This window comes from Croceifilum oryzae (assembly GCF_030814315.1).
GTDB lineage: Bacteria > Bacillota > Bacilli > Thermoactinomycetales > Thermoactinomycetaceae > Baia > Baia oryzae.
Genome location: NZ_JAUSUV010000001.1, coordinates 57,672 through 115,342, shown reverse-complemented (window position 1 = coordinate 115,342; position 57,671 = coordinate 57,672). Strand labels below are relative to the sequence as shown.

At 42.4% G+C, this 57,671-nt stretch carries 55 protein-coding genes (2 of these 55 cut by a window edge); 12 read left to right on the top strand and 43 right to left on the bottom strand.

The genetic code is table 11. From position 1 onward, the window contains the following. Nucleotides 1–562, bottom strand: the 5' portion of a protein-coding gene (locus J2Z48_RS00570) for a polysaccharide deacetylase family protein (RefSeq protein WP_307249968.1). The gene continues 152 nt to the left of window position 1, outside the view; only the first 562 of its 714 coding nucleotides appear in the window; its start codon is at nucleotides 560–562; its stop codon lies beyond the left edge, outside the window. Nucleotides 563–691: 129 nt separating this feature from the next. Between J2Z48_RS00570 and clpP the strand changes: the two genes are divergently transcribed. After that, the gene (gene clpP / locus J2Z48_RS00565) at nucleotides 692–1,282 is read left to right on the top strand and encodes an ATP-dependent Clp endopeptidase proteolytic subunit ClpP (protein WP_307249966.1); all 591 of its coding nucleotides are present in this window, start codon (nucleotides 692–694) and stop codon (nucleotides 1,280–1,282) included. A gap of 54 nt (nucleotides 1,283–1,336) precedes the next feature. Here clpP and J2Z48_RS00560 read toward each other — a convergent pair whose 3' ends face one another. The 7 genes from J2Z48_RS00560 to J2Z48_RS00530 form a co-directional block, all read right to left on the bottom strand. Continuing rightward, nucleotides 1,337–1,597 carry an HPr family phosphocarrier protein gene (locus tag J2Z48_RS00560; protein ID WP_307249964.1) on the bottom strand — a complete coding sequence of 87 codons (261 nt, stop codon included), beginning with the start codon at nucleotides 1,595–1,597 and terminating at the stop codon, nucleotides 1,337–1,339. A gap of 24 nt (nucleotides 1,598–1,621) precedes the next feature. Continuing rightward, nucleotides 1,622–2,554, bottom strand: a complete 933-nt coding sequence (whiA, locus tag J2Z48_RS00555) for a DNA-binding protein WhiA (protein ID WP_307249963.1) — start codon at nucleotides 2,552–2,554, stop codon at nucleotides 1,622–1,624. Between the two features lie 25 nt (nucleotides 2,555–2,579). Further along, nucleotides 2,580–3,542: a gluconeogenesis morphogenetic factor MgfK gene (gene mgfK / locus J2Z48_RS00550; protein ID WP_503128541.1), complete on the bottom strand. Its 963-nt coding sequence runs from the start codon at nucleotides 3,540–3,542 to the stop codon at nucleotides 2,580–2,582. 1 nt (nucleotide 3,543) lies between these two features. Next, entirely contained in the window at nucleotides 3,544–4,425 is an 882-nt protein-coding gene (gene rapZ / locus J2Z48_RS00545; RefSeq protein ID WP_370872833.1) for an RNase adapter RapZ, read from the bottom strand. Between the two features lie 76 nt (nucleotides 4,426–4,501). After that, on the bottom strand, nucleotides 4,502–4,816 hold the full coding sequence (locus J2Z48_RS00540) for a thioredoxin family protein (protein ID WP_307249960.1): 315 nt from the start codon (nucleotides 4,814–4,816) through the stop codon (nucleotides 4,502–4,504). A gap of 14 nt (nucleotides 4,817–4,830) precedes the next feature. Then, complete coding sequence (locus J2Z48_RS00535; protein WP_307249957.1) at nucleotides 4,831–6,501, bottom strand: tetratricopeptide repeat protein; 1,671 nt, start codon at nucleotides 6,499–6,501, stop codon at nucleotides 4,831–4,833. 81 nt (nucleotides 6,502–6,582) lie between these two features. Next, nucleotides 6,583–7,527 (bottom strand): ribose-phosphate diphosphokinase, encoded by a 945-nt coding sequence (locus tag J2Z48_RS00530; protein ID WP_307249956.1) that lies wholly within the window; start codon nucleotides 7,525–7,527, stop codon nucleotides 6,583–6,585. 97 nt (nucleotides 7,528–7,624) lie between these two features. Here J2Z48_RS00530 and yknW point away from each other — a divergent pair, with 97 nt between their 5' ends. Next, nucleotides 7,625–8,332: a YknW family membrane protein gene (gene yknW, locus J2Z48_RS00525; protein ID WP_307249954.1), complete on the top strand. Its 708-nt coding sequence runs from the start codon at nucleotides 7,625–7,627 to the stop codon at nucleotides 8,330–8,332. A 49-nt stretch (nucleotides 8,333–8,381) separates the two neighbouring features. Here the strand turns inward: yknW and hisH are convergent, their stop codons facing one another. Further along, on the bottom strand, nucleotides 8,382–9,005 hold the full coding sequence (hisH, locus tag J2Z48_RS00520; protein WP_307249952.1) for an imidazole glycerol phosphate synthase subunit HisH: 624 nt from the start codon (nucleotides 9,003–9,005) through the stop codon (nucleotides 8,382–8,384). A gap of 31 nt (nucleotides 9,006–9,036) precedes the next feature. Further along, nucleotides 9,037–9,615: a non-canonical purine NTP pyrophosphatase gene (locus tag J2Z48_RS00515; protein WP_307249950.1), complete on the bottom strand. Its 579-nt coding sequence runs from the start codon at nucleotides 9,613–9,615 to the stop codon at nucleotides 9,037–9,039. Between the two features lie 166 nt (nucleotides 9,616–9,781). Between J2Z48_RS00515 and J2Z48_RS00510 the strand changes: the two genes are divergently transcribed. Then, a complete protein-coding gene (locus J2Z48_RS00510) occupies nucleotides 9,782–10,873 on the top strand; it encodes a quinone-dependent dihydroorotate dehydrogenase (RefSeq protein WP_307249948.1) in 1,092 nt (363 codons plus the stop codon). On the opposite strand, the gene J2Z48_RS00505 is transcribed toward J2Z48_RS00510, so the two are convergent. From J2Z48_RS00505 to J2Z48_RS00485, 5 genes are all read right to left on the bottom strand, one after another. Further along, complete coding sequence (locus J2Z48_RS00505) at nucleotides 10,866–11,357, bottom strand: acyltransferase (protein WP_307249946.1); 492 nt, start codon at nucleotides 11,355–11,357, stop codon at nucleotides 10,866–10,868. The two genes, J2Z48_RS00510 and J2Z48_RS00505, sit on opposite strands and share 8 nt — an antisense overlap. Nucleotides 11,358–11,409: 52 nt before the next feature. Next, complete coding sequence (lgt, locus tag J2Z48_RS00500) at nucleotides 11,410–12,348, bottom strand: prolipoprotein diacylglyceryl transferase (RefSeq protein ID WP_307249944.1); 939 nt, start codon at nucleotides 12,346–12,348, stop codon at nucleotides 11,410–11,412. A gap of 102 nt (nucleotides 12,349–12,450) precedes the next feature. Further along, a complete protein-coding gene (hprK, locus tag J2Z48_RS00495; protein ID WP_307249943.1) occupies nucleotides 12,451–13,398 on the bottom strand; it encodes an HPr(Ser) kinase/phosphatase in 948 nt (315 codons plus the stop codon). 64 nt (nucleotides 13,399–13,462) lie between these two features. Beyond that, nucleotides 13,463–14,569 (bottom strand): ABC transporter ATP-binding protein, encoded by a 1,107-nt coding sequence (locus J2Z48_RS00490; protein WP_307249941.1) that lies wholly within the window; start codon nucleotides 14,567–14,569, stop codon nucleotides 13,463–13,465. 84 nt (nucleotides 14,570–14,653) lie between these two features. Then, a complete protein-coding gene (locus J2Z48_RS00485) occupies nucleotides 14,654–15,451 on the bottom strand; it encodes a PucR family transcriptional regulator (protein ID WP_307249939.1) in 798 nt (265 codons plus the stop codon). A gap of 511 nt (nucleotides 15,452–15,962) precedes the next feature. On the opposite strand from J2Z48_RS00485, the gene J2Z48_RS00480 reads away from it, so the two are divergent. The 5 genes from J2Z48_RS00480 (at nucleotide 15,963) to J2Z48_RS00460 (ending at nucleotide 21,418) form a co-directional block, all read left to right on the top strand. Beyond that, nucleotides 15,963–17,054 (top strand): LPXTG cell wall anchor domain-containing protein, encoded by a 1,092-nt coding sequence (locus J2Z48_RS00480; RefSeq protein ID WP_307249937.1) that lies wholly within the window; start codon nucleotides 15,963–15,965, stop codon nucleotides 17,052–17,054. 170 nt (nucleotides 17,055–17,224) lie between these two features. Further along, the gene (locus J2Z48_RS00475; protein ID WP_307249936.1) at nucleotides 17,225–18,301 is read left to right on the top strand and encodes an LPXTG cell wall anchor domain-containing protein; all 1,077 of its coding nucleotides are present in this window, start codon (nucleotides 17,225–17,227) and stop codon (nucleotides 18,299–18,301) included. 109 nt (nucleotides 18,302–18,410) lie between these two features. Continuing rightward, nucleotides 18,411–19,040 (top strand): class D sortase, LPxTATN-specific, encoded by a 630-nt coding sequence (gene srtD, locus J2Z48_RS00470; RefSeq protein ID WP_307249934.1) that lies wholly within the window; start codon nucleotides 18,411–18,413, stop codon nucleotides 19,038–19,040. A gap of 272 nt (nucleotides 19,041–19,312) precedes the next feature. Beyond that, nucleotides 19,313–20,230, top strand: coding sequence for an LPXTG cell wall anchor domain-containing protein (locus J2Z48_RS00465; RefSeq protein ID WP_307249932.1), 918 nt, complete (start codon nucleotides 19,313–19,315; stop codon nucleotides 20,228–20,230). A gap of 258 nt (nucleotides 20,231–20,488) precedes the next feature. Then, complete coding sequence (locus J2Z48_RS00460; protein WP_307249930.1) at nucleotides 20,489–21,418, top strand: LPXTG cell wall anchor domain-containing protein; 930 nt, start codon at nucleotides 20,489–20,491, stop codon at nucleotides 21,416–21,418. Between the two features lie 54 nt (nucleotides 21,419–21,472). Here the strand turns inward: J2Z48_RS00460 and J2Z48_RS00455 are convergent, their stop codons facing one another. Beyond that, nucleotides 21,473–21,808 (bottom strand): phage holin family protein, encoded by a 336-nt coding sequence (locus J2Z48_RS00455; RefSeq protein WP_307249928.1) that lies wholly within the window; start codon nucleotides 21,806–21,808, stop codon nucleotides 21,473–21,475. Nucleotides 21,809–21,955: 147 nt separating this feature from the next. Between J2Z48_RS00455 and gnd the strand changes: the two genes are divergently transcribed. After that, on the top strand, nucleotides 21,956–22,855 hold the full coding sequence (gene gnd, locus J2Z48_RS00450) for a phosphogluconate dehydrogenase (NAD(+)-dependent, decarboxylating) (RefSeq protein WP_307249926.1): 900 nt from the start codon (nucleotides 21,956–21,958) through the stop codon (nucleotides 22,853–22,855). A gap of 153 nt (nucleotides 22,856–23,008) precedes the next feature. Here the strand turns inward: gnd and uvrA are convergent, their stop codons facing one another. From uvrA to ftsE, 10 genes are all read right to left on the bottom strand, one after another. Then, complete coding sequence (uvrA, locus tag J2Z48_RS00445; protein WP_307249923.1) at nucleotides 23,009–25,897, bottom strand: excinuclease ABC subunit UvrA; 2,889 nt, start codon at nucleotides 25,895–25,897, stop codon at nucleotides 23,009–23,011. Between the two features lie 7 nt (nucleotides 25,898–25,904). Then, the gene (uvrB, locus tag J2Z48_RS00440; RefSeq protein WP_307249921.1) at nucleotides 25,905–27,890 is read right to left on the bottom strand and encodes an excinuclease ABC subunit UvrB; all 1,986 of its coding nucleotides are present in this window, start codon (nucleotides 27,888–27,890) and stop codon (nucleotides 25,905–25,907) included. Nucleotides 27,891–28,064: 174 nt separating this feature from the next. Continuing rightward, nucleotides 28,065–29,270, bottom strand: a complete 1,206-nt coding sequence (locus J2Z48_RS00435) for a PDZ domain-containing protein (RefSeq protein WP_307249919.1) — start codon at nucleotides 29,268–29,270, stop codon at nucleotides 28,065–28,067. A 95-nt stretch (nucleotides 29,271–29,365) separates the two neighbouring features. Further along, nucleotides 29,366–30,826, bottom strand: coding sequence for a S41 family peptidase (locus J2Z48_RS00430; protein ID WP_442342006.1), 1,461 nt, complete (start codon nucleotides 30,824–30,826; stop codon nucleotides 29,366–29,368). A 151-nt stretch (nucleotides 30,827–30,977) separates the two neighbouring features. Beyond that, entirely contained in the window at nucleotides 30,978–32,087 is a 1,110-nt protein-coding gene (locus J2Z48_RS00425) for a peptidoglycan DD-metalloendopeptidase family protein (RefSeq protein ID WP_307249917.1), read from the bottom strand. Between the two features lie 150 nt (nucleotides 32,088–32,237). Then, a complete protein-coding gene (locus J2Z48_RS00420) occupies nucleotides 32,238–33,296 on the bottom strand; it encodes a murein hydrolase activator EnvC family protein (protein WP_307249916.1) in 1,059 nt (352 codons plus the stop codon). Nucleotides 33,297–33,363: 67 nt separating this feature from the next. Next, complete coding sequence (locus J2Z48_RS00415; protein WP_307249914.1) at nucleotides 33,364–34,449, bottom strand: peptidoglycan DD-metalloendopeptidase family protein; 1,086 nt, start codon at nucleotides 34,447–34,449, stop codon at nucleotides 33,364–33,366. Nucleotides 34,450–34,519: 70 nt separating this feature from the next. Next, nucleotides 34,520–35,566 (bottom strand): murein hydrolase activator EnvC family protein, encoded by a 1,047-nt coding sequence (locus tag J2Z48_RS00410; protein ID WP_307249912.1) that lies wholly within the window; start codon nucleotides 35,564–35,566, stop codon nucleotides 34,520–34,522. Between the two features lie 21 nt (nucleotides 35,567–35,587). Beyond that, nucleotides 35,588–36,484, bottom strand: a complete 897-nt coding sequence (gene ftsX / locus J2Z48_RS00405; RefSeq protein WP_307249911.1) for a permease-like cell division protein FtsX — start codon at nucleotides 36,482–36,484, stop codon at nucleotides 35,588–35,590. After that, nucleotides 36,474–37,160, bottom strand: a complete 687-nt coding sequence (gene ftsE / locus J2Z48_RS00400; RefSeq protein ID WP_307249909.1) for a cell division ATP-binding protein FtsE — start codon at nucleotides 37,158–37,160, stop codon at nucleotides 36,474–36,476. The genes ftsX and ftsE overlap by 11 nt, the downstream gene beginning before the upstream one ends. 411 nt (nucleotides 37,161–37,571) lie before the next feature. Between ftsE and corA the strand changes: the two genes are divergently transcribed. Then, entirely contained in the window at nucleotides 37,572–38,528 is a 957-nt protein-coding gene (corA, locus tag J2Z48_RS00395; RefSeq protein WP_307249907.1) for a magnesium/cobalt transporter CorA, read from the top strand. Further along, nucleotides 38,521–39,399, top strand: coding sequence for a polysaccharide deacetylase family protein (locus J2Z48_RS00390; RefSeq protein ID WP_307249905.1), 879 nt, complete (start codon nucleotides 38,521–38,523; stop codon nucleotides 39,397–39,399). The genes corA and J2Z48_RS00390 overlap by 8 nt, the downstream gene beginning before the upstream one ends. Here the strand turns inward: J2Z48_RS00390 and J2Z48_RS00385 are convergent. From J2Z48_RS00385 to J2Z48_RS00315, 15 genes are all read right to left on the bottom strand, one after another. Next, the gene (locus J2Z48_RS00385) at nucleotides 39,372–39,839 is read right to left on the bottom strand and encodes a hypothetical protein (RefSeq protein WP_307249903.1); all 468 of its coding nucleotides are present in this window, start codon (nucleotides 39,837–39,839) and stop codon (nucleotides 39,372–39,374) included. The two genes, J2Z48_RS00390 and J2Z48_RS00385, sit on opposite strands and share 28 nt — an antisense overlap. Before the next feature lie 13 nt (nucleotides 39,840–39,852). Next, nucleotides 39,853–40,287, bottom strand: coding sequence for a DUF350 domain-containing protein (locus J2Z48_RS00380; protein WP_307249901.1), 435 nt, complete (start codon nucleotides 40,285–40,287; stop codon nucleotides 39,853–39,855). A 14-nt stretch (nucleotides 40,288–40,301) separates the two neighbouring features. Further along, a complete protein-coding gene (locus tag J2Z48_RS00375) occupies nucleotides 40,302–41,546 on the bottom strand; it encodes a glutathionylspermidine synthase family protein (protein ID WP_307249899.1) in 1,245 nt (414 codons plus the stop codon). Nucleotides 41,547–41,560: 14 nt separating this feature from the next. After that, nucleotides 41,561–41,797 (bottom strand): hypothetical protein, encoded by a 237-nt coding sequence (locus J2Z48_RS00370; protein WP_307249897.1) that lies wholly within the window; start codon nucleotides 41,795–41,797, stop codon nucleotides 41,561–41,563. A 48-nt stretch (nucleotides 41,798–41,845) separates the two neighbouring features. Continuing rightward, nucleotides 41,846–42,535 (bottom strand): TerC family protein, encoded by a 690-nt coding sequence (locus tag J2Z48_RS00365; protein WP_307249895.1) that lies wholly within the window; start codon nucleotides 42,533–42,535, stop codon nucleotides 41,846–41,848. A gap of 268 nt (nucleotides 42,536–42,803) precedes the next feature. After that, nucleotides 42,804–43,622, bottom strand: coding sequence for a hypothetical protein (locus tag J2Z48_RS00360; RefSeq protein WP_307249893.1), 819 nt, complete (start codon nucleotides 43,620–43,622; stop codon nucleotides 42,804–42,806). Nucleotides 43,623–43,642: 20 nt separating this feature from the next. Continuing rightward, nucleotides 43,643–44,434 (bottom strand): enoyl-CoA hydratase/isomerase family protein, encoded by a 792-nt coding sequence (locus J2Z48_RS00355; RefSeq protein ID WP_307249891.1) that lies wholly within the window; start codon nucleotides 44,432–44,434, stop codon nucleotides 43,643–43,645. A gap of 264 nt (nucleotides 44,435–44,698) precedes the next feature. After that, nucleotides 44,699–45,800, bottom strand: a protein-coding gene (prfB, locus tag J2Z48_RS00350; RefSeq protein WP_307249889.1) for a peptide chain release factor 2 whose coding sequence is annotated in 2 segments (ribosomal slippage) — nucleotides 44,699–45,727 and nucleotides 45,729–45,800 — 1,101 coding nt in all. Because the reading frame shifts where the segments join, the coding sequence is not laid out codon by codon here. Nucleotides 45,801–45,988: 188 nt separating this feature from the next. Next, nucleotides 45,989–48,529, bottom strand: coding sequence for a preprotein translocase subunit SecA (gene secA / locus J2Z48_RS00345; RefSeq protein WP_307249887.1), 2,541 nt, complete (start codon nucleotides 48,527–48,529; stop codon nucleotides 45,989–45,991). 215 nt (nucleotides 48,530–48,744) lie between these two features. Beyond that, entirely contained in the window at nucleotides 48,745–49,971 is a 1,227-nt protein-coding gene (locus tag J2Z48_RS00340; protein WP_307249885.1) for a glycosyltransferase family 4 protein, read from the bottom strand. Nucleotides 49,972–50,015: 44 nt separating this feature from the next. Next, nucleotides 50,016–51,080 (bottom strand): non-hydrolyzing UDP-N-acetylglucosamine 2-epimerase, encoded by a 1,065-nt coding sequence (gene wecB, locus J2Z48_RS00335; protein WP_307249883.1) that lies wholly within the window; start codon nucleotides 51,078–51,080, stop codon nucleotides 50,016–50,018. A gap of 180 nt (nucleotides 51,081–51,260) precedes the next feature. Next, entirely contained in the window at nucleotides 51,261–51,848 is a 588-nt protein-coding gene (hpf, locus tag J2Z48_RS00330) for a ribosome hibernation-promoting factor, HPF/YfiA family (protein ID WP_307249881.1), read from the bottom strand. 131 nt (nucleotides 51,849–51,979) lie between these two features. After that, entirely contained in the window at nucleotides 51,980–52,876 is an 897-nt protein-coding gene (locus J2Z48_RS00325; protein ID WP_307249879.1) for a GNAT family N-acetyltransferase, read from the bottom strand. Between the two features lie 102 nt (nucleotides 52,877–52,978). After that, complete coding sequence (locus J2Z48_RS00320) at nucleotides 52,979–53,176, bottom strand: cold shock domain-containing protein (RefSeq protein WP_072331382.1); 198 nt, start codon at nucleotides 53,174–53,176, stop codon at nucleotides 52,979–52,981. 193 nt (nucleotides 53,177–53,369) lie between these two features. Then, nucleotides 53,370–54,776: an alpha-helical endospore appendage domain-containing protein gene (locus J2Z48_RS00315; protein ID WP_307249874.1), complete on the bottom strand. Its 1,407-nt coding sequence runs from the start codon at nucleotides 54,774–54,776 to the stop codon at nucleotides 53,370–53,372. Nucleotides 54,777–55,211: 435 nt separating this feature from the next. Between J2Z48_RS00315 and J2Z48_RS00310 the strand changes: the two genes are divergently transcribed. After that, entirely contained in the window at nucleotides 55,212–56,789 is a 1,578-nt protein-coding gene (locus J2Z48_RS00310) for an alpha-helical endospore appendage domain-containing protein (RefSeq protein ID WP_307249872.1), read from the top strand. 173 nt (nucleotides 56,790–56,962) lie between these two features. Here J2Z48_RS00310 and hbs read toward each other — a convergent pair whose 3' ends face one another. Together hbs and J2Z48_RS00300 are read right to left on the bottom strand one after the other, a co-directional pair. Further along, nucleotides 56,963–57,238, bottom strand: a complete 276-nt coding sequence (gene hbs, locus J2Z48_RS00305; protein ID WP_072331384.1) for a non-specific DNA-binding protein Hbs — start codon at nucleotides 57,236–57,238, stop codon at nucleotides 56,963–56,965. 56 nt (nucleotides 57,239–57,294) lie between these two features. Next, nucleotides 57,295–57,671, bottom strand: the 3' portion of a protein-coding gene (locus J2Z48_RS00300; protein ID WP_307249868.1) for a ComFC family protein. 361 nt of this gene lie beyond the right edge of the window; the window shows 377 of its 738 coding nt (coding positions 362–738); its start codon lies off the right edge, out of view — the gene reads right to left on this strand; its stop codon occupies nucleotides 57,295–57,297.

Below are 57,671 nucleotides of genomic sequence, written 5' to 3'. Positions count from 1 at the left end.
CTTTTACATGTTGGACGATTTTATCGGAATTTGAACCGATATCTTCATAGGAATCTGGTTCAATATCCCACATAATCGTTTTCCGGTTATGTTGGCTTAGATAATACGGTAGAAATACCAGCTTTTTCCCATTTGGAGGTCTAAATAGGATCTCCTTTTGGTAACCTGTATCTCGAATGAGTTGATCAGTTTTCTCAATTTCATCCTTAATAAAGCTAGGTGATTTTAATACCATTCGAGTGTGTGAGTATGAATGATTTCCTAATTCATGACCTGCTTGAGCGATCTTTTTACCTTCTTCTGGGTGTTGTTTTAACTCTGCTCCTGTCACAAAAAAAGTAGCTTTCACATCTGCCTCTTTCAGAACTTTTAACACTTCGTCGGTCTTCTCGGTTGGTCCGTCATCTAAGGTGAGGGCTACCACTTTTTCATTGGTATCAACTCGATTGGTTAACTCTCCAAATAGTTGATAAGTTCTAGACTTAGATAGTTGAAATAGTGCATACGCAATCATCAATAAAACAGCAAATGTGAGCGTAACTCGAATCGTCCATTTCTTCATAAAGTCCTCCATATACAACCGAAATGAGTATTACATTTTTTTCTTGATTTCATTTGACCTTTTTTGACCTTTAGGTTATGATATAAGTATTGAAATCCAATATTTTCTTTACATAAGGAGTGGCTTCGGATGAATTTAGTACCGATTGTTGTGGAACAGACATCTCGTGGAGAGCGCTCTTACGACATATATTCTCGTTTGCTAAAAGACCGCATTATCCTACTAGGCAGTCAAGTGGATGACCAAGTAGCGAACGCGATCGTAGCACAGTTACTTTTCTTGCAAGCGGATGATCCAGACAAAGATATTCACTTGTATATCAATTCACCTGGTGGTTCCATTACGGCTGGTATGGCGATCTATGATACGATGCAGTTTGTAAAGCCTGATGTATCAACGATCTGTATTGGTATGGCAGCATCCATGGGGGCTTTCTTGCTTTCTGCTGGGGCAAAGGGAAAACGATATGCTCTCCCAAATAGTGAAGTGATGATTCATCAACCACTTGGTGGCGCACAAGGTCAAGCGAGTGATATCGAAATTCGAGCACGCCGAATCCTCAAAATGCGTGACCAACTGAACCATAAACTTGCTGAGTTTACAGGTCAGCCTCTCAAAAAGATCGAAAGAGACACCGATCGCGATAATTTTATGTCTGCACATGAAGCGCTAGACTATGGATTGATCGACAAAGTGATCACTTCGACCAATCAAACCTAAATCCAAAAAGAACCCTTGTACACAATCGTGCTTGGGTTCTTCTTTTTGACTAATCTATTCCGTCTTCATGACGATCGTGGCAAGCGCTTCCACTGCTTTCTCTTCATCGATCCCCTCGGCACTGATCACAATCTCTGTCCCCTTGGCAACAGCTAAGCTCATCACACCCATGATGCTTTTGGCATTTACTTTACGACCTTCTTTTTCGATAAATACTTGAGAAGCATACTTATTTGCTTCTTGAACAAAGTAAGCCGCAGGGCGCGCATGTAAGCCGGTTTCAAGTTGAACCATTACTTTTTTCTCAACAGCCATTTTTTCTTTTCCTCCCTTTATCCTTTAATCATCTTTTAATTGCTGGGCGATTTCATCCAATTTGCGGAGACGGTGATTGACAGCTGATTTACTTACTGGCTTAGGTAAAAGCTGTCCTAGTTCTGTAAGATTTACTTCAGGATATTGAAGACGAGCCTCTGCGATCTCTCGAAGTCGATCAGGCAGTTGGTCAAGTCCCATCTCTCGCTCTATCAGCTCTATATTTTCCTTCTGTCTCATCGCCGCTAATATCGTTTTGTTTAAGTTAGCGGTTTCACAATTCACAAGTCGGTTAACCGAGTTCCGCATGTCCTTCAATATTCGGATATTCTCAAAATGGAGCAGGGATGGGTGGGCCCCGATGACATTTAAAAACTCGCCAATCTTGTCCCCTTCTTTAATATACACAACATAACCCTTTTTCCGCTCAATTAATTTAGCATGAAGTTGAAACTCATTCATTAGTTCACATAAAGCTAAACTATGTTGGTAATACGTTGAGATAACCTCTAGATGATAGGATGCACTATCTGGGCTATTTACAGAACCACATGCTAGAAAGGCTCCTCGAAGATAGGCACGCTTGCAGCATGGATCTACAAAGAGAGCTGGCGAAATCCCTTCGATTCTCTCCCATGTATTCGGTCTCAAAATCTGTAAGTCTGCTAGGATTTCTTGGGCACGCTCTGTTACCCGAACTAAGTAGACATTATTCTTCTTTAAACGAACTTTTCGTTGAACCAACACTTCCGGCTGAAGATGATAAATACTTTTGACCAAAGTAAACATATAGCGTGCAGTAGAAGGGTTTTCTGTGACCATGTCCATTACCAGATGCCTAGGTTTGAGATGAATCGTACCATTCATCCGGACTAACGCTGATAATTCCGCGCGTTTACAACAGATCTCAGACTCAACCTGTGTCAGTTCTTTTTTGGTTTCGGAGGTAAATGACATAGTTATTCCTTCCCATTAGCTCTTATCACCCCATGCGCTCATGAATCAAACGCAGGATGTGGCGGCTAATACGCTCTGCATCGTGACGCAAAACAGAGCGATATAACAATAGATTATCAGCCAGCGGTTGGCATCCTAATTGGTAAACTAGCTCTAAATCTGGCAATACCATGGTTTGATTTTGATTAGCGTATTGTTGCTGAATCACAGTAGGGGGAACCTCATTATTTAAAATGGCAATATCAAAGAACGATTCACCCACATGGTCATAGATGGCACGAATATGATCGCTGGCATGAAAACCATCTGTTTCCCCTAACTGTGTCATGATATTGCAGATATAAATTTTCAGCGCTGAAGACTTTCGAATCGTTGTCGCCATATCTTTTACTAGTAGATTAGGAAGGATACTTGTATAAAGACTGCCTGGTCCTATTACCACACCATCCGCTTCTAAGATTGCTTCAATCGCTTCGTCTAAAGCAAGAGGGGAGGCGGGTTCGAGATAGACTCGCCGAATGGTTTTTTCGATGTTTGGAATCTGTGATTCCCCTTTGACAACCGTTCCATCTGTCATCTCAGCACATAGAGTAACATCTTGAACACTAGCAGGGAGAACCCTACCACGGACAGAAAACACTCTACTTAGTTCCTTTACGGCTGTCGTAAAATCCCCCGTTATCTCCTTCATCGCGGCGAGCATCAAATTGCCCAATGTATGCCCCGCCAGTCCATCTCCTGTTTGAAAACGATACTGAAATACACTTTCTAATAAAGGCTCTGTATCAGCAAGAGAGATTAGTACATTTCGAATATCACCAGGTGGAGGCATTTGAAGATCCGTGCGCAGGCGACCAGAGCTTCCTCCATCATCAGCCACTGTCACGATCGCTGTAATATCAACAGGGAATTTCTTTAGACCACGCAATATGACCGAGAGCCCCGTCCCACCACCCATGCACACGACTTTCGGTCTTTTGGATGACAATTTAGAAGCCGCCTTTCTCTATATCACGATGGAGCACTTGGCAACGCTCATTCTCTTTAAAATCCTCGTAAAGAGCTTCTGCCATTGCTACGGAGCGATGCTGACCACCCGTACATCCAATCCCGACAACGAGCTGTCTCTTTCCTTCTTTTTCGTACTTAGGAAGTAAAAACGTCAGCATCTCTTTTAGTTGGTTTAAGAAGCGATTGGTTTCTTCCCATTTCATCACATAATCGGCAACTTCTTTTTGCTTCCCTGTCAAAAGCCGCATGGACTCCACATAATACGGATTTGGGACAAAACGAACATCGAATACAAGATCCGCATCTAGGGGAATCCCGTGCTTAAAACCAAATGACATAAAGCTAAGATTTAATCCTGAATTATGTTGTTCTGAATACGTATGAACGATTTTTTCCTTTAATTCAGTGGGCTTCAAGTTACTTGTATCAATGATTTGATGAGATCGACCTCGAAGATCGCATAGTAACTCTCGCTCTTGAAGAATCCCATCTAAAACCGTACCCTCAGGGGCCAGTGGATGAGTACGACGCGTTAATTTATATCGACGAACGAGCGTTTCATCATTTGCTTCGAGAAATAAGATTTGATAGTTTACACCTTTTGATTCCTTTAATGCTTCCAATGATTCAACTAAGGCACTAAAAAATTCACGTCCTCGTAAGTCAATCACCAGTGCAACCTTCTGGAGTCCTCCATTGGTCTGCTCTAAGAGTTCAGCAAACTTGGACAACAAGATAGGGGGAAGGTTATCGATACAAAAATAGCCTAGATCTTCAAGACTCTGTACCGCAACCGTCTTCCCAGCACCGGACATACCTGTAATGACAACTAAATGTAGTTCATTGCTTGGCATGGTCATCCCCCTTTGTTGTTAAGTATACAAAAAAGATGCAGAGAAAGCATCTGCATCTATCTTTGGACAAGAGAGGGTCTGATTATTCCAACTCTCGTAAAAAGGTAACTACTTGCTCTTTTGTCTTTGCGTTGCGAGATGGAAGTCGTCCCACTTCTTTCCCATTTTCAAAGACAATAAAGGTAGGGATTCCTTTTACCTGAAACTGCTGTGCCACTGATTGTGACTCATCTACATCAATCATGGCAAAATCAAATGTAGATGAAAACGTACTCTCAATCTCTGGAAGATCGGGCAGAATTCGTTTACAATCAATACACCAATCTGCACTAAATTCAACCACTTTGCGACCCGCTGTAATAAACTCAGGAAATGTGTTTGTTTGAAGTTGTTTCATGATAAAACCCCCGTTTAGATTATCGGATATTTGTCAAACTCCTTCATCGCCTTAGTGATAGATGAAGGGGAGATTCCATATTTTTGAGCCACATTTGTTTTGGAAAGCGGGCGATCTAGTTGGTTCGAGACCCAATACTCTAATGCCGCCGCCCATACTTCTAATTTACGAGCTGATTGGAGAATGATCTGCGATTTTGGCTGAACAGACCACGTCCGCCAAAAATTCTCCATCGCCATGACGATCGGCTCTCCAACTTCCTTCAAATGGGGCAAGCAAATCTTCCATACTTGCCCAGATAGATCTGACTCTTCGTTCTGATGATCGGACCGCACACTTCCTTGGAGGATAACGGACAAGGAATCATCTGGATTCATTTTACGGATTTGCAAGATCGCAATCTCTTTTAACCAATCCGGCTCATCTGGACACATCAAGAATGATCGAAGAGCCCTCTCTGATTCATCATCTTCAATCAGTCCCAATGCGTAAATCACTTGCATCTTTGTATCTTCTTCCCCATGCTCTAAGCCCCATAACAGACTAGAACGAATCAGAGGGCTTTCTTTTACCTGCTGCTGTAGCTGTTTGGTATCCGTAATAGGGGTACGCAATAGCTGTTCTTCAAAAGGAAGCTGCATTTGGTAACTCGCATAATGCAAGCTAGGATCTTCCCCGTCCAAGGCATTTAAAAAGAAGGACGGAACCTCGGAATCAGGAGCCAATTGTTTTGCTTTATGCCAATACGAACGAGCACGGTCTAGCTTTCCAACACGATAGGAAGCAATCGCCGCAGCATGATAGAGTGCGGCATCTGGGCGATCTTCTAAACGAGCAATCCGGATAAACAATTCATACGCTACTTCATGCTCTCCTAGAATCCCCATTGTGGTTGCTAGTTTGTATGCTTGATCCTTTTGCAGAGGGATCAAATTACGTAACATCTCAATCAATTGTCCGTACTCTTTGGTTTTCCCTATATGGCTACATAGAACAGCTAGATTACAAAGAGCGTGGATGTTATCTTCCTCAATCTCTAACACTTCCGAGACTGTACGAAAGGCTGAGTCCATCTGGCCCATATAGTAATAAGCTAATGCTAGGTTATTTCGTGCAGGTAGAAAATCAGCATGTTCCTCTAAGATCTCGTTTAACATCTCGGTTGCTTGAACAAACATGCCTGTCTCTAGGAGTTGCCTCGCTGACTCGTGCTTTTGGATATATGCCTCCGCAAAAAGCGGAACCACTTCTTTAGCTGGACGTCCTAACTCATAGGAAATCAGGAGAAGAAGCTCTTCTGCTTCCTCCGCAAACTCACCCTCTGGATCTCGTCCAAGGTACTCTAATAAGTAGTCCTCAGCTAGCTCGAAATCCTCCATATTGGTAGCATTATTCGCTAGATAAAACCAACATTCAGTGAGATTTGGATCTATTTCACGGACTACACACTCCAATATATCGTTAGACTCTTGAAATTTACCCATCTCCGAAAGAAGCCCCGCTAGATTACAGTGGTTAACTGGATTCGTAGGGTCTTTTTCGGTAGCATAGCGGAAATATTTTAGAGCCTTTTCATACTGCCGTCGATCTAACATTTTTAAAGCGCGCTCAAAAAAGAAGCTGGCATCTAAATTCATGCTTACTACTTTCTTGCTCGTATGATCAAATTCTACTTGTCTTTTCATCATTTTCCTCCAACCAGCATGATTCAACCACAAAAGCTGGTGGTTTGGTAGCTTGGGCAAGTATACCACATTCTCCCTAATTTACACACCAGACTCTGAGCGAAACAGGGTACTGATCGAGCCACCTGAGATAATAATATGAATGGCCTGTGCTAATAAAGGAGCAATCGGGATCGTTTTATACTTGTCACTGTTTGGTGTAAAAGGAATGCTATCTGTCACCACTACTTCGTGAATCCCTGGATGATTAAGGCGCTCCAGAGCATTTGCAGAAAAGAGTGGGTGTGTGGCACAAATGTAAGCAGGATTGGCTCCCTTTTCCATAAGCCCCTCTACTACACTCACAATCGTTCCACCTGTATCGATAATATCTTCAATAATGATCGGAGTGTATCCTTGGACATCTCCGATAATATGAGTAATTTTAGCTGAGTTATGGGAAGGTCGCTTTTTCAACATGATGGCGAACGGTGCGTCTAGATAGGAGGCTAATTTCTCAGCCATTTTCGCTCGCCCTGCATCTGGAGATACGACAACTGGATTTTTGATATCTTTTTCTTTTAGATATTCTGTAATGTAGTCTAACGCGGTCAAATGATCCACTGGGATATCAAAAAATCCTTGGATGGCAGGTGCGTGTAGATCGACTGTTACAACGCGGTCCACTCCTACTGTTTTCAAAATATCAGCAACCATTTTAGCCGTAATCGGCTCACGCGGTGCATCTTTTTTCTCTTGACGGGCATAAGGGTAATAGGGAACAACTGCTGTCACACTTTTCGCAGATGCTCGATGTGCAGCATCCGCCATGATCAAAAGCTCCATTAGGTTTTCATGAACAGGAGCACCCATTGTCTGAATAAGGAAAACATGACAATTACGGACTCCTTCTTCATAATGAACATAAATTTCTCCGCTTTTAAAACGGCTAATTCGAGCCTCTCCCAGCGGTATCCCCAAATATGTACAAATGTTTTGTGCTAGTGTAGGATTAGAGGAACCAGTAAAGATTTTCACATTCTTCATATGGACAAGCAGCCCCTTTGGATGAGATCAGTCATTATGAGTTAATTACTCCTATTATAAACTAGAACGGTTCCAGATTAAAAATAGGTGATGAAAAATGTTAAAACAATTCGAGCGTATGAAGCCATCTCTCTTTGGACTATTTACGAATCCGATTAGAGAGTTTCGTTTGATTCGGGAGCAACCCCGTTTCTTTCTCTCTCTTCTCTTGCTCAGTTTCGTCGTGTCGATGACGTTCTATTATGTGGGAGAAACGATCGGTTCAAGCCCTGAAGCCATTGCCAATATTGAAAGACTCCAAGGACAAGCATTTCCTCCAGAAATAAAAGACCAAGCGAATGTATTCATAGGCTTCTCTTACGGCTTCGCAGGATTCATGATTCCGTGGGTAATGTGTTTGTTAAATTCCCTTGTCCTTTTCCTACTTGTGAAAGCGTACCAAGGAAAGGCAACCTTTAGACAACTCTATGCTTTTTCCGCTCACTTATATCTCTTAACCACATTATCCCTTATCGCCGATTTTTTAGTGAATCGGCTGGCCGGGCATCCTATCAAAGCCCCTGTTACCAGCTTGGGTGTACTGTTTCCAGACCTCCCAGGAGGTTTGCTATCTTCTCTATTAAGCTATCTCTCTCTATTTACCATTTGGTATGCAATCTGGCTCATCTCAGGACTACAAAAGATCACTGGATTATCAAAACAACATTCTCAGATCGTAACGATCCTGTTTCTGACCATTGGATTGTTTGGACTTACCAATGTGACGATTTTTTATCAAGATATCGCAACGATGCTCCTCCGCTAAATAAAGGTAGATCCAATCTCTCGATTGGATCTACCTTTATTTTGACAAGCTACTTCTCTTGTCCATTACCTCGATACAATACCTGTGTCAAAAATTGATCTAAAAGCTTTGTTCCATAAGCACCACTTCTTTCAGGATGAAATTGCATCCCTACCAAATTTCCTCGTGACACCACAGCAGGAATAGACTCAAGATAGTTGGCATAGCCGACTACATCATCTTCATTTTCCGCATCTACTATGTATGAGTGGGAAAAATAAACCTTACTTTCTTCAATGCCTTTGTATAGCCGATGTGGATATTTAAATTTTAGCCAATTCCATCCCTTGTGAATCGCATCGTCCCCTTCTAATTTCTGTACATGGCCAGGTAATAGGTTTAATCCTTGATGGTAACCACCCTCGTCACTACTGGTAAAAAAGAGCTGCATTCCTAAATTAATACCTAAAATAGGCTTTCCTGAAAAAAACTCATCCTTCACTACATGATCTAACCCCGAACTAGCTAAACCAGCCATTCCCTCACCAAAAGTGCCATCCCCAGTCAAAATGATTCCCGTTGCCATACGAACATCTGCCGCTTCTGTCGCAACCACATACGAACGCCCTAAATGATCCAAAACTTGTAATAGTCCATCTACCTTATTTGCACCGTAATCCAAGACAGCGATCATTTCACCAAACTCCTCTCGTAACCAAATCCACTTAATCCCTTACATTCTTTTTCATCCAAAGAGCCATTTTATCAAGCACTTTTCGTCTATACGAAAAGGATAATCGTTTTTCGATATCCATATCGGCCAACACTTGATTTCCACCCTCAGGCACAAAAAGGGGATCATAAGGGAATCCTACATTGGTTAGCGAATCGATAGCAGGGATTCCTTCGATAATGGTTCCTTTGGTCATACCGGAAAATATCTTCTTCTGACCATGCCAATATAACGCAATCGCTCCTTCAAACTGAGCACTACGATCTTCATCCGCTAATAACTTTTCAATGCCGCGGTATCCGATCCGCTGAAAGACCCTCTTCGCTAAAACACCAGGGAATAAGGGATATGCTTGAAAAAAGATCCCCGCATCATCTACCATGACTCGTTGCAATTCAGGATGAACTTGCAAAACTTGCTCTAACTTTTGCATCGCAATTTCTTGTACAGTTCCTTCATCTGGCTCTATGTAATTCACTTCTAGACCCAAAACCTGATATCCTATCGGCTCTAGGACTTGCCTCGCTTCATGTAATTTAGATTCGTTCATTGTGGCAAAATAGATCTTCATATTCTGCGCCTCCTGTGAAATTTCGTGTCGAAAGAAAAAAGCAGGCGTTTTTTCTAGCAAAATCATGTACAATGAGATTAACCAACGCACAAATCAGACTAAAAGCCTCTTGTGACCAATCATGCACGAGAGGCTTTTGTATGATGTAAGGAGAGGATACCCCAATATGTACCCAATCATGAAAAAAGTCTTATTTCGCATGGATCCTGAAGCAGCACATGAATGGACCGTTCGATCCTTACAAATCCTTCAACGAATGCCTTACCTAGCTAAAACCATCCAACAAAATTGGGAAGTAAAGCATTCTTCTCTATCGTCACAAGTAGTTGGATTATCATTTTCGAATCCAGTGGGACTAGCCGCAGGTTTTGATAAACATGCCAATGTGTATCCTGCTTTGGCACACTTGGGCTTCGGCTTTGTAGAAGTAGGGACCCTTACCCCACGCCCTCAATCTGGAAACGATCGTCCTCGTTTGTTCCGTTTACCTGAAGACCAAGCGATTATCAATCGAATGGGCTTCAATAACCACGGGGTAGAAGATGCGGTTCATTCTTTTCAGACCCTTCCTCGTCCTACAATCCCGATCGGAATCAATCTCGGAAAAAACAAAAACACTCCCAATGAACAGGCTAGTCAAGACTATACGATCTGCCTTCAAACATTATATCTATATGGAGACTACTTCGTAATTAATATCAGCTCTCCTAATACACAGGGATTACGTGATCTACAAGAGGCAAAAGCACTTGAGAGATTGCTAACGGATATCTTACAGACAAGAGACCACTGCATCCAATCCCATCAAGTGAAAAAGCCTATTTTCCTAAAGATCGCCCCTGATCTAACAGAGGAACAGCTAATCGAAGTCATAGAAATCGTTTTACATACAAAGATCGACGGAATGATCGCAACCAACACTACCTTATCGCGAGAAGGGCTTCAGAATCAAGTATCCAGTCATGAAACAGGTGGTTTGAGCGGACGCCCACTGACCAGTCGTTCTACCCAATGGATCTCGCAAATATACCGCATCACACAAGGGAAACTACCTATCATTGGCGTCGGCGGAATCTTTACCGCTGAAGATGCATACGCCAAAATCCGCGCGGGTGCCAGTCTAGTTCAAATTTACACAGGCATGATTTACCAAGGACCTGCTGTTGTGAAGCAGATTAATCAAGGGCTGGTACAACTGCTCGAAAGAGATGGATTTGCATCGGTAGAAGATGCAGTCGGTGTGGATGTTTCTATTTAGAGACATCCACTTTCTTTATCTCCCTCATCGGATTCCCCGCCACAAATGTGTAGGGTGGAACATCACCGGTTACCACTGTGCCCGCCCCAACAACTGCTCCGTCGCCAATGGTTACCCCAGGCAAGATGGTTACATTGGCACCGATCATGACGTTATCGCCAATGTGTACCTCGCCTAGACGGTATTCATCAATCAAATATTCATGTGTAAGAATGGTCGTATTGTAGCCAATGATCGAGTTTCTTCCGATATGAATCATCTCTGGATAGAATAAATCCATCATCACAAAAAAAGCTACAGCTGTCTGGTCTCCTACTTTCATTCCAACTAGCCGGTAAAGTCCATTCTTGATGCTCAAAAACGGCATATATCGGGCGATTAAGATCACAACCGTTTGGCGAAATACTTTCCAGAAGGAGATTGTATCGTATTGTTGCCATAATGAATTGCTACCCGTTACTGGATATCTCTTTGTATTCCTCACAATCTAAACCCCTTATAGAAAATCCCTCTCCCGAGTAGAGAGAGGGTTTCAGTTAACCTTCTATCGATTGTTCTGGTTCCAGTTTTGGTTCTGGATCTCGATCTTGGTACGATTCTTTAGCTATACCTTTCGCACGACGCCATATAATCATAAAGATAGCGCCAAGCATCAACAGCAAACTAATGAGCTGTGCCACACGGATGTTGCCAGAGTCCATCGCTCCTGCTTTAAAGACCACTTTCATCGGGGACCAAAGCGCATTTAAAATACTCTCTAACCAGCCCGGACCTGTAAAAGTTAAACTATCTGTACGTAGCCCTTCGATAAAGAAGCGTCCCAACGAATACCAAGCAAAATATGTAAAGAAGATCTCACCGCGTTTTGGATTCCAGCGACGCATGAAGAGAAGAAGAACAAAGCCAGCTAAATTCCAAAGCGATTCGTATAAAAAGGTAGGATGATAATAGGTTCCATTTATCTGCATTTGGTCAATGATGAAACGTGGAAGATGCAAATGCTCTAAGAAAGCTCTACCTACCTCTCCGCCATGGGCTTCCTGATTCAAAAAGTTCCCCCATCGCCCGATAGCTTGTCCTAAAATAATACTAGGGGCAATAATATCGGCTACCTTTAGGAATGCTACATTTTTACGCTTCACATACCAGTACCCTACTACAATCGCTCCGATCAGCCCGCCGTGAATGGCTAAACCACCGTTCCAAATCGCAATAATCTCACTTGGATGATCTTTATAATAGCTCCATTCAAATAAAACATAATACAACCGAGCTCCAATAATCGCCGCAGGAATGACCCAGAATACCAAATCAATGAGATCATCTTCTTTTACACCACGGCGTTTCCCTTCTCGAACAGCAAGCAACAATCCCAATAGCACAGCAGAACCCATAATAATTCCATACCAATGGATTTTCAGAGGCCCCAATTCCAATGCAACTGGATTGATTGCCGCAAAATATGAAGATAGCATGAATCCATATTCCTCCTTACCGAATCACGAACGTTATGTGTCATAAAACCATTTTACCTGAAAATCTTTGGATATTATATTGTTTTCATCAGAAGCTTACGATCAATCATAATCATCCACATCGGGATCCTGATCATCGATGGTTTCACCTAGCTTTTGGACAAACTGCTGAGCAGCATCATACCCCATTTGCCTTAATCTCATATTCATAGCAGCTACTTCAATAATGACTGCTAAGTTCCGTCCGGGACGAACCGGGACCGTTAGAAGCGGTACGTTGGTATCGATAATTTTCATTCGTTCCTCATCTAAGCCCAGACGGTCATACTGCCTATTTGCTTGCCATGTCTCTAGTTGAATAACAAAAGAGAGGCGCTTTTTATTCCGGACCGCACCTGCACCAAAAAGTGTCATAACATTAATGATCCCTAGACCGCGAATTTCAAGAAGATGCCTGATCAACTCCGGCGCACTGCCGATCAGCATATTCTCCTCAGCCTGTTTGATCTCCACTGCATCATCTGCCACAAGCCGATGGCCCCTCTTTACCAGTTCCAGGGCTGTCTCACTCTTCCCAATTCCACTATCCCCCATGATAAGGACTCCCTCACCATATATATCTACTAAAACCCCATGAACCGTCGTAGTAGGCGCTAGTACTTTTTCAAGATAGTTGGTTACTTTACTAGAAAAGCGAGTCGTTGCAAGTCCAGTTCGCAAGAGCGGAACCCGGTGGCGCTTGGCAATATCGATTAACTCCTCCGGTATCTCTATATTTCTCGTTACACAGATACAAGGGAGAAAAGGATGGCAAAACCGTTCAAAACGTTGCTTCCTGACATCAGGTGGTAGACTTTCGATAAAGGTTAACTCCGTCTTCCCTAAAATCTGCAAACGTTCAATTGGGTGATAAGTAAAAAAGCCAGACAACTCCAGCCCAGGACGATACAAGTCACTTACGGTAATATTTCGATCCAATTGTTCCTCACCACAAACAATTTCCAACTGGAAATGTTGCTGCAATTTACGGACGGACACCGTTTTCAACATATGAAATGAGTCCTTTCTGCGTAGCAAGCGACCGATCCATTGATCAGTCGCCTGCTATTTTGATTTATACAACCGCTTCTTCGGTTTCTTTATCGAAAATATAAGCTTGATCCATATTTACTGATAGTGTCAACTGAGAACCTAAACGATATTCAGACCGTGCCTTTACACGAGCTGTCATCCTATCTGAACCCACGCCTTTTAGATAAAGGTACATCTCAGAACCTGTATTTTCCGCCATCTCAATCTCTGCCGTAAACAGGTTCGGTCGGCTTGTCGTTTCCGGTTCATCCCGCAATGCCTCGGGGCGGATTCCACAGATAACGTTCCTTCCGATATATCCTTTTTCCCGTAGAGTACTTGCCTTCTCAACTGGGATTTCCCATTTCGCACCTTCTGTTACGAAGAAAAGTAACCCATCCTCTTCTGAAAGAAGTCCATCTATTACATTCGTTGGTGAGCCAATAAATCTGGCTACAAAGACATTTGCCGGATGGTGATATAGTTCGTTGGGTGTAGCTACTTGTTGAATGACACCTTCCTTCATCACCACAATACGATCCCCCATCGTCATCGCCTCTGTTTGATCGTGCGTCACATAGATCGTCGTAGTCCCCAAACGTTGATGTAGCTTTCTAATCTCCGTTCGCATATGTACTCGCAATGTTGCATCCAGATTCGAAAGAGGCTCGTCCAACAAAAATAGCTCTGGTTCACGTACCATAGCACGACCTAAAGCCACACGCTGCTGTTGCCCTCCTGAGAGTGTCTTAGGTCTCTGATCTAGATAGGATTCCATACCTAACATCTTCGCCGCATTACGCACTCGTTGATCTATCTCTTTTCCATCCATTTTCTTCATTTTTAAACCAAATGCTATATTTTCATACACCGTCATATGTGGATAGAGAGCATGGTTTTGAAACACCATTGCGATATTCCGGTCTTTAGGCTCTACCTGATTCATAACACGATCATCAATCGATATAGTTCCGCCAGAAACTTCTTCTAATCCAGCTATCATACGTAGAGCCGTCGACTTCCCACAGCCCGATGGACCCACTATTACGAGAAATTCCTTATCTTGAATCTCAAGATGAAAATCTTTAATCGTTGGTTCATTAACTGAAGGATATTGTTTATAAATATGTTCAAGAGCTACCTTGGTCATGTGGTCCGCAAACCCCTTTTCCGCTTTGTAGTAGCTTCTATTCTACTCTATCGAGGCCATAAAAAAAACAACGCAGATGAGCACCTAACGGGCAACATCTGCTTTTCGACGTAGTATAAACTGCATCAACTTCACCATCATCGCTTCATCAAAAACACGTAAGTCATAGCCAATCTCTTCGCGAATCTTTTCTAGGCGATAGAGTAACGTATTTCGATGAATATATAGTTTACGAGCCGTTTCACTCACATTTAGGTCTTCTTCCAGAAAGCACTGAATCGTCTTCATCATCTCTCCATCACTCCATAAGGGAGTAGTCGGAATCACAGCACAAACTTGGTCTAGTTGATGTACCTGAAGACTTTGAATCAGTTCATATAAAAAAGTATTCCATGTTGTGACAATCGCTTGATCTGGATCAATCTTATATGACATTCTCTCTGCCCGTTTCATTCGATCCATCTCTTCAAACAACGTTTCGGACGACACTACCTTTTCGCCCACAATGATTCGTGCTTCTCCACCTACCTCAGATCGCACCCTTTCGAGAAGCCCTCGTGCCTTAGAAAGTAGCTCATTCCGTTCGGTTGTACGGTCACTCTGTTCTGATTCATGGTCTGGCTGAATCACAATCCACTGTTCATAGGCAACTTCTACCAGAGATAAATCTGGATCTGCAAAGTAGCTTTTCAGAAGCTTCTCCCAATCCACCTCTATCTGTTCTCCTTGGATAGGTGAATCTACTTGAATATAGAACAAACACCATTTCTCTATTTTCTTAAAGAAATCACGAGAAAGAGAGTTCCGAACCCCTTGTTGCCAGAACAAAGCAACGCTATCTAAGTTAGAACAAGTTTGGGTTAATTCTTGAGATTTAGTCATTTTCTATATAGAGAGCGCTTTATGTTCCGCTAGATACACCCGCTCTCTCTCCCCTTTCTCTCACATTCCACTACCAACAGCTAGCCTCATTTTCATATATATTCACTCATACCAATACCGCAAAACATATGGGAAATCCTGCTATATTATCCTATCATCTTGCAACTAGTTCAAATCACTGAACGAATATGTATCCTTCCATTGAAATCTAATACAATCATAAGACCCAAGAATGTATACACACTAGCCATTACTCGTTGTTTCTTAGAAAGATCACTCCAATATACACACAACATCATATAAGGCAAACAGATCCAAAACAGTACTTTACATAATTTTATAAGATAATACATTTTAAACACCACCGTTACCTTTTGGACAAATTTATCACACAAAAGTGGACAAAATGTGAAATTAACAAAATTGCTCTCATTCAGGACACAAAAATGAAGATTATTACGATATACAATGTAGAACTAATTATTTTTGTTATATAGGAGATGATTGAATCATGGCACGCATGACTAAACCATTCGCAGTACTTGCGACACTAGCACTATCTGTAACCGCTTTCCAAGGAGTTGTAGCGGCTCACGACGAAACAAAACCGGCTACTACCCCGACTGCTCCTGCTACTACTGAGCAAAAACCGGCTGATAAAAAAGTGGATGGTAAAACTGAAACGAAAGTCGAAGACAAAAAAGTAGAAACGAAAGTCGAAGATAAAAAAGCAACTGACGGCAAATCAACTACTACTCCAGCCGCTGATAAAGGCAAAGTAGCTGATAAAAAAGAAGTAAAACAAGTGGAAATCGTAGTAACTCAAACGGAAGCAGTTCTAAAAGCAGAACTCAAGGACGTTAAAGAAGCAAAAGGTACTTGGAAGTTTCTTGCTAACGGTAAAACAGAAATTATCTCTGGACAAGGTGGAACTTCTTTTGAGTTCAACTTCGCAAATCCAGAAGTTACAAAGAAACTCGTTGATGCTGATGCCACTTATGGCGTAATCCAGTTCGAAGGAACTGCTAATGGAACAGCCATCAAAGCACAGATTAAGAATGATTTGAAAAACGAAATTGATACAAAAACCTCTGTAAAAAATGGTACTCTTACTGTAACTTCCAAAATTGATGGTGCTAAAAAAGCAAAAGGTGATTGGGTTGCTGTAGTACGCACAAATCTGGAATTCTTTAAGAGCGGGGAACTTAACGAAAAGAATGTTGTTGATGCTGATGTGATTGAAAACGGTGGTCTCTCAAGTAAGTTTACCTTCAAAGATCTAAAACCTGGTACTTACTATATGGGAGTATTCTTTGAAGGTACTGTTGACGGTAAAGAGAAGCAAATCGGCGAAATCGTAAAAGTTGTTGTCAAAAAAGAAGGCAAAACTGGTTCTGATAAGGACACTGTAGTAGAAGCTACTCCAGTTAAAAAACCTGTCACAAAACAAGAAACGAAAAAAGTGGTTGAAGATGCAAAAGGTGGTAAGCTACCAAAAACCGCTACTAGCTATCCAATCGCTACTGTTGCGGGTGTAGCAGTTCTGATGGTGGGTGCAGGTCTCTTCTTCGTAGCTCGTCGTCGTAAACAAAAACAACAATAATCTTTTCTTGAGTAAAAAGCATACCTAACGTGGGTATGCTTTTTACTTTAAATGTGAATAAAAAATGAATTCCATTTAATTTAATTGTTTTTAGACACTAAAAAATAAAATCATTTCGATATATACTATGTAAGCTTTTTTATTTGATAGCACATAGGAGATGACCATTCATGAAACGTATGACAAAACCATTCGCAGTACTTGCAACGCTAGCACTTTCCGTAACTGCTTTTCAAGGAGTTGTAGCAGCTAACGAAACAAAGCCTGCTAATCCAACTGCTCCGGTCTCCACCGAGCAAAAGCCAGTTGATAAAAAAGTGGATGGGAAAACGGACTCTAAAGCCACAGACAACAAAAAGGATGGTAAAGCTAACACTACTACTCCTCCAGCTAATGAAAAAAATAACAAACCTGCCAAAAACACAGCACAAAAAGAATTAGAGATCGATCTTACAGACACTGAAAAAGGGATCAAAGCACAATTGAAAGGAGTAAAAGAAGCAAGAGGTACTTGGACATTGCTTGTTGGTGGTCAGGTAATCATCTCTGCACAAGGTGGGGCTTCTTATGAATTCAACCTCACCGATCCAAAAGTGGAAGCAAAACTAGCAGCTATCGATGAACTCGCATGTTTGGAAGTTCAATTTGAAGGAACTACCACCGGAACTCCTGTAAAAGGGAACGGAAAAGATGAATCACCAGCTGATATTCCAGTAATCTCTGTCAAAACAGAAGTGAACGACAGCACTCTTACACTAAATGCTAAAATCAAAGATGCAAAAGAGGGCAAAGGCCAATGGATTGCTTTCGTAAGCAAAACGCGTGAGTTTAACGATAAAGACCTTGTTAATGGTACAAGAGTAAAAGGTGACGTTTCCGAGAAGTTTACCTTTAAAGATTTGAAGCCAGGTACTTACTATGTACTCCTCACTTTCAAGGGTATTGTGGATGGGAAAGAGAAAGAAACATGTACAGTTGTCCAAGTTGATGTTCCTAAGGGCGGAACACCTAGTACAGGTACGAATACTGGTACTGGCACCAAAACTCCTACCCCTGTAAAGCCTACACCAATTAGTAAACCAGTTACAAAAGAACAAGCGAAAAAAGCTGTCGAAAAGGCAGAAGGTGGTCAGCTACCAAAAACAGCTACCAGCTATCCAATCGCTACCATTGCAGGTGCGGCTATTCTGATGGTGGGAGCAGGTCTCTTCTTCGTAGCTCGTCGTCGCAAACAAAAACAACAGTAATTCTTAATAAAAAAAGCATGCCTAAGTGGGTATGCTTTTTTCTGTCACTAGACAATCGTTATCAAACTACATACCATAGAAATAACCACATAGAAATGAGGGAGTGGTCATGATTCGAATATTATCTTGGCTATTAATCATAGCAGGGACTGTTGTTCTGGGATGGAACGCATACAATTGGTGGAGTGAAAGTGCTTCTTCTGTGCCTTATGATGATGTTACGATAAGCAAGGTTGATAAAAAGGGAGACGATACATCCCCACAACCAGCTCTTGCGAAAGGGATTCCGTCGGCTCTTACACATAACAGGGGAGACATGATCGGCACCTTAATTGTCCCTCGTCTTAAAAAGAATCTCGAGGTTGTATATGGAGCAGACTCCGACTCTCTAAAAAAAGGAGTCGGGAGTTATATAGAGGATAACGATCCGAAGACTAACGATAAAACGGTAAAACCAGGGGAGACTGGACATGTTGTTTTATCTGGTCATCGTGATACGAAGTTTAAAGGAATGGGCGAACTAAAAGTTGGAGATCGATTAATTATTGACTATAACAACCATTACTTTGTCTATCAGGTACGGAAAATGTGGATAACACCCAAAGAGGATACAAAGGTCATCGTCACAAAAGATAAACCAATCCTCACCTTAGTTACGTGTCATCCATTTAATATGTTAGGTAGTGCACCTAATCGATATATTATCGAATCTGAGTTAATTGAGATTCAAAATAAATAGCGAATAGGTAAGAGGGACAAGTTTTTTTCCTTGTAACCGCCACAAGTGAAAATCATTATAATAATAAACAATTACTTGCATTAGAGAAAATGCAAGTAATTGTTTTTTGTTTATAATAACAAAAACCATTATGTAATAAATTGGTCATTTTATGTGAACAAAATGTGAAATCAACTAAAATCACTCATTTTGAGACACAAAAAATGAAAAGTATTTCGATATAAAATATGTAGAACTCATTATATACATAATTATTAGGAGATGACCTATTCATGGCACGTATGACAAAACCATTTGCAGTACTTGCAACACTAGCACTTTCTGTGACCGCTTTCCAAGGCGTTGTAGCAGCAGAAGAAACAAAACCAGCCCCTATCACCCCGCCTACCGAGCAAAAAACAACAGCTCCTGAAACCAAAGTAGACGTGAAAGTGGAAGATAAAAAAGGTACAGAAGCTGATAAGAAAACGGAAGTGAAAGCCGAAGACAAAAAAGCAACCGAAACGGGTACTAAAGCAGAAGGTAAAAAAGAGGAAAAAGTAGACGATAAAAAGGATGGTAAAACAGGTGAAACGCCTCACACCACCCCTTCAACATCTGAAACCAATAAGCCAACTGATAAGAAAGAAGATGAAGTAGAAGCTAAAGGTCCTTCACTACATGCAAAAGCTTTATTTAAAGATGGTACTCTTACTGTAACCGCCTCTATTGCAAATGCAAAACATATTAAAGGTCTTTGGTATGCAGATGGATATAAGCCAGGTTCAGAAAAAGTAGAATTTACGGATGAAAAACAAAGTCAAAACGGCTTCACTCAAACCTTCACCTTTAAAAATGTAAAACCGGGTCTTTATGAAGTGTATGTAGGTTTTATTGGAGAGGTTGACGAATTCCAAGCAGACGAAAACGACTTCATTAAACTACAAATCGATACAAGAAAAGGCGTAGTTACAAAACCAGTAGAGAAAAAAGCTACTGTTAAAAAAGCATCAGCCAAGAAAGAAGCTACTACAGATAAAAAGACCACTGGTAAAAAAGAAACCAAGAAAACAACCACAAACGGTCAGGGTGGTATCCTACCGAAAACCGCTACTAGCTATCCAATCGCTACTGTTGCGGGTGTAGCTGTCTTGATGGCAGGAGCAGGTCTTTTCTTCGCAGCACGTCGTCGTAAGCAAAACCAATCCTAATCGTAGAGATCTGAAAGCATGCCTAACTAGGTGTGCTTTTTTCTTGTGCTAAACATTGAAGTCAATTGAAATACACGGAATTCCTCAAATCAAACTAAATAATTCCGTTTTTAATAAATTTGACATTCTTTATTGAACGAACTGTGAAAGCAACTAAAGTAGGTCATTTTGAGACACAAAAAAAGAGAGTTCATCCGATATTAAATATGTGGAACAAAAATGAATGAAACGACTAACAACTAACTGGAGATGATATTTATGAAAAAACGTATGACAAAACCATTCGCAGTACTTGCGACACTAGCACTTTCTGTTACCGCTTTTCAAGGCGTTGTAGCAGCGGCAGAACCACAAGTGAAACCAACTAATCCTACTAACTCTACTACTGAACAAAAAACAACTCCTGAGATTAAAATTGATACGAAAGTGACTGACAAAAAAGAGCATGAAACCGACAAAAAAACCGATGAGAAATTGACTAAAACAGATACTAAAGCGGATGGTCAAACAACTGACAAAAAAGATGAGAAAAAAGAAGACAAAGTGGATGGGAAGACAGGTGGAAAACCTAACACCGCCCCCCCAACATCTGTAACAAACAAGCCAACTGATAAGAAAGAAGTCACGAAAGAACCTGACTTCATTACATCAGCTGTAGTAAAAAATGGTACTCTTTCTGTAACTGAAACCATTAAAAATGCAAAACATGCTAAAGGCGATTGGTACGCATCCGTATCGAAAGATACACTACCAGATTGGACTACAGCACCTTATAAGACTTCAAAACTGAATCGAAGTGGACTTGTCCAGACGTTCACATTTAAGAATGTAAAGCCGGGTCGCTACAATGTGTTTGTTGGCTTCGTAGGAACAGTTGATGGTAGATTCGGAGAGGGCTATTTTGAACTGGAAGTTGAAGTGAAAAAGAGCGGGGCTGTAAAACAAGTTAAAAAAGCGAAAAAACAAACTACTGTAAAAACAGCAAAAGCTTCTACTGCGACTACTACAAAAACCAAAAGCACCACTACTAAAAAAGAAACGACAAAACCAGCTGTAAAAGGCCAAGGAGGTAAACTACCGAAAACCGCTACTAGCTATCCAATCGCTACTGTTGCGGGTGCAGCTGTCTTGATGGCAGGGGCAGGTCTCTTCCTCGTAGCTCGTCGTCGTAAACAAAACCAATCTTAGTCACAAATCAAAAACAGGATTCCCACTTTAAGTGAGGAATCCTGTTTTTGATTTTCAATCTAGTACAAGACCAATGACCCAAGAAGTCACACTAATAATCAACGATGCAATGATCGCAGAAATAAAGTTTTGAATCTCAAATCCATTGACTAAAAATGCAGTTACGTATAGCATTCCTACATTAATGAGTAATGTAAACAAACCTAAGGTTACGATTTGAATTGGTAACGATAAAAATGAGATAATGGGACGAATAAAGAGATTAACCAGTCCCAAAACGATTGCAACCACTAATGCCGTTCCGACTCCATTGACACTGATACCGGGCACATAGTGGGCGATGAGGAAAATGACAACGGCATTTAACAACAGCCGGAAAATCCAAGTCATGATACATACCCCATTTCATAGTGCTTGTATAGTTTTTAGGAAAAAGCAGATTCTATATAGAAGTACACTTCTTCTTTTTCCTACTTTTATGTTACTCTCTAATAATAAATGTTTCCATACTTGAAATCGATTATGAGGTGAACGATTATGCAATTAGGAATGATTGGTCTCGGTAAGATGGGTTATAATTTAGTACGAAATATGTTAAGTCATCATCATGAAGTGGTTGCTTACGATGTATCACCAGAGCCTGCAAAGGAGTTAGCAAGCTATGGTGCCATCCCAGCTACTACGATTGAAGAACTCATAAGCAAATTACAAAAACCACGCACCGTGTGGATGATGGTTCCTGCTGGTAAAATTGTGGATCAGGTGATTGATCAAGTGATTCCCCATCTAGAACCAGGTGATATCGTCATCGATGGCGGCAACTCCCACTATAAGGACACTCTCGCACGAGGAGAACGACTTCAAGCAGAAGGGATTCACTACATGGATGCAGGAACCTCTGGGGGTACCTCTGGCGCTCTAGAAGGCGGCTGTTTCATGATTGGAGGCGCTCCAGAAGCATGGGATCATGTGAAAGATATGTTCCACGATTTATCGGTTGAAAAAGGGTACCTATATACCGGAAAAGTAGGGAGTGGTCACTTCCTTAAGATGATACATAATGGGATTGAATATGGTATGATGCAAGCCATCGCTGAAGGCTTTGAAATCCTAGACAAAAGCCAATTTGATTACAACTTTGAAGAAGTATCACGAGTATGGGCCAATGGTTCCGTCATTCGTGGATGGCTGATGGATCTCATGGAAAACGCCTTCTCCAAAGATCCGAAACTAGACCAAATCCGTGGGGTAATGAATGCTTCCGGTGAAGGGCAATGGACCGTCGAAACCGCCCTTGACCTAAAAGCAAACGCCCCAGTCATCGCCCTATCTATGTTCATGCGCTTCCGCTCGCTTGAAGATGATACCTTCCACGGAAAAGTAGTCGCCGCCCTCCGTAACGAATTCGGTGGTCATGCAGTAGTCCGCAAGGAATAGATATGACTAACATACTTAACCCCTATGATCGAGGTTGATCATAGGGGTATTTTTTGTTCGGACCTTCTTTCCCACATCTTCGCAGGTCACTATTTGAGCTGTGGACAGATACATGCCCTGGACTAGCCCCATCTTTACTAATCAAAAGCATTCTTACGACAACGTAACCGCAGTCTCTTCTTCAGTAGCTCGTTCTTCCTTTTGTTTCTCCATCCGCTCTCGATCACGCCGTAGTATTGGCTCTAGGTACTGTCCAGTATAAGAACCCTTCACCATCACTACCTCTTCCGGAGTCCCTTTAGCGATGATCTTTCCGCCGCCGCTTCCCCCTTCTGGACCTAGATCAATAATATAGTCAGCTGTTTTAATCACATCCAGATTATGCTCAATCACAAGCACGGAATCCCCATTTTGACAGAGTCGTTGCAGCACAACCAGCAAGCGAGCAATATCATCGATATGAAGACCTGTTGTAGGCTCATCTAGGATATACAAAGTTCGTCCTGTGCTCCGTTTGTATAGCTCAGAAGCTAGCTTCACTCGCTGGGCTTCCCCACCCGATAAAGTAGTAGCCGGCTGACCGAGCGTCATATAGCCCAAGCCCACATCAAACAACGTTTGTAGCTTCCTCTTGATACGAGGGATATTCTCAAAGAAAGAAAGCGCGGCTTCGATCGTCATATCGAGAACATCGGATACATTCTTCCCTTTATACTTGATCTCGAGCGTATCACGGTTATAGCGTTTCCCTTTACACTCTTCACATGGAACATAGACATCAGGTAGGAAATGCATCTCGATTTTAATAATCCCATCCCCACGACAAGCTTCACAGCGTCCACCTTTCACATTAAAGCTAAAGCGTCCTTTTTGATAACCACGTACTTTCGCCTCTTGTGTAGCCGCAAATACATCACGCACGTCATCAAACACGCCTGTGTACGTAGCTGGATTGCTTCGTGGAGTACGACCGATAGGCGATTGATCGATATTAATTACTTTATCCAACTGTTTTAAACCAGTGATTTCTTTATACTGACCTGGAACCACTCTAGAACGATGCAATTCGCGTGACAATGATTTCAGCAAAATCTCATTTATCAAGGTACTTTTTCCAGAGCCTGAGACCCCTGTTACTGCAGTAAACACCCCAAGTGGAATTTTCACAGAGACATTACGCAAGTTATTTTCACTTGCTCCTTTTATCTCTAACCACTTCTCACCCGTTTCTCTACGCTCTTCTGGTAAAGGAATAAACTTACGACCACTTAGATAGGCGCCTGTCAATGATTCAGGATTCTCCATCACTTCTTTGGGAGTCCCCTCAGCGGTTACCACGCCTCCATGAACGCCTGCACCTGGTCCAATATCAAGGATATAATCAGCAGCTAGCATTGTGTCTTCATCATGCTCCACCACGATCAATGTATTACCTAGATCCCGCATCCTTTTTAGAGTCTCAATTAAACGGGTATTGTCCCGTTGATGCAGTCCAATACTAGGCTCATCGAGAATATAGAGGACTCCCATTAAACTGGAACCGATCTGAGTAGCCAGTCGAATCCGTTGTGCCTCTCCTCCTGATAAAGTCCCCGCTGCACGATTTAAAGTTAAGTAATTTAATCCTACATTGACTAAAAAACCAAGTCGATCCTTGATTTCTTTCAATACTTGACGAGCAATCTGCGTATCTTTCTCTGATAATTGCAGTTGATCAAAGAACTCCCACGCATCGGCGATCGATAAAGAGCCCACAAAGTGAATATTCTCTCCACCAATGGTTACATGGAGGATTTCCTGACGAAGCCGCGCACCCTTACAAGTTGGACAAGGCTTCGTTGTCATATAAGACTCTAACTGTTCCCTTACCATCTCAGAACTCGTCTCTCGATAACGACGTTGCATATTGGTGATAACACCTTCAAAACGAGCATCCATTTCCCGGGACATGCCCATATCATTTTGATAGAGAAAACGGAATTTCTCTTTTGATCCGTACAAGATTACGTCTTGATGCTTTTTACTCAGTTTCTCAAAAGCAATATCCATATTGATCCCAAACGCCTCACAGGCTGCTGTCAACAACTTCTCATAATAAGAGTTAGGGGAGGAGTACCAAGGCTCAATAGCTCCCTCTCGAAGGGATAAGGAGCGGTCTGGAATCATGAGGTCTGGATCGATCTCCATTCGATTTCCCAGACCATCACAAGTAGCACAAGCACCAAAAGGGCTGTTAAAAGAAAACATCCTAGGCGATAGTTCATCCATACTAAATCCACAGATCGGACAAGCTAGATTCTGACTAAACATTAATTCCTCGCCATCTATCACATCAATGAGCACTTCGCCATCTGATAATTGAAGCGCAGTCTCAATGGAATCCGTTAGCCTTGTTTCAATGCCTTCTTTGATCACAATGCGATCCACAACCACTTCAATCGAGTGCTTTTTATTTTTCTCCAGTTGAATTTCCTCGGAAATTTCCATTAGCTCTCCGTTGACTCGTACCCGTACAAATCCCTGGCGACCTACCTCTTGCAGGAGTTTGACATGCTCTCCTTTACGCCCTTTTACAATCGGTGCTAAAATCTGAATCCGCGTCCGCTCAGCTAGTTCCATGATTCGATCCACCATCATCGGTACCGTTTGGGAGGCAATTTCGATACCGTGCTCAGGACAATGTGGATGTCCAACACGGGCAAAGAGAAGCCTTAGATAGTCGTAAATCTCCGTTACAGTGCCTACTGTTGAACGAGGGTTTCGACTTGTCGTTTTCTGATCGATGGAGATGGCTGGTGAGAGACCTTCAATCGCCTCTACATCTGGTTTGTCCATCTGTCCGAGAAACTGGCGCGCATAAGCAGACAGCGACTCTACGTAGCGACGCTGTCCTTCAGCATAGATCGTATCAAATGCCAACGATGACTTTCCTGAACCACTTAAACCGGTTAAAACTACAAATTGATCACGTGGAATGGTGACATCGATATTTTTGAGGTTATGTACCTTTGCTCCACGGATTACGATAGAATCTTGAGCCATATGCGTGTTATACTCCCTCTGCTTTTAATTCAATCAGCAAGTCACGCAATTCTGCCGCTCGTTCGAATTGCAGTTCCTTTGCCGCTTTCTTCATCTCGTGTTCTGTCTGTTCAATCAGTTTCACACGCTCCACTTTAGATAGCTTTTTACCTGTTTTGCTAGTAGCATATGTTTCTTCACTCTCTGCCACTTTCGTCGCTTCAATGACATCACGAATCTTCTTCTGAATCGTTGTCGGCGTAATACCATGCTTTTCGTTGTAAGCCATCTGAATGGAACGGCGACGCTCTGTTTCTCGAATCGCAACATCCATCGATCGGGTCATTTTATCTGCGTACATAATCACTTCGCCATTTGCATTTCGTGCTGCCCGACCAATTGTCTGAATGAGAGATTTCTCTGCACGAAGGAATCCTTCTTTATCTGCATCGAGAATCGCGACTAACGAAACCTCTGGTAAATCTAAGCCTTCCCGTAATAAATTAATCCCAATCAATACATCAAACACTCCAACGCGAAGGTCCCGTAAAATCGCCATCCGCTCGATCGTCTTAATATCCGAATGTAGGTATCGCACCTTAATCCCGATCTCTTTTAGATAGTCCGTTAAATCCTCTGACATCTTCTTTGTAAGTGTCGTAACCAACACCCGTTCAGTTCGCTTGATCCGCTTGTGAATCTCGCCAATCAGATGATCAATCTGGCCTTGAATCGGTTGAATGTGAATCACAGGATCGAGGAGGCCCGTCGGACGAATGATCTGCTCAATCACCTCAGGGGCTTTTTCCAGTTCATATGCCCCGGGAGTAGCGGAAACAAAGATCAACTGATGAATCTTTTGCTCGAATTCCGCAAACTTCAAAGGTCGATTATCTTTGGCAGATGGCAATCGGAAGCCATGATCAACCAAGACACCTTTTCGTGCTTGGTCACCGTTATACATAGCATTAATTTGCGGAATGGAAACATGAGACTCGTCCGCAACAATTAAAAAATCATCTGGAAAAAAGTCAATCAACGTAAACGGCGCTTCCCCCGGTTGATTCCCGATCAAGTGACGTGAGTAGTTCTCAATCCCCGAGCAGAAACCGATCTCTCTCATCATCTCCATATCGTATCGAGTACGTTGTTCAAGCCTCTGTGCTTCCAACAGTTTGTTGTCCGCACGGAATTCTTCTAGCCTTACCTCCAACTCTTCTTGAATCGTTTGAATCGCTCGCTCCATCACTTCAGCACTCGTTACATAGTGAGAAGCTGGGAAAATCGCGACATGCTCACGATCTCCAATGATCTCTCCTGTAATCACATCAATTTCACGAATGCGCTCAATCTCATCACCAAAAAATTCTACACGGACTGCTTGTTCGCTCTTCGAAACAGGGAAAATCTCAATCACATCACCCCGCACACGAAATGCCCCCCGTGTAAAGTTGATATCGTTTCGCTCGTATTGGATATCCACAAGCTTGCGTAAAATCTCGTTACGCTCTCGCTCCATACCAACTCGGAGCGACAATACTAAATCCCCATACTCCTTAGGAGATCCCAAACCATAGATACAGGAAACACTTGCCACGATAATTACATCTTGGCGTTCAAATAACGCACTCGTAGCAGAGTGGCGTAATTTATCTATCTCATCATTAATCGAAGAATCCTTTTCGATAAAGGTATCCGTCGAAGGAACATATGCTTCAGGTTGATAATAATCGTAATAACTTACAAAATACTCAACAGCATTATTCGGAAAGAACTCTTTTAGCTCTCCACATAACTGAGCTGCGAGTGTCTTATTATGAGCGATTACCAATGTCGGTTTATTCACACGAGCAATGGTCTGGGCAATCGTAAACGTCTTCCCCGTTCCAGTTGCGCCTAATAGTGTTTGAAACTTCTTGCCAGATTGAATTCCTTTTGTCAATTGTTCAATCGCGCGAGGCTGATCCCCTTGCGGCCTATATTCTGACACAAGCTGGAACACATTCTCTTGCATGGTAAGTCACCTCAGTTTCCAAATCTCATAAAAAAAATTATATCATAATTTATATCGATACGAACATAGGTTCTTTTAACTCTTTACAATCATTCTCTAATACATAACATTTCATACCGAAGAAGTAAAAACGCTAGGAGTACACAACTCCTAGCGTCAACGATAGAGAAGCCCTTACGCACCCGTACTCATCTGCTCTTCCACTTCATGGCTAACCACCTCTTGTCCTCTCTTAGAAGACGACGGGATGGCTCCAATCATACCTAAATGCTTCGGCGTATCCTCATAAATCGCGGTATGCATAATTTGATGATCATTTCGCTCATCTAGTAATTCAAACTTACTATACGCAGAAGTCGCTAGTGCACTTTCCATATCGTCCATCGTATTTACACGGATTCCGTTTACCTTTTGAATCGTATAGCCAGGGCGGATTCCCATCTCCGCAGCGGGGGTCTCCGGTACGACAGCTAGTACCTTTACGCCACGTTCATCCGATACAAATACAGGCTCTTTTCGTTTCTCCCTATATTTTTCACTTAAGTAGATCCATTCATGACCCATCAACGTAAGAATGGATGCGATCCATATAAAGGGTTGCCATTGCAAAGAAATCCAGCTACTTACAAATAACAAGGCAGAAAGCATTAAAACATATGTAGACGTTAACCGTTGCTGACGGGCTAACGATTTTGTGCAATTATTACTGGCAAAGCTGAGTGGAATCGGTAAAGGTAGCCAACCACTTGAAGTTGGAGCCATGGAAAAGATAGTCCACACACGACTTAAGAGATATCCACTTACCACTTGCCCATGATTCTGTTTAATTTCAATCGGAAGCATACCTCGATTTCCCTCTAAACGAATCAGAGCCCACTCTATTAGTTGCGCACTTGCCACAATCATGATCCAATCTAAGGACGAAAAAGTCCGAATCGGCTCTAGCCATAACTCATATTCATTCGCCAAGCGGAATTCAGGATTCGCCGCAAGGACAAGACTTACCACCGACAACAAACCAACTGCATAAGACAAACCTGCAAAACGAAAACGGAATAACGAAACAGCGAAGCATACAGCCCATACATACACAATCTGCTTAACCGTAATATCAAATGAAAATGTCATCCAAGCAAGGGAAGCTACAAAGCCCCATCCAATCCCGATTAAGCAAGTTCGTAATAGCAAACGGATTGGGGATTCAATCGTTCTTCCATATAAACGATACTCACGCCACGCAAGAGAGAAAACTTGAATGAACGGTAATAAAAAAGCAATCAACCACCACGGCTGTTCCCACATTTGAATCCAAACCAATCCAACATCGCCCACTGATTTCAGCGCATCCATTCCGTATTGTAACCAGACCGACCAATCCACGAGACTTCGCCCCCCAACCTCAAAAAAATTACCCCCAAAAAATATATCTAAGGGGGTAATTTCGACGGGATTTCCATAAAATCCTTTTTATGACATCATTTCATATTCTTTTTTACTGTTTGAACGGCGACTTGTAGTTGAGCATCTTGTTTTGGATCTTGCAGGTGCTCACGGAACTTATTTAGAAGCTTCTCAGCCGTATTTTTATCAACCACACCTGTAGCAGATAAGCTATTCGCCTTTTGGAATGCTGTTACAGAGGTTTCGGTTTTACTATCAAAATACCCATCCGTTCTTCCTGGTGCAAAGCCGAGGGCATCTAGCATCAATTGCGCATTTTTCACTTGAAGGTCATTGGAGTCCTTCTTCCATGGTGTCTCCGCATTGATCGGAGCTGCCGCTGTATATGCAGGTGGCTTTACTTCGATATCTGGTTTAATTCCTTTGGTTCCACCATGCTGATCCACCCAATTCCCATTCGGTGTCAGCCATTTTGCAACCGTGATTTTAAGATTACTAGCATCTGCTAAATCAATCGCTGTCTGTACAGTACCTTTACCGAAAGTGGTCTCTCCGACTAATGGAACCCCTGCACTCTCTTTTAAAGCCCCTGCTAAGATCTCAGAAGCACTTGCACTTCCTTTATTAATCAACATCGCAATCGGATAGGGTTTTCCTTCTGATACTTTGGACGTGAATTTCTTTTTCGACCCATCTTTTGCTTCTACTTGCAGAATCGCTTTCTTACCAGGAACCAGTTGCTCTGCCATCTGTTGAACAGCTGGAAGTAGCCCTCCTGGATTTCCACGAACATCGATGACTAGACCTTTCATGCCTTCTTTCTCCAAGCTCGCAATACTCTTCAGAAATTCATCCGCTGTGTCTTTCGAGAACTGGGTAACTTGAACATATCCAACTTGATCAGGTAACATCTTCCCATGTACCGTAACCAACGGAATCTCATCACGTACTACACTTATTTTCTGAACAGCCGATACGCCCGGACGAAGGATTTCTACAGCTACCTTCGAACCTTTTGGACCCCGTATTTTAGCAACTGCCTCTTTCACACTCAAACCTTCCATACTGGTCTCATCGACACGTAGAATTTGATCATCCGGTCGAATTCCCGCACGCTCAGCAGGAGACCCTTTAATCGGCGACACGACTGTTAAACGACCATTTTTAATCGTAACTTCTGCCCCAATCCCTGAAAAGGAAGAATCCAATTCTTGTAGAAACTCTTTCGCCTCTGCTTGATTCATATAATCGGAGTAAGGATCACCTAAAGCTTGAACCATCCCTTTCAAAGCTCCATCAATCAATTTATCATCCGCCACATCACGCACGTATCGCTCTTTAATAAGGCGATATGCTTCATCCATTTTAGCTTGGTATGGGGTACTATTTTTCCCGTTGGTCTGAACAAAAGATTCCTTTCCCCAAGGAGTCATCATAACTGCTGATGTCACTACGCCACCCACTAACATCGAACCTACCATTAAAAGCGCGACTGTCTTTCTTCTAAACTCCACGTTCGCTTCACCCTCATTCATCTGCGTTGCCGCTAAACTTGTCTCATAAAACATATGTTACCAGAAACGAAAATAGTCTTCGAGTTAGGAAACGGTACGAATCGCTAACAACTTCTATCATTTTCTAGGAAAAAACGACTACTACAAAGTTAAATGTAATAGTCGCTCTATCTTACTGAAGAGGCGGTAACCAAAGACGTGGATTCACTGCACCTTCTTTATTTACATTTCCTACTCTCACTTCAAAGTGCAAATGTGGCCCCGTTCCGACACCGTTATTCCCCACTGAGGAAATACGCTCGCCTTTCTTAACCGGATCCCCAATCAGTTTCGTGATAACTTGTTGTGAAAAGCTGTGTGCGTATGCACTATAGATAGACTTTCCATCCTTTTCACCATGATAGATCACAATCAGCCAGCCATATCCACTAGACGGATTACTAGCTACCACAACTCCATCCGCCGCCGCCATTACTGGAGCTCCATAGGAGGCATCTAAATCCAAACCATCATGGTGGCTCCGTTTCTTGGTAACAGGATGGACTCTCACTCCAAACTCAGAATTCACCTTGGTACAATTACATGGCAAACTCATAGGACCTGTATAAGGGAAGTTTAACTTGTTGCTCCTTAATAAGTCTTGGTTAATATTAATGATTTCATCTTCATAATGATCTAATTCCTGATCATATCCATCTACTTTCACTTGACTAGCCCTCTGTTTCTCACGCAATTGATCTTTTGCCAGACCAATCTTCTTCATTTCTCCTCCTAAGTCCTCTTGAATCTTCGAGAGATCTTTCCTCTTTTGTGTTACTCGGTCTGCTGCTTTTTTGTAGTGTTGAAAGTCTTCTACCATGAAGCCCATGACGGACTTTAATAGGTCGAATTGTTCAGTGAACTCACGAACCCCGTCAGATTGCAACAAATTAGCCAACGGACTATCTAAATACCCTTCTTCATATAAGCCTCTCGTAGCCGTTACTACTTTCTTCATTGCCGCAGTCTCCTGCTCTCTTGCTTTCTGAAACTCCTGCTCGGTGGCTTGATATGTCTTACCTAGTTCGTCCATCCTTTTCTGGTATCCGGCAATTTCGGATTCAATCTGAGTAATTTGTCCATTTATATCACTTAGCTTACTTTGCTCTTCTTGTTTCTTGGTGTTAAGATCGTCTACTTTCCTCTTCGTGTCCGTTGGTGACCCAGCATAGGCTGTAACAGCTGGTATAGCCACTACATGTAGGACAAGCACTGCGAAGAACAAACGCTTCCACATACGCATAGATGTTGGATCTCCTAACGTTTAGGTATATGAAATGATTGAATCTACTAATCTACTGAAGTAAAAAGGTTGAACCATCTTGTTAGTGAATCTACTATTTACATCTGATAACAAGATGGTTCAACCTTCTGTATCACAAACTTATTTCTATCATTTAAGATAGTTTAATGGGTTTACAGGAGTATTGCCCTGATGAACCTCAAAGTGTAAATGCGGACCAGTAGAGCGACCTTCATTTCCTGAGTATGCAATCAATTGACCTTTTTGCACGGATTGACCTACGCTGACATTAATGCCTGAACGCTTCATATGTGCATACAAAGTAGATAAGTTATTCCCGTGGGCAATGACTACATAGTTCCCGTATCCACCTGGATTAGATTTGACTAATACCACTCTCCCAGAATCCGCTGCATAAATAGGCGTTCCGATCGGAGTAGGGAAATCAATTCCTTCGTGCATACGGCCATTACGAGGGCCGAATCTCGAACCCAGAGTATGATTTTTCATCGGCCAACCAAGCACACCTGAACCAGGTGGACCATCATATGATTGAGTTGCTTGTTGAACTTCTTTATTTTTCTCTGCGACTTCTTCCTTGGCAACCTCTTCATCCGCTTCTAACTGCTTTACGTCTTTCTTTAACTTCTCTTGTTCCTTGACCAACTCGTCAAATTTCTTCTTTGCTTCTTCCATTAGCGGCTTTTGCGCTTCACGCTTGGCTTCCATCTCATCCTTCTGACCCTGTAACTTTTTCTTCGAAGTAAGATAGCGTTTAATTTGATCGTTCTGCGCATCTAGCACCAAGCGCGTCTGATCTATCTTCTCAAAGAAGTTAGCAAAGTCTACAGAGGAGAGTAATTGTTTAAAGAAGCTATATTCTCCTGATTCGTACATCTGACGAACCTGTCCTTGCAATGATTCTTTTGACTGATTCATTTTCTTTTCTTCTATTTGGATGTTTTGAATTAAAACGTTTAATTCATCATCCAATTTTTTAAGATCGTTCTCTAGAGATTTCAATTTCTTGTCTTTCTCTTCTACATCTTTGGAAGCATCATTCAATTCATTCGTTGCTTTATCTTTTTCCTTTTGGATATTATCCAACTTGGTAGAAGGATCAGGTTTCGTTGCATAAATATCCTGAACAGCAAATGTCGAAAAGACAAGACTTAGTGAAAACGTACCCATCATAATCTGTTTCTTCATTCTGGCTCCTCTCCCTTTCGTGTTGCTTTTCTATTCTCTCTCTGAAGAAAAGGGGAATGGTCTTACATCATTGAAGATAACTCGTTGGATTTACTGCATTATTTTCACCTGCATATACTTCGAAGTGAAGATGGGCACCCGTTACCTGGCCATTTGCACCTACTGAGGTAACCTGTTTGCCTTTCGTCACATGTTCTCCCACTCTTGCTTTAATCTGATTTGGATAGCTATGGGCGTATCGAGAGTAGATGGGAACTCCATTTTTATGACCGTGATAGATCGTTAACAACCAACCATACCCACTAGATGCTCTACTAGAAACGACAACTCCATCTGCGGCTGCATAGATTGGTGTTCCAGTCGGACTCGGGTAATCGATACCTTGGTGCATAATATATCTGCCGTAGATCGGATGTTTCCGTAATCCAAATGGCGAAGTCATACTCGCATTAATTGGAGTCTTCATCGGACCTGTATAAGAAAAGTTTAATTTACCGCTCGCAATAAGTGATTTGTTTACATCGATCATTTCCTCTGAATACTGTTCAATGATCTTATTTGCTTCTGTTAAAGCACTATCATCTTTCTTTTTCGCTTCTACTAGTTCTAAATATAGCTTTTTTGCCTTATCGACTTCCTGTTGCTGTAGGTTTTGCCTAGCAACTAGATCATCTAATTGTTTCTTGACTTGGTTTCGACCCTCTTTTATCTTGCTAACTAGGTCATATTTTCGATCCGCAATCAATTTAACCGTATCAAGATTCGCTATAAAATCATCGAAACCTTTTGATTGTAGAAGCATAGCAAGTGGTGAAAAAACCCCTTCTTCATACATATTCGATACCAAATCAGCGTACTGAGATTCCATTTTGTTTAACGCAGTTGTTTCCCGATCCAGCTTGTCCTCAATCGGGGTAATATCCTTTTGAATCTCATCAATTTTTCCTTGGATTTGCTCCCTCTTTTGTTCAAACTCTTTTAACTCCATATCCTTCGCATCAATCTGAGATTGAAGTTTATTTTTTTCATCTTGAGCATCTTTAAATTTCTCTTGTATCTTACTAGCATTCTCAGCAGATACCTGAACTGAAAATAGGATCGAAGCGATAAGAACAGAAGCGGAAGACAAAGCAATCCATGACCGTTTCTTCAAAAGAGATGTCCCTCCCAATATCGATAAAAGGAGAATCTTGCAATACCAAAACTTCTTAACCCTCTAAATTCTATCTTGATATGTACCTTGATGGATTGGTCGCAACGCCATTTATCATTACTTCAAAATGCAAGTGATAACCACCACGTGCTCCCCTTACGTTTCCTGTATTTCCAACGCCTGCAATCTGCTGTCCCTTGGAAACACTTTGCCCTGGCTTTACGAGAATCGTTCCAGAGGAAATGTGGGCGTAACGTGTTTGTATCCCTCCACCATGACTGATGATAATACAATTACCGTACCCGCCACCGCTTGAAACCATCGAGACCTCTCCGCTATCTGCAGCCAGAATCGGTGTTTTAGGAGGAGCAGCAATATCGAGTCCCTTATGGCTTCCACCACGGGTACCAAATGTATCTGTAATCGTCCCGCCACCGCTTCCAACAGGCCACATGTATTGCCCGGAACCTTTAGCAACCTTATCGTGAGGAGCGATCAGCGTACGATCGCGATCACTCAGCTCAGTCTGGTCCTCTGTCTCTTTCAGCGTGCGAATATCTTTACCCAATTTTGTTATCTTCGCTTCTAGATCCTCTTGTTTTTGCTGGGTTTCTTTTAATACTTGATCTTGTTTCGCACCTAGATCAGCGAGCGTTTTTTTCTTCTCTTGGGCTGTCTGTTTCGTCTCTTTCAGCTCTGTGACCGCCCGCTGTTGCTCATTTAAAAAGAATATCGTAAAATCATATCGCTCTACGAAATCATTCAAATTATTAGCATCAAAGAGTTGCGTGAGTGGGTAAAGATAGTTTTCCGTATACATAGAACGCAGGAGGTTCTTCACTTTTTTCTCTTGTAGCTCTAACTTGTACTCGGTTTCAGCTAATAGAGATGCTTGCTCGTTCATTTCTTTGTAATGATCATCGAGCTTCTGCTCTAATTGCTGTACCTCTTGATCTTGCTTTCGTGCCTCTTCTTCTAATGTCTTCTTTTCACTTTCAAGTTTGGTCTGCTCATTTTTGGACTCCTGTTTCGACTTCTCTGCAAGTACTGGACTACCGAGCGTACTCATGACAGAAATACAAACAACAGCAACCGCTACTAAACGTTTATTGTCCAAAATGTTTCTATTCCCCTCACTTTAGATTTTCAAGAAGCGACGGATAGATAGGATCGAACCAAATACTCCAATAAAAATTCCAATTCCGAGTATCGAAACAGTTAAGTACTTAGCCATATCAGCAAACCCTACCATTTGTAGCAAGTTTGCATTTTGGGAACCACCACTTATCATCTTCACAAATCCTTGATAGATAAGGAGCAAGACCCCAATTGGAAGGACCGAACCAACAAATCCGATAAAGCCACCTTCAATAAAAAACGGCCAACGAATAAACCAGTTACTAGCTCCTACCAAACGTTGCACTTCAATTTCACGTCTTCGCGCAATAATGGTAAGTTTAATCGTATTGGAGATCAAAAAGGCCGCTAATACAGCAAGTCCAACCCCAAATACAAGAATGATATTTTTAAACAGCAGAACGGAATCAAGAAGTTCCTTTGCTGTGTTACTATTCTTTACACTTTCAATCCCCTCAAGGCCTTTAACCGCTTCCTCTACCTGCTTCGATACAGAGACATTTTTCGGTGTCACTTTAATCAGGTTTGGCAAGAAGTTGTTTTCTCCTTTTTGGAGAACACGTGTAAAATCAGCATCTTTCAGGTTCTTCTTAACCTCATCGACTCCTTCATCTTTGGAGATAAAGCGAGCCTCATTCACATTAGGTAATCCTTTGATTTTGGCCGTTAACGCAGTAGCCTGCTCTTTCGTAACTTCTTCCTTTAGGACCACATTCATCGATACGTTGTCTCCAACTTCATCGGTAATGCTTCCTAAGTTAACCGCAAAAATGACGAACACACCAAAAATCATCAATGTTACAGCAACAGCACCCACAGCTGCAAAGCTCATCCAAGAGTTCTTTACAATCCCTCGGTACGCTTCACGAAAATGGCGACGTAGGGTATCAATCTTCATAACCGTATTCGCCTCCTATTTCATCACGAACCACTATGCCTTGTTCAATAGCAATGACACGTTGACGCATCGTATTCACAATCTCTTTGTTGTGAGTAGCCATTACGACAGTCGTACCACGCATGTTAATCTCTTCTAGCAAGTACATGATATCCCATGAGTTCTCTGGGTCTAAGTTACCAGTAGGCTCGTCCGCAATAATAAATCCTGGATTGTTGACGATCGCTCTAGCAATCGATACCCGTTGTTGTTCTCCACCAGATAATTGAGAAGGTAGAGCCTTCATGCGATCAGATAGACCTACAAGCTCCAGCGCTTCCTCTACTCGTGGCGGAATCTGTTTCGTTGGGACTTCAACCGCTTCCAGAGCAAAGGCCACATTATCATAGGCTGACATATGCGGTAATAACTTATAGTCTTGGAATACAACGCCAATTTTTCTGCGCAGATGAGGAATCTTCCAGTCACGAACACGCTTTACATTTACTCCGTTAATCAAAACAACACCAGAAGTAGGCTTTTCTTCCCGATACATCAACTTGATGAAAGAACTTTTACCAGCTCCACTCGGACCCACCACATAAACAAACTCACCCGTATCAATGGTTATATTTACACCACGGAGAGCTTCGATTCCATTTGGGTATACCTTCCACACATCATGCATTTCAATCACAGAATCACCTTCTTACATTAATCACTTATTTGAATTCCATATCTCTACAGTTACATTTCAACTATGTATTCCTACTATAAATAGGATTTTGATCAACACTCCTATTATAGCATCCATCTACCTATTTCCTTGGACAACATTTTTCAAAATCATGATCAATCAAAGACCCAAGATTACATAAATACCATCCAAATGGAGAAAATACACTCGAAGAATCTCTCTAAAACTAGCATTTAGATAATAATTCTACCAATAACTGGAATCACCTTTAATCCATACCTAGCTGTCTATCTACTCTTTTTCTATCTCTCTTAAGTAAGTTATCATCTATCTTTACATAGTTTTTATTATGAATCAATGACAAAAATGTAGATATTATTACCACTTCAAGACAAGAAAGGGTGAGAAATCTTGATCCGAACTATGGTTCTCACTAAAGAAGATAAACTCATTTTAGATGAGCAGATTGATGATATTTTAGCTAGAAACGATATAAAATGGTATTGGATTGACTTCTCTAAACCTACTATAGAAGAAAGCGATTCCTTACAAACATTTGGCTTCCATCCACTAGCCGTTGAGGATTGTCTACATCTAAAACAACGTCCCAAAGTAGACTATTATGATAGCTACCAATTCTATGTGATAAGCGGACTCTATCATAAAACATTAAAGTCTCATGAAATCGGTGCATTCCTCAGCCCAAACATGCTGGTAACCTTCCACACCTTACCGCATATGGAGATAGATGAATTATGGAACTATCTATCCTCTTCTCAAGAAGCACCACAAAAAGATCCAAAATGGATTTTATATAAAATAATCGATAAAATGGTAGATGCTAGTTTTCCACATCTTCAAACCATAGAAGAACAATTAAATCGCTTAGAAAGCAAATCCTCTCGTTCCTATCAAATTCAAACCTTGATGGAAGAGTTGTTTGTAGTTCGAAGAAAACTATCTCATATCCGCCACTTTGCCAACCCGATGAGAGAGCTAATCGATCGCATGATTCACTCCGAAAAGCTAAACCATAGTGACGAAGAACGTAGACACTACCAAGATGTCCACGATCATCTCGTAAAGCTTACGGGCATGATTGAAGCTAGTAGAGAGATCACCTCTGACATTCGGGATAATTATCTATCGATTAACTCAAACCGCATGAATACCGTTATGATGACCCTAACTGTCATTACAACCATTTTTATGCCATTAACCTTTATTGCCGGTATCTATGGGATGAACTTCCAAAACATGCCTGAGCTCAAATGGCAATATGGTTATTTCCTTGTTCTGGGTGTAATGGTCATTCTGGGCTTTGCTATGTACCTATTATTTAAGAAAAAAGGGTGGTTTGATGAATAAATCCAAGAAAATAGTTACCATTGTGATGGTCGTTGTTTGCTCATCTATGATTGTGGCAGGATGTCAATCCGATCAGACAAGTCCCTCACAGCCAACCGAACAAAAGAAAGCTGATACTCAAACGAACCAAAAGGACAAAACTACTTCCGACGACAACCAAATCCAAGCAATCCGCTCCCAATTTAAAAACGCTACTCCGACTCAGTGGGGCGAGAAAATGCCTGGAATCATCTCCAAGCTTCCGACAAACGAAAAAGTAATCGCACTCACTTTCGATGCCTGTGGTGGCAAGCATGGGGATGGCTATGATATAGAAATCATGCAATTTCTACAAGAGAATCAGATCCCTGCGACCCTCTTTTTAAACTCTCGTTGGATCGAAACGCATACAGAGTTAACTAAGCAACTAGCTAATAATCCCCTGTTTGAAATTGAAAATCACGGTTCCGAACATCGTCCCCTTTCAATGAATGGACGCTCTGTTTACGGAATCCAAGGAACCAAAAATCTCGATGGCATCATCCAAGAAGTAATCGTCAATCATCGACTGATCGAAAAAACGACAGGGAAAGCCCCCCGATTTTTCCGCTCAGGCACAGCTTATTATGATGATATCGCGGTTCAAGTAGCGAAGCGTTTGGGTGAGCAGATCGCTGGATTCCACATTACAGGAGACGCTGGTGCTACCTTCAATCAAGCACAAGTAAAAAATGCGATGTTACAAGCTAAGCCCGGTTCCATTATTTTATTACATATGAATCAACCCAGAGGCGATACCGCAGAAGGCATAAAAGAAGCGATTCCCCTTCTAAAACAACAAGGGTATCGCTTTGTGAAGATGGATCAATATATTTCCGCTCCATCTTCATAAGGAATGACATAGATCACATATTTTTTCTGATTTTCATCCACTTCTGTTGACTGCTTTTGCCAACAACGTCCTTGAATCAAATGCAATTCTGTTAACAAAGATAACAACACATCCTGCGTAAAGGAATGCTTCTGTACTTGTAAAATCGGATATTGAGTCCAATCTGGGTGGAAGTGCCGAAATTCCAATTTCACACCTCTCCAATTGGGCTCAAATATAATCCCCTTCTCAACAACCTGTTCCTCCGGATTATGCTGTACATAAATCGAATAAATCATCCCATCTATCTCTGTCGAGGTCTGCTCGTATACTTTATGATCTTTCACCCAGTAATCACAAGCAAAACGGAGTAAGATCTCCTCCTTCGTTATTCTCGGATAGTGGGCGATAACAGGATGTTTTTTATCAGAATCATCCAAAATATACTGCAAATAATGCACTCGAAAGCTCTCCTTAATAGTAGATAGAAGCCGCTAAAATTAAGCTACTGATCAGGCTGATTCGTGAGGAAAAAATCGCTACAGGAACATTTCCTTTCGGGATCTCTTTGATCACACTAAATGGGGTTATGAGATGAAAAAGATAGAATACCAATACTTGAAAAATGACTCCAATCACACCCCAAATGATGAAATCAAGTAAACTTTGAGCACTTAAAATAGCCGAAGCTAATACAATGGTCAGTCCCAAAATCTTCCCACTCAGATCATAAGCTGCTGCTTTACCCGCTGCGACTTTACTTGCATCATCTGTCTGAGAAGCATCTCGAAGCAATTGGAATTCTGGATACGGCGTTGTTACAGCAAACACGACTACTCCTAATATTAAAATAGGAATCGAAATTCCTAGATAGGTTAAAAAATTAATAAATGCCTCCCATTGCGTCATGACAGAGAACCTCCTTATTTATAACCAAATGGAAGATAGTAAGCTAAATTCCCTGTGATCTCCCGATCCAAGCGAGTCACCAAGGCAGAAGCTTGCCCTCCCACATAAAAGCAACCCCATAACAATTTTCCACGATAGGGACCTTTCATTGTCTCTACTTCAATAGTAGGTAATTCAGCCAACTCCTGATAGATCATCATCTGGTCCTTATATTCGCCTTCTCCATCTTTGGCGATAACCTCGCCTTCAGCCGAAAATAAGGTGACTGCTCCACCTTCCCGACCTAAGATCGGTTTTTTTACAAATGGCTTTTTACCACAAAATTCATTATCTAAATAGGTAGGTAAAAAATAAGTCTCAATCACTTTATGCTCTTCAGTCGTAAAGAATTGATTCTGCTCATGCAAAGACCATATGAGTGCTTGAATCGCCTTGGTCTGAGCTACGAATGCAGAGGGTGGATTAATCATGGCTAATCGCTTTTTCGCTACTAATTGTAGAATATGAGCTCCGATTGGGTACCCTTGTTCCGTTTGATCCTTAGCAAAAAATTCACCTGCATGTAGCCGATACAGAACATCTACTGGATGCCAATTCCCTTCATCGAAGTAGCATACTTGATGATCATCCAGTGAAATTCCTACTTGAGACAGCGGAACAAAGCGTCCGCCAATCCCGCTATGCCTCAATAGAAATTTTGCTGTACCTTCGTCTTCTGCATGACCTCCAATCGAGGTAAACACCTTTGTATCCGTACTATACCCAGACTCCTGATAAGCTGTTACTGTTTGCCGAAAGGCTCTTGTAATATGAATTTCCATCCCATGATTCGGATTCTCCATTCCAAAAAAACGACAAACTTGTTCATTCGCATAATAAGCTTCTACTACACTAGTAGGTGTATCACTATTAAACTCCATCATCTTAATCCCTTTAGGAGTACATGCAAAATCAAATCTACCCACCGCAGTGATAAAGGATAGCGGGAGGGTCGTACGGCAAAATGGAAACGCCTCACGAGGAATACCAAGTTCACTTAGCAATTCATCAGAGCCTTGTTGCAGAGAATGAATCAACCGTTCATAGAGGCTTCCTATTTTCTGAGTTGCTTCACGAATTTCATGAACAAATGACTCCGTTACAACCTCACAGCACCCTAGTGCATATTCTTGACCTTGCGTGAGATCCCATGTAAACATACCTTGCTCACGAATCGATCGATACATTTGTTCGCGAGTTTGAATATAGTTATTCATCATCTATAATTCCATCCCTAACTTCCAGAACTCGACGAGACAGAGCTATCATCGTATTTTACATACCCTGCTTTTTTTCCATCCATAATGAGGTAAGAGTTGGGATTATACGTACTTCCATCATCATCACAATATTTATCTGAATTCAGATCATCACAGAATTCCAAGTCACTCCCATTGCTACACGCGGACAGAGGAGCCACTACCACAGAAGCAACAAACAGACCCACTAATTTGGCCGTTCTGCGTTTCATCTTGCACCTCCCTGTAAACTTCATGAAACAATAACGAACCTATACCTATTATGAAGTTTGTACCCCATCCGATTCTTTTTTACTCTTCTGGTTCTGGAGGTATCCCCAAGCCAATACGCCAAGCACAGCTAATACTTGAACTCCATAGCTAAGCAGAGATCCTGCTGGGAAGTACGGTTTCATAAACTTCTCTCCTGTAAGCATGCCACCAGCTGTCCAAGCTACTACACCAGCACCCACATACAGGATCCATGGGAATCGATCCATCAAACGAAGGAAGAGAGTGCTCCCCCAAACAATAATCGGCACACTAATCACTAAGCCTAATACTACGAGTAGATAATTACCGTGAGCCACACCCGCTACTGCTAATACGTTGTCCAAGCCCATTACCGTATCTGCGATGATAATCGTTTGAATGGCTTGAAATACCGTTTTCTTAGCTTCAATCTCATGACCTTTTCCATCCACTAATAACTTGTATGCAATCCATAACAACAGAACGCCACCGACTAGTAATAGCCCCGGAATTTTTAACAACCATACTACCGCTGATGTCGCGACAACCCTCATGACAACTGCGCCTACTGTCCCCCAAAATATAACCGTTTTTTGTTGCTCTTTTGGAAGGTTTCTTGCTGCAAGTCCAATGACAATTGCATTATCCCCTGCTAATACGAGGTCAATGATCACAATAGAAATAAGTGCTGTTAAAAACTCAGTTGTAAAGAAATCCATATAAACCTTCTCCTTTTTTTTATTCAAAATTACGTAACCACGAGAAAAGACCTTTACCCTACATGGAAAAAATCCAAATAGGATAAAGGTCTTGCTAACAACGGTTACGTTGCCAACAAAGCCGGGGAATCTTCCCGTAATGACGACTTTGTTGTAACAGCTACTCCCCTTTAAACGTCCATATTAAAATATTTGTTACTTCCATCATAATCGAGCAGTCGAAATGCTGTCAATGTGTAATTCTTATAAAACATAACAAGAAATTCTATTAGTACAGACGTTTTTTCTTATTAACTCTTTTTCTATCTTGAAACCCTTCGGGGTTCATTTTTTCCCGAGTTGCACTTGGCTCTCCTAGTTCCTTACTTTGAGGACGTTCTGGAACAACCGGGGCCATTTTCACTGTCTCCATTGCCTCTACCACCGGAACCTGCGTAGCCGAGCCTGTATCTTCTTCAGTCGAATCTATGCCTAACAGGTTTTGCTTATATAATCGTCTCGTAACCGATTTGGATTGAGCGGAGGAGGATTGATCTTGCTCTGGCTCCAGTTGCTCCGGTTTGATAACAGAATGGACAGAAGTAGGTTCTTTCCTAGCAAAACGGCGACGTGCAAATGGTTGAGTTTGCGTTAGAAACTCTTCCTCGTGATGATCGTTTTGCATACTCTCGTTCCTGTCATCTTCCAGAAGAGTGTTTTGTGAATGTTGCTCTCTTCGGCTTCTCCAAGAAGATGGTTGACCAAATTCTGCTTTTTCTACTTCTTTTTTCCTTACTAGTTTATGTTCAATCAACGAGGATGCTACATGATCTTTGTTGGTAAATTCCTCCTGTTCCTCGTTCACTTGCTCTGACTCTGATAAGTACTGTGCTTGTTGGCGTTTTCGTTCACGTCTACGGGTACTCCGACGCACTCTTTCCACCGATATGCTTGAAGTTTCGAATTGATCATCTTCTGGAAAAAATTGATTCAGTTCTTCCAATTCCTTGGCACGTTTTTTCCCAATGATGATACTAACTCCCGCGATAATAACAATTATGATTACGCCAAGACCAACCCAAAGCATTGGTCCGTTAAGAAAAGACATAACGAAACCTCCATTGATCATTAATTTCCTTTAAAATGAGGACGACGTTTTTCGATAAACGCATCCATTCCTTCCATCCGATCCTGCGAGTGGAAAGTGAGTCCGAAATAGGAGGCCTCCATACGCAAACCATTCTTAAGGTCTACTTCCACACCATTATGAATGGCTTTCTTTATAAAATGAAGTGCCAGCGGAGCCTGTTTCGACAACTGGTCAGCTAGACGTTTCGCTTCATCCATTAATTGGGCAGCAGGCACAACTTTCTGTACGAGCCCTAATTGATACGCTTCTTGCGCAGAAATACGGTCTCCCGTCATACAGAGATATTTGGCATGATTACGTCCAATCGCGCGAGCAAGGCGTTGCGTGCCTCCATAGCCAGGGATAACACCTAGATTAATCTCTGGTTGTCCAAATGAAGCTTGATCTGATGCTAGTATCATATCCCCACACATAGCAAGTTCGCAACCTCCACCTAGAGCAAATCCATTAATTGCCATGATAACCGGCTTGGTTAGATCCTCTATTTTTTGGAAAATGGCTTGTCCTCGTAACGCTTTCTGCTCTGCCTCAATCGATGTCTCGATCTGACGCAACTCTGTAATATCTGCTCCTGCTACAAACGCTTTCTCACCCGCACCTGTTATAATGACTGCACGAACTGACTCTTCTTGCTGAATCCAAGTAACAACCTGGTCTAACTCCTCTAACAACTCCACATTAAGTGCATTTAATACTTTCGGACGATTTAAGGTGACCATTACCGTTCCATCTGATTTCTCTACCAATAAATGTTTATATGTTTCCATCATATAATCCACCCTTCTCCGCCTTTAACTATCATGCTTGATTCATCGCTTTCAAACAAGGGTTCTTTCAATTAGTTCAAGAAAGAGCTATATTCTCCTCCTTGATTATACAAAACGAACTATTCATTCATAAAAATATAAAAATTGGAAAATGTTTTCATCCATCTTAGTCTATCTACCGCAAACCTACTATATTGTAACATTTCACTGGAAGAAATGAAATCAAAGCGACCGAATTGTAAATCGGTCGCTTTGATGAAGTTAACATTATTTCATTTTGCTACGAAGGTATCCTTCGATGAAGGAGGTAATGTCGCCATCCATAACAGCTTGGACATTCCCCATCTCTACTAATGTACGATGATCTTTTACCATGCTGTAAGGGTGGAATACATAAGAACGGATTTGGCTTCCCCAGCCAATCTCTGCTTGCTCCCCTTTTATGGCGTTCATCTCTTTTTGTTGTTCTTCTAGCTGTCTTTCATACAAACGCGCTTTCAAGATCTTCATCGCTCGTTCACGGTTCTTAATTTGGGAGCGTTCTGATTGACAAGTTACCACCACGTTGGTAGGAATATGTGTGATCCGAACAGCCGAGTCCGTTGTATTTACATGCTGCCCGCCTGCTCCACTAGATCGGTAGGTGTCAATCTTGAGATCTTCTGTACGAATCTCGATTTCAATATCATTATCTACCTCAGGCATAACGTTACAGGAAGCAAAGGACGTGTGACGACGCCCAGAAGAGTCGAACGGACTAATCCGTACTAAGCGATGCACACCCTTTTCCGCTTTTAGATAGCCGTATGCGTTTACTCCTTTGATGAGTAAGGTAACACTTTTCACTCCTGCCTCATCTCCAGGCAAATAATCAAGGGTTTCCACTTTATATCCATTTCGTTCGGACCAACGGGTATACATACGCAACAACATCTCAGCCCAGTCCTGAGACTCTGTGCCACCCGCGCCCGGATGTAGTTCTAAGATAGCTGAATTTCGGTCATATGGCTCACTCAGCATCATGTGAAGCTCAAAGGCATCAACATCTTTGACAAGTTGCTTCACTGCTTTCTTCTGTTCTTCTAGCAAGTCTTCGTCTTGTTCTTCCATAATTAGTTCTAACATCATGTTTTGCTCTTCAAGTGCTTCATCGAGGGATGTGATTTGTTCCACTTGTTCCTTCAATGATTTCATCTCATCGATTACTTTTTGAGCTGCCTGTTGGTCATTCCAAAAAGTAGCGTCTGTCATTTGTGTTTCGAGTTCTTGTAGCCTTGCTTTTTTCTGGTCTAAGTCAAAGAGACCCCCGAATGTCCGCCAGTCGCTTGGCTGTATTCTGGAGCTCGTGTCTGATTTCTGATAGATCCAAAGCTCTCACCTCTTATGCGTGTATATAGTTGTTTCTTTTAGTTTGCTCTAGAGCTGGTGCTTAAGCAATACTAGATTGTTCCGGGACATGTATTCCCATTATAACGTATACGAGTAAGGAAACCCACGATTCAAATAGGATGGAGAAAAAGGTAGCACGTGGGGCTACCTTCTCCTGTTGGTTATGAGTTACTGTGACTTTTTCATACAGCACTGTTTGTATTTTTTGCCGCTTCCACACGGGCAAAGGTCGTTACGTCCTGTTTTTTCCATATTGCGGACAGGGCGCTTCTTTTTGGCTTCTTTAGAGCGTTCGGTGTCGTCACCCGAAACGGCTTGAGCATTCACGACGATTTCGTTTGGCTCTACTTCAATGACTTCATCTTCTTCGATGACGGTTTTCATCATATACTTCGCCACTTCTTCTTGGATCTCAGCTGTGAGCGCTTCAAACATGGCGAAGCCTTCCATTTGATAGCTACGAAGTGGATTATCTTGGCCATAGGCACGAAGGTGAATCCCTTGACGCAATTGCTCCATCGCATCAATGTGATCCATCCATTTGCGGTCTACTGTGCGCAGGATTACCACCTTTGAAAACTCTAGGAAACGATCATGACCGATCTCTTCCACACGTTGCTGATAGAACTTCTCTACCTCTTCAGAGAGAATGTCGATGATTTCTTGTGGAGTTTTATGCTCCAGATCGTCATCATCCAATGTGTCATCTGGAAGCAAGTTACTATGTGCATAGTCGACAATTGCATCTAGATCCCATTCATCCTCATCACTATCGGCAGTATGGATACTAACCACCCGCTCAATATCAGCCTTAATCATGTTAAGCACGACATCTTGCAGATCAGTAGAAGTTAAAATATCTTTCCGTTGCGTGTAGATAATACCCCGTTGTTGGTTCATCACATCGTCGTATTGCAAGACCCAACGACGTGTATCGAAGTTATTTCCTTCCACCTTTTTCTGTGCATTCTCTACAGCACGGCTAAACATGCCACCTTCAATCGGTTGGTCTTCATCCATGCCCAGACGATCCATCAAGCCTTCGATTCGCTCAGAACCGAAACGACGCATTAAATCATCAGAGAACGAAAGGAAGAATTGAGAGGTACCTGGATCTCCCTGACGACCTGAACGACCACGGAGCTGATTATCAATCCGACGGCTTTCATGACGTTCTGTACCAATAATGTGAAGGCCACCTAACTCGCCTACACCTTCGCCCAGCTTGATATCGGTACCACGACCAGCCATATTAGTCGCAATCGTAACAGCGCCCATTTGACCTGCTTGTGCTACAATCTCAGCCTCTTGAGCATGGTTTTTCGCATTAAGTACTTGATGAGCGATGCCACGTTTCTTCAGAAGACGAGAAAGCTTCTCGGAGTTCTCAATCGATACCGTTCCCACCAATACAGGTCGCCCTGTTTGATGACTTACTGCGATTTCCTCCACAACGGCACGGAACTTCGCCTCTTCTGTCTTATAGAGTACATCATTTTTATCGTCACGAATCATCGGACGGTTGGTAGGAATTTGTAAGACATCCATGTTGTAAATCTTACGGAACTCCTCTTCCTCTGTCTTCGCAGTACCCGTCATGCCACCCAACTTATCGTACATCCGGAAATAGTTTTGTAGCGTAATCGTTGCTAGGGTCATGCTCTCTCTCTGTACTTCTAGACCCTCTTTCGCCTCGATCGCTTGATGTAAACCATCACTATAACGACGACCTTGCATCAAACGTCCTGTGAATTCGTCAACGATGACCACTTCGCCCTCTTCGGTAACGACATAATCTTGGTCACACTTCATGATCACATGGGCTTTTAATGCCTGTTGCACATGGTGATTTAGGGTAATGTGCTTCATATCAAATAAATTTTCAACACCTAAGAAAGACTCTACTTTCTTAACCCCATCATCCGTTAATGCCACTTGCTTCGTCTTAATATCAATTGAATAATCTTCTTCATCGCGTAGACGTTTGATAATCTGGTCCGCAGTATAGTACAAATCAGTCGCTTTCGCTGCTTGCCCACTAATAATAAGCGGAGTTCGAGCTTCATCGACTAAAATACTGTCAACCTCATCGACAATTGCGAAATTTAATTCGCGTTGCGATAAACTATCAACATCCGTTACCATATTGTCACGCAGGTAGTCAAAGCCGAACTCATTATTCGTACCAAATGTGATATCAGCGGCATAAGCCTCTCGCTTCTCTTCTGGCGACATAAATGGCAGATTGAGCCCAACTGTTAACCCGAGGAACTCAAACACTTGACCCATCCACTCTTTGTCACGTTGGGCCAGGTAATCGTTCACCGTAATGATATGAACGCCTTTGCCTGAAATCGCATTGAGATATGCAGGTAGAGTAGACACTAAGGTTTTTCCTTCCCCCGTCTTCATCTCTGCGATATCACCGTTGTGAATCACCATTCCACCGATTAATTGCACCTCAAAGTGACGCATGCCCAGCACACGTTTTCCTGCTTCACGCATAACAGCAAACGCTTCTACCAAAAGGTCATCTAACGTTTCCCCGTCTTGGTAACGTTTTTGGAATTCTCCCGTTTTGGCTTGCAATGCTTCATCACTTAATGCAATCATCTGTTCTTCCAACGCATCAACCTGCTTAGCAAGCTGAAAATACTTTTTCAATTGTCGTTCAGTCGGATCTAAAAACTTCTTCAGCGCTTTAATCATTTAAACACCCTCCAAGAGGTAGTCTCATACCGTTTTCAACATACTATTATTTATTCTATCAAATAACATACTGTTTTTCACTTTAATCCTTTAACAAAACAGAAAACAGAAAGAAAACCATCCGGATGATTCGATAGAGAGAACAGATGCCGAAAAACGTTCAACTCCCCTTTCTCTCTATGAATCTTCCACCATGACCCTTGTATGGGTAACTCTTACTTCTCTTTCGATACCAATTTTTTCAAACGCAAGTAAAACGCATGAGCAAGCTTCTTACGATCTCCTTCACGGTCAATATAATCGAGACCATTTGCGGCAATCTGCGCTTTTTTCTCTTCCGAATATTGCCGTACCTGGCCAATGGCGGCTGCTAGCCCTTCCGGATTTTCCGCACCAGCAAAAATCCCCACTTCATTCTTCTCCACAATCTCGCGGACTTCTCCATCTACCGTTGATACAATAGGTTTTCCTAAAAACGTATAGTCAAATAATTTGTTTGGACGCGCACCGCGAAACACTTCGTTATCAGCTAGGGAAATGATTCCACAATCGGCCGCATACGTGTAATCAAAGATCTCTGACTTCGCAACAGGATCCAGTAGATGAACATTCGCTAATCCTAATTCCTCACGAAGACGAACCAATTTCTCTTTTTCAGGACCATCCCCGATCAGTACAATCGACGTTCCTGGTTCCAGATATTGTCCTGCGCGCACTACATACTCCAAAGCGTTTGCTGGTCCATGTGCCCCCGTATAGACAGCCAAAAACTCATTTTCTGGAATTCCCATCCGCTTGCGGAACTCATCTCTTGTCTCCAGTGTAGGCTCCCATGAACCGAGTACCACTCCGTTGGGAATCAGTTCAATCTTGCTTGGATCAATTCCCCGATCCGTGATAAACGTACGTTGATGATCGGTAAGAACGATAATCTGGTCCGCTTTTCGATACAGATGATTCTCCATCCAAGTCAAGATTCGAATAATATGTTTATTAGTAAGCCCGCCCATCTTGATCAGGGAATCTGGCCAGAGATCCCGGACTTCAAACACAAACGGAACGCGCTTGATTGCCGCTAACATCCACCCTGAAAAGGCGAGGAAGAGATGTGGCGAGGAAGCAATCAACACGTCTGGACGCTTCTTAAACAAACCCTGCAAGAAAAACACGACCGCAAAGCTTGCCATGTTAATCATTCTACGAAAATCGTTTACCTTATGCGGAAACGACCATAGCCAATTTAAGCGCAACCCTTTTACAGGAGGGATCGCCTGTTTCTCTTCTTCTGTTACCCAACTACGGCGAGGATGGACGAAGCGAGACATCCACAGATCCACTTCTGCTCCCTCTTCTTCCGCCCATTCTTTTGCTAGCTCATAGTGCCTAGTAATCCCCGCAATATTTGGAGGAACAGCATAGTGATTAGCCAACCAAATCTTCATCGCTCTTCACACTTCCTTGTAATAACAAAATCATTCATCTCTCATCACAGTTCTTTTTCTAAGATGTCCACGATCTGTGTAGCGGTTGTCCCATCTCCAAATGCGGCTGGCACCTCTGAGAAATCGACTGTAAACCGCTCCACCATCTCAAGAATCTGTGCAGTATTGGCTCCAACTAATACATTGGTTCCAAGCTCTACTGTCTCTGTCCACTCGGTCTCATCGCGCATCGTAATACAAGGAACTTGTGCAAAAAAAGCTTCCTTCTGTACGCCACCCGAATCGGTTAGGATCTTACTCGCATGCACCTCTAACTGCAACATGTCTAAGTAACCCACAGGCGGAATCACCCGCACGTTAGGGTTCGTAATCTGTAAGCCGAACTGCTCTAACTTCCCAACGGTACGCGGATGTAGAGGGAGAATCGTAGTCATAGGTAGCTCGTTCAATGCGGACACGATCGCTCCTAGACGAGCCGGATCATCAGTATTTTCTGCACGATGCAAGGTAACCAAAATATACGATTTAGACGTAATCCGACATTCATCTAGTATCTGGGATCGTTTCTCTGCTAAGGTACGATTAAAATTCACCACATCTAGCATGACATCCCCAACAAGAGAAACTCCTTTGGTCACTCCTTCAGAGGATAAATGCCTCACAGCCGTCTCAGTCGGACAAAATAGCCAGTGAGATACATGGTCCGTTAGTACACGGTTTACCTCTTCAGGCATGCGGCGGTTAAAACTTCTAAGTCCCGCTTCTACATGTGCTACTGGAATATGTAGTTTCGCCGCGGCAAGAGCTCCCGCAAGAGTAGAATTGGTATCTCCATATACGAGTAGTGCGTCAGGTTTCTCTTTCAGCAACACTTCTTCAACTCTTGTTAACATCTCTCCTGTTTGTGCACCGTGCGATTTGGAACCGACATGCAAATGGTATTCAGGATGAGGAATTTGCAGTTCTTCAAAGAAAATATCCGACATCGATTGATCATAGTGTTGTCCTGTGTGCACAAGAACTTCTTGTCCACGCGAACGGATTGCTCGTGATACTGGAGCTGCTTTTACAAATTGCGGACGAGCTCCCACCACTGTTACGACTTTCATCATCATTCCTCCAACGACCTAGGGCATAGTGTATGATGCCTATCTTAACACAGAACCCATTCCACTCTAAACCATCCAGACTAATCTGACATAAAACAGACTAAAGGCTGATGAGTAACCCCATTAGCCTTTAGTCTGTTTACCATTCATTCATATATCATCAATTCATTTTCCAGCATCTTACTCTGGAGTAATGAGTCCATACTTACCATCTTTTCTGCGATAAACCACATTTACCTCGTCTGTCTCAGCATTTTCAAAGACAAAGAAGTTATGACTTAGCATGTCCATTTGTAACACGGCTTCGTCCATCCCCATTGGTTTAAACTGAAAACGCTTCGTGCGGACGATCTCGACATCGGAGGGGGAACTAGAATCCCACTCTTCTTCCACTGCTGTTGCCGCGATAGCTGAGTAAGCGGCTAAAGCTTCTTCCATATATTGCGAACGGAGACTACCTTCCTGACGGGCTTTGCGATGAATTCGGGTTTTGTACTTACGAACCTGACGTTCTAGCTTCTCTACCACAAGATCAATCGATGCATACATATCCTCACCTTGATCTTCGGCTCGAAGAAGTAACCCTGGAAACGGAATCGTTACTTCCACCTTGTGTTGATCTTTGCTGCCTTGTACAGTTAACGATACATGCGCCTCAGAAGTATCATTACTTATGAGGTAACGCTCCAGTTTTGCTAAACGCTTTTCGACGTACTCTCTTAGTGCATCTGTCACCACAACATTATTGCCACGGACGATATAATCCATAATTGAATCCTCCTTCCGCTTTATATCTATCTATTACCCATTCACAGAAAAAATTCCTCCTAAATCTTTACGAAAAAAGGAAGTTAAATTATCCCAATAAGGCTTGAAAAAAAGGAAACGATGATAATCAATCAATTGGTTCCAAGAAAGTCTTTCTTCATAAACACTTGTTCAATTGATTTTTCAAAACCATACTGCTCTAACATATGTAGGAACACTTGATTTTTCATTGATAAATTAACGGTTGTATACAGTAAGAATGCATCCTGATGTGTGGCAAATAGATGATGAATCAATTGCTCATTTGCCTCAGGATTCATTTGGAATTCGGTAGCAAATCCTACTTGATACAGAGTCACCACCGTTTGAGCTTTCTCTTCCTCTCTCGTCAATCGATAAAGAGCATATGAAATGGGACCGTACTCAGGATGTTCAAGGATCATTCCTTTTGCTTCCGGTATATGATCCCACTGTGTTTGCCAAGGAGCAAAATGCTGATAAAACGAAAGCTTACTCACTTCCTCTGGACTCACAGATCGAACCATCCAATCCGGTAAGCCCCGGATAGACCCTGCCCAAGATCCCTCTGTCCGCAAGCTGTAGAAACAAAGACGATCTATTGCTTGATAGCCCATCTTCTCATAGAGCCGGATAGCGGGGGCATTTTCTGCAAATGCCTCTAAATACGCAGTCTGAACACCTTGTTCCTGATAGATCTCTAAAACCCGCTCCATAAAAAGATGCCCCAACTTCTGATTCCGATATTTAGGCATAACAGCAGTACCGCCATTCCATGAAATCTTCTGACTTTTTATCATCTGAAGAGCATTTAGTACCAGCCCTACCGGCTCCGAGTTCGCATAACCAACGATCGAATGATCTAACGAGATTTGATCGCGTACGAATCTAGCCTCTAACTGACTAGCCGTCATCGTCATATCTACAAAATAGCCTTCAAAGCTTTGATTCCACACTTGGAGGAGTTGATCGACGGACAACTCAGAGGCTCTCTTCCATGTAAGATTCATTTGCTACGCCCTCCCCTAGATAAATAGAAAACTCCCTAGCCAATAGGCATAGGGAGTGGACTAGCTTAGTATTAGACTTGAAGAAGTCCTCGAAAAAGCCAATTAAGCTCTTACTACGTTTGCCGCTTGTGGTCCACGTGGGCCATCAACGATTTCGAATTCTACTGTTTGACCTTCTTCAAGGGTTTTGAATCCGTCGGTTTGAATTGCGGTGAAATGTACGAATACGTCGTCTCCGCCTTCGCGCTCGATGAAGCCATAGCCTTTATCAGCGTTAAACCATTTTACTTTGCCTTGCATGAAAACACTTCCTTCTTGGTTAAAAAATATTGCAGAAGAGTTACATCTTTGCGATTAAACTATATCACCAGAACTTTCATCATGTCAAGTTAACATGGGTATATACTCTCTGTCATACGTTGTCCAAAACTTGTGCGAACTAGATTATATGAGCGTAATGATCAAGTAAGACAGAAGAATATAAATATGTGCTCTAGGCTAATCGGACGATACTCATAGTAGTTGGTCCACCAACACTAAGGCTTGCAGTACCTATGTTTGTAAGGGTGAGGTTATTAGGACCAGGGCCCGTTTGGATAATGATATTTCCAGATAAAGTTAAAGAACTATTTGTAAGTGGATCAGCGTAGTGTTGAATTTGCGTGCCATTCAATTCTAGCGACACACGAATATTTTGTGTTGAAAAAACAATAGATTCTACTGCAATGAAATACGTTTGATTTGCCCCTAATCCAATAGTAGTAGAAGGTGAAGTAAACGTAATATCAGTGCCACTTGATTCTACAACGGTATCAAAGTTGTAGGAAGCACCAATTGCAACAGGTGTTGATGATTGAATGGTAAGAAAATTGTTCAAAACAAACGTTGCTGTCGCGCCTTGAGTCCCAATAGGTCCCGTGAAGCCTTGCGGTCCTGTGAAGCCTTGCGGTCCTGTGAAGCCTTGGGGTCCCGTGAAGCCTTGCGGTCCTGTGAAGCCTTGGGGTCCCGTGAAGCCTTGCGGTCCCGTGAAACCTTGCGGTCCCGTGAAGCCTTGGGGTCCTATAAGTCCAGTCAGTCCGTTCCCTTGGGGTCCCGTGAAACCTTGGGGTCCTGTGAAGCCTTGGGGTCCCGTGAAACCTTGGGGTCCCGTGAAACCTTGGGGTCCCGTGAAACCTTGGGGTCCCGTGAAACCTTGGGGTCCCGTGAAACCTTGGGGTCCCGTGAAACCTTGGGGTCCTATAGGTCCTATGGGTCCGGTGGTCCCTTTAGATCCTGTAGCTCCTGTAAACCCGTCGTTAAGGTTTGAAGGGATCTCTAGCCTTACATTAACAGAACCAGGGGCTACCGAAACTTCTAACGTATCGGATAGAATGTTTAGTATTTCTCCGAAACCGAGTGGAACAGTTCCGTCTGCGCCTGTATTCCCTTGAACAAAAAATAATAAATCACCTGTAACAAAGGATCCTGTCGGTCCTTGAGATCCTGTCGGTCCTTGGGGTCCTGTGACTCCTGGGGCTCCAATCGATCCCGGCGGTCCAGGAGGTCCTCCTGATGAGCCTGTCGGTCCGAATGACCCCTGGGGTCCCGTTGGTCCCCTCGCAATGGCTGTACCTAACACATTGGTTAACTTCTCGTTTAAAATCCATTCTTTCTGTCCGATCACATTAATCGTGTCGCGAACACTGTTGTTGATCGTAAGTAAATCGCTAATGGTGGGTTGAAAGATGGTTGACACTCCAGGGAGAGTTCCTAGAACATATTGAATCTTTTCACCCTCGGCATTAATAATGTGACTTAGCCCTAGCTCTTCTAATGCGATCGATGATAATAGAAGATTCAGTGCATCTTCTCTTGTAATGCTTATATTAGGTGATATATTAGGTATATTTGCTTGAGACATAGTATACCTCCTTATAAACAATTCCTACTAAACTGATTCCTACTATATATATGATTGATTTTTAGATTTGAACTAATGCATTTATCCGGTTGTGTTGTATGCCTATTAAATTAAGAAAGAAGAATACATAAATATGTGTTCAACAATTTTGAAAAAAAGAAACATTTCAGCAACCTTATACCATCCATAAACCAATATATCAAGGACTGTTTTCTTCTGATAACGACGGACTTTTTCTCCTTCTGGACTAACACCCTGAATAGGTGAACACCAGCTTTTCTACGAATCCTGTTCTAACCTGGATTTGGCTAAAACTCACACACAGAGAAATAGAGATTTTTAATATGGGTATACAGCGCGACAGGGTAAATGCATTAGTTCAAATCTAAGAATCAATCATAGATATAGTAGGAATCATTTTAAAGGAGGTATACTATGTCTCAAGCAAATATACCTAATATATCACCTAATATAAGCATTACGAGAGAAGATGCAGTAAATTTATTACTATCATCGATTGCGTTAGAAGAGCTAGGTCTAAGTCACATTATTAATGCCGAGGGCGAAAAGCTCCAATATGTTCTAGGAACTCTACCCGGAGTGTCAACAACCTTTCAACCCTCCATCAACGACTTACTTACCATCAATGAAAGTGTTCGTGACACGATCAATATAATCGGAAAGAAAGAATGGATTTTAAACCAGAAGCTAGAAAACGTGTTAGATACAGATGTTACAGTAGGACCACTCGGACCTCAAGGACCACTGGGAGCCACAGGAGCAACCGGAGGACCTCCTGGACCGACTGGACCGACTGGAGCCACAGGAACCACAGGGCCTCAAGGACCTCAAGGACCTCAAGGCATCACGGGAATTTTTGCTACAGGCGGTTTCTTATTCCAGGTTCAAGGGAATTCAGGCGCAGACGGAGCTGTTCCACTTGATTTCGGGGATACACTAAACATTCTATCCGATACGTTAGAAGTTTCGGTAACACCTGGTTCTGCCAATGTAAGGCTAGAAGTTCCTACAGGCGCTACCGGGCCGACGGGAACTACAGGAGCTACAGGCGACACGGGACCGTCTGGACCTCCAGGACCTCAAGGCGGCATTGGACCTCAAGGACCTTCGGGAACTACCGGGGCTACTGGACCTCAAGGCGGTATAGGACCTCAAGGCGATACAGGACCTCAAGGCGGTACGGGACCTCAAGGCGGTATAGGACCTCAAGGCGATACGGGACCTCAAGGTGGCACGGGACCTCAAGGCGGCATTGGACCTCAAGGCGATACGGGACCTCAAGGTGGCACGGGACCTCAAGGTGGCACGGGACCTCAAGGCGATACGGGACCTCAAGGCGGCACGGGACCTCAAGGCGGCACGGGACCTCAAGGACCTTCGGGACCTACCGGGACTACGGGACCTCAAGGCGATACGGGACCTCAAGGCGGCACGGGACCTCAAGGCGGCATTGGGCCTCAAGGCGGTACGGGGCCTCAAGGCGGTACGGGACCTCAAGGACCTACGGGACCTCAAGGCGGCACGGGACCTCAAGGACCTTCGGGACCTTCGGGAACTACAGGACCTTCGGGACCGTCCACTGTAGCAAATAATGCTACCATCCAATACCTTGGAGCAACATCTGTTGCAGCTGGTGCTGCTGTAACATTTGATACCGAAGCGGAAAAAAGTGGCACTGATATTACGTTTACTGCACCTTCTTCCACGATTGGATTAGGGACAAATCAAACGTATTTAATCTCAGTACAAAATATTGCTCAATCAGGTGCTAATATGTCAATTTCTCTACGGCTGAATGGCACTCAAATTATGCTATTTCAGAGAAATAACGCCCCCAACCAACTTATAACGTTTGGTGGAAGCATCATACGATCAACAACGGGTCCTGGTCCGCAAACCCTTACTCTTGTAAATCAAGGGGGTCAAGCACTTACTTTTCCGCCGGGCCCAACGGGTGGATCTGTTACCCTTAGTATCGTTCGATTAGTCTAATGTTTAGGGATTGAATCTATCGATTCGGTTATTCAAATATTTCTGTCGCCTGATGTCTACGCTATCAGGCGATTTCTTTTCCTTCTTCAACTGTTCACTTCCCTAGAGGAAGTGCCTTATTTCCATTGCAAAAAAATAAGGCACCCCCGCGAGGAAGTGTCTTATGGACCAAACTATACATTTACTGCATCTTTTAGTTGTTTGCCTGGTTTAAAAGCAGGTACCTTGCTTGCTTCAATCTGAATCTCTTCACCAGTCTGTGGATTACGCCCCATACGAGCGGCACGTTCTTTCACCTCAAAATTACCAAAACCTACCAATGTCACTTTATCTCCACTAACAAGAGCCTCAGCAATCGCTTGTAGCACAGAATCTACTACAGCACTTGCTTCTTTTTTTGATTTTCCAGTAGACTCTGCTACACGTTCCACTAATTCTGATTTATTCATACCTTACACTCTCCTCATTTTTTCTTATTCATCTGTCTTTCCAAAACCCACTCGCTTTATACATATTCGGAATTCGCCCTTGCAAATGTACACGCAACAGGGTGAAAATGAGCCTTTCGTAAGAGCTTTGCGCACTCTCTTACGGTTGATCCAGTTGTATACACATCATCGACTAAAAGAACAGATTGACCTATTGAATCCAACTGTTTTCCTTGGTATGAAAAAGTACCTACGAGTGCTTGAAGTCTTTGATCTCGACTTCGCTTGCTTTGGGGCTGATCTTGATAAATCTCTCGAACTAATAAATCTACTACAGGAACATGTAATTGTGCACCGATAATATGAGCTAGCTGTTTTGCTTGATCAAACCCACGCTCATATACTCTCTTGCGATGGCAGGGAACATATGTAATCAAAAAGCGATCCCTATGTA

Excerpts from the sequence above, each read along its gene's own strand:
- hpf (WP_307249881.1), bottom strand. The coding sequence starts at position 51,848 with ATGGATTATATCGTCCGTGGCAATAATGTTGTGGTGACAGATGCACTA.
- wecB (WP_307249883.1), bottom strand. The coding sequence starts at position 51,080 with ATGAAAGTCGTAACAGTGGTGGGAGCTCGTCCGCAATTTGTAAAAGCA.
- uvrB (WP_307249921.1), bottom strand. The coding sequence starts at position 27,890 with ATGCAAGAGAATGTGTTCCAGCTTGTGTCAGAATATAGGCCGCAAGGG.
- J2Z48_RS00535 (WP_307249957.1), bottom strand. The coding sequence starts at position 6,501 with ATGAAAAGACAAGTAGAATTTGATCATACGAGCAAGAAAGTAGTAAGC.
- srtD (WP_307249934.1), top strand. The coding sequence starts at position 18,411 with ATGATTCGAATATTATCTTGGCTATTAATCATAGCAGGGACTGTTGTT.
- whiA (WP_307249963.1), bottom strand. The coding sequence starts at position 2,554 with ATGTCATTTACCTCCGAAACCAAAAAAGAACTGACACAGGTTGAGTCT.
- J2Z48_RS00340 (WP_307249885.1), bottom strand. The coding sequence starts at position 49,971 with ATGAAGATTTGGTTGGCTAATCACTATGCTGTTCCTCCAAATATTGCG.
- J2Z48_RS00530 (WP_307249956.1), bottom strand. The coding sequence starts at position 7,527 with ATGAAGAATGTGAAAATCTTTACTGGTTCCTCTAATCCTACACTAGCA.
- J2Z48_RS00560 (WP_307249964.1), bottom strand. The coding sequence starts at position 1,597 with ATGGCTGTTGAGAAAAAAGTAATGGTTCAACTTGAAACCGGCTTACAT.
- hprK (WP_307249943.1), bottom strand. The coding sequence starts at position 13,398 with ATGTTGAAAACGGTGTCCGTCCGTAAATTGCAGCAACATTTCCAGTTG.
- J2Z48_RS00480 (WP_307249937.1), top strand. The coding sequence starts at position 15,963 with ATGGCACGCATGACTAAACCATTCGCAGTACTTGCGACACTAGCACTA.
- lgt (WP_307249944.1), bottom strand. The coding sequence starts at position 12,348 with ATGCTATCTTCATATTTTGCGGCAATCAATCCAGTTGCATTGGAATTG.
- J2Z48_RS00510 (WP_307249948.1), top strand. The coding sequence starts at position 9,782 with ATGTACCCAATCATGAAAAAAGTCTTATTTCGCATGGATCCTGAAGCA.
- J2Z48_RS00460 (WP_307249930.1), top strand. The coding sequence starts at position 20,489 with ATGAAAAAACGTATGACAAAACCATTCGCAGTACTTGCGACACTAGCA.
- J2Z48_RS00320 (WP_072331382.1), bottom strand. The coding sequence starts at position 53,176 with ATGCAAGGCAAAGTAAAATGGTTTAACGCTGATAAAGGCTATGGCTTC.
- J2Z48_RS00390 (WP_307249905.1), top strand. The coding sequence starts at position 38,521 with ATGAATAAATCCAAGAAAATAGTTACCATTGTGATGGTCGTTGTTTGC.
- J2Z48_RS00430 (WP_442342006.1), bottom strand. The coding sequence starts at position 30,826 with ATGAATGAGGGTGAAGCGAACGTGGAGTTTAGAAGAAAGACAGTCGCG.
- rapZ (WP_370872833.1), bottom strand. The coding sequence starts at position 4,425 with ATGACCATGCCAAGCAATGAACTACATTTAGTTGTCATTACAGGTATG.
- J2Z48_RS00455 (WP_307249928.1), bottom strand. The coding sequence starts at position 21,808 with ATGACTTGGATTTTCCGGCTGTTGTTAAATGCCGTTGTCATTTTCCTC.
- J2Z48_RS00355 (WP_307249891.1), bottom strand. The coding sequence starts at position 44,434 with ATGATGGAAACATATAAACATTTATTGGTAGAGAAATCAGATGGAACG.
- J2Z48_RS00365 (WP_307249895.1), bottom strand. The coding sequence starts at position 42,535 with ATGGATTTCTTTACAACTGAGTTTTTAACAGCACTTATTTCTATTGTG.
- J2Z48_RS00465 (WP_307249932.1), top strand. The coding sequence starts at position 19,313 with ATGGCACGTATGACAAAACCATTTGCAGTACTTGCAACACTAGCACTT.
- J2Z48_RS00490 (WP_307249941.1), bottom strand. The coding sequence starts at position 14,569 with ATGACCAAGGTAGCTCTTGAACATATTTATAAACAATATCCTTCAGTT.
- J2Z48_RS00485 (WP_307249939.1), bottom strand. The coding sequence starts at position 15,451 with ATGACTAAATCTCAAGAATTAACCCAAACTTGTTCTAACTTAGATAGC.
- uvrA (WP_307249923.1), bottom strand. The coding sequence starts at position 25,897 with ATGGCTCAAGATTCTATCGTAATCCGTGGAGCAAAGGTACATAACCTC.
- secA (WP_307249887.1), bottom strand. The coding sequence starts at position 48,529 with ATGATTAAAGCGCTGAAGAAGTTTTTAGATCCGACTGAACGACAATTG.
- J2Z48_RS00540 (WP_307249960.1), bottom strand. The coding sequence starts at position 4,816 with ATGAAACAACTTCAAACAAACACATTTCCTGAGTTTATTACAGCGGGT.
- J2Z48_RS00370 (WP_307249897.1), bottom strand. The coding sequence starts at position 41,797 with ATGAAACGCAGAACGGCCAAATTAGTGGGTCTGTTTGTTGCTTCTGTG.
- J2Z48_RS00310 (WP_307249872.1), top strand. The coding sequence starts at position 55,212 with ATGTCTCAAGCAAATATACCTAATATATCACCTAATATAAGCATTACG.
- J2Z48_RS00420 (WP_307249916.1), bottom strand. The coding sequence starts at position 33,296 with ATGAAGAAACAGATTATGATGGGTACGTTTTCACTAAGTCTTGTCTTT.
- J2Z48_RS00315 (WP_307249874.1), bottom strand. The coding sequence starts at position 54,776 with ATGTCTCAAGCAAATATACCTAATATATCACCTAATATAAGCATTACA.
- J2Z48_RS00360 (WP_307249893.1), bottom strand. The coding sequence starts at position 43,622 with ATGTCTTTTCTTAACGGACCAATGCTTTGGGTTGGTCTTGGCGTAATC.
- J2Z48_RS00375 (WP_307249899.1), bottom strand. The coding sequence starts at position 41,546 with ATGATGAATAACTATATTCAAACTCGCGAACAAATGTATCGATCGATT.
- hbs (WP_072331384.1), bottom strand. The coding sequence starts at position 57,238 with ATGAATAAATCAGAATTAGTGGAACGTGTAGCAGAGTCTACTGGAAAA.
- J2Z48_RS00515 (WP_307249950.1), bottom strand. The coding sequence starts at position 9,615 with ATGAAGATCTATTTTGCCACAATGAACGAATCTAAATTACATGAAGCG.
- J2Z48_RS00475 (WP_307249936.1), top strand. The coding sequence starts at position 17,225 with ATGAAACGTATGACAAAACCATTCGCAGTACTTGCAACGCTAGCACTT.
- gnd (WP_307249926.1), top strand. The coding sequence starts at position 21,956 with ATGCAATTAGGAATGATTGGTCTCGGTAAGATGGGTTATAATTTAGTA.
- J2Z48_RS00325 (WP_307249879.1), bottom strand. The coding sequence starts at position 52,876 with ATGAATCTTACATGGAAGAGAGCCTCTGAGTTGTCCGTCGATCAACTC.
- J2Z48_RS00380 (WP_307249901.1), bottom strand. The coding sequence starts at position 40,287 with ATGACGCAATGGGAGGCATTTATTAATTTTTTAACCTATCTAGGAATT.
- hisH (WP_307249952.1), bottom strand. The coding sequence starts at position 9,005 with ATGATCGCTGTCTTGGATTACGGTGCAAATAAGGTAGATGGACTATTA.
- ftsX (WP_307249911.1), bottom strand. The coding sequence starts at position 36,484 with ATGAAGATTGATACCCTACGTCGCCATTTTCGTGAAGCGTACCGAGGG.
- clpP (WP_307249966.1), top strand. The coding sequence starts at position 692 with ATGAATTTAGTACCGATTGTTGTGGAACAGACATCTCGTGGAGAGCGC.
- J2Z48_RS00425 (WP_307249917.1), bottom strand. The coding sequence starts at position 32,087 with ATGCGTATGTGGAAGCGTTTGTTCTTCGCAGTGCTTGTCCTACATGTA.
- yknW (WP_307249954.1), top strand. The coding sequence starts at position 7,625 with ATGTTAAAACAATTCGAGCGTATGAAGCCATCTCTCTTTGGACTATTT.